Source organism: Rouxiella sp. S1S-2 (assembly GCF_009208105.1).
In the GTDB taxonomy this organism is placed as follows: Bacteria; Pseudomonadota; Gammaproteobacteria; order Enterobacterales; family Enterobacteriaceae; genus Rouxiella.
The window spans coordinates 1440588-1498258 of sequence record NZ_WFKL01000001.1 but is presented as its reverse complement, the minus strand read 5'-3'; the positions used below and the strand labels follow the sequence as shown (position 1 = coordinate 1498258).

The following is a 57671-nucleotide window of genomic DNA, read 5'->3' as shown; positions in this document are numbered from 1 at the left end:
ATAATAAATAGGTTTTTTTAATTTTAAGAATGATATTTATTTTAGCCGTGCTATTTATGCAGCAGGTGCACTGATCGTCACAAAACTCCCGTATAACTTCTTTCTTGCCTGCTGGCAGCGACTCCGGTAAAGTCGCCCCCCTTCTTTGGCATGGGGAAACCGTGATGTTTATTGGATTTGACTACGGTACGGCGAATTGCTCCGTTGCCGTGATGCGTGACAACAACGCAGAACTTTTGGCACTTGAAAATGGGGACAGCTATTTACCCTCCATGCTGTGCGCCCCAACCCGTGAAGCCGTCAGTGAATGCTTGCATCGCCACTGGCAGGTGCCGACGGGCAGCGATGAAAACCAGCAACTTCTGCGCCGCAGCGTGAGTTTCAACCGCGAAGAAGATATTCAGGTTAATACTCAAAGCGTGCATTTTGGTCTGCAGGCGCTGGCAACCTATATGGAAGACCCGGAAGACGTTTACTTCGTTCGTTCACCGAAGTCGTTTCTGGGTGCCAACGGCCTGAAGCCACAGCAGATAGCCCTGTTTGAAGACCTGGTGTGCGCCATGATGTTTCACATCAAACGTCAGGCCGAATCAGTTTTACAGCAGACTATCGAGCAGACGGTAATTGGCCGTCCAATTAATTTCCAGGGCATGGGTGGCGAAGAGGCTAACCGCCAGGCGCAGGGTATTTTGGAACGCGCCGCAGCGCGTGCCGGATTCCGTGATATCGCCTTCCAGTTTGAGCCGGTTGCCGCCGGGCTGGACTTTGAGGCCACGTTGACTGAAGACAAAACCGTGCTGGTCGTGGATATCGGCGGGGGAACCACCGACTGCTCAGTGCTGCTGATGGGGCCAAGCTGGCGCGATAAGGCCGAGCGTCAGCACAGCCTGCTAGGTCATAGCGGCTGCCGCGTTGGCGGTAACGACCTCGACATTATGACCGCGTTCAAGCAGTTAACGCCGCAATTTGGCATGGGCAGCGAAACACAGAAAGGCATCGCCATGCCTTCACTGCCTTACTGGAACGCCGTAGCAACCAACGACGTGCCCGCGCAGCTCGATTTCTACAGCGTGGCGAACGGCCGTTTACTGCGCGATATGATCCGCGATGCGGCTAATCCCGATCAGGTTAAACGCCTGTTGAAGGTGCACCAGCAGCGACTGAGCTATCGTCTGGTTCGCGCGGCCGAAGAGAGCAAAATTGCGCTGTCTGAGCGCCAAAGCGTGACCGCCGCGTTGGACTTCATCGAAGCCGGGCTGAGCGAAAATATCAGCCAGCAGCAGCTCAGCGAAGCGATTTCTCAGCCGCTGGAGCGCATTCAGGAACAGGTCAGCCTCGCGCTCGCCAGCAGCGAAATTAAGCCGGACGTGATTTATCTCACCGGGGGCAGTGCGCGCTCACCTCTGTTGCGCACGGCGCTGCAGGCCCAGCTGCCGGGTATACCGCTGGTGGGCGGCAATGATTTTGGCTCGGTAACGGCAGGGCTAGCACGCTGGGCGCAGACGCTGTTTAGATAATACCGTAGCGATAAACGCTGATGAACAGGTGATAACAGTTCTGCATTATCACCTTGATAACCCCCCAAATAAAAAAGCGCCTGACTCACGTCGGCGCTTTTTTATTTCTACGACTTACGAATGTAATTCTAGAATCAATTCAAAGTATTATTCCCAGGCACTGGCCTGATCAAGTGCCTCGATATCCTGCTTGTCGAGCTTCAGTTTAGTGGCCAGTGCCAGGTCATCAAGCTGCTTGATCGAGGTGGCACTGACGATAGGTGCCGTGATGCTTGGACGAGCAATCAGCCAGGCAAGCGAAACCTGCGTTGGAGACGCACGATGTTTCTCGGCAACGTTATCCAGCGCCTGAATGATTTTATGCCCGCGATCGTTTAAATACTTATCAACCACGCCGGCGCCGCGCTTACTCTTGCTGGCATCCTCTTTGCTGCGATATTTACCCGACAGGAATCCGCTGGCCAGTGAATAGTAGTTGATCACCCCGACACCGTGTTCAGTCACAACCTTTTCCAATCCTGACTCATAGTCTTTGCGGTCGTAAAGATTGTATTCCGGCTGCAGGGTTTCATAGCGCGCCAGGCCCTGCTCTTTAGACACTTTTAGCGCTTCGGCAAAACGGGTAGCGGAGTAGTTAGAGCCGCCGATAGCACGGACCTTACCCTCTTTGATAAGTGCGTCAAAGGTGGCGAGCGTGTCGGACAGCGGCGTATCTTCGTCGTCTTTATGTGCTTGATAAAGGTCGATATAGTCGGTTTGCAGGCGCTTTAGCGAATCTTCTACCGACCGCCTGATATAGCTCGGTGACAGGCCTTTCTCACCCTCGCCCATCTCCATACCGACCTTGGTAGCCAGAATGATTTTGTCACGTTTACCGCTGGTTTTAAGCCAGTTGCCGATAATGGTTTCCGACTCTCCGCCCTTGTTGCCTTCAGCCCAGCGTGAATAAACGTCGGCAGTGTCGATGAAGTTAAGCTGGTGCTCCACTAGCGCATCAAGAATGCTGAAAGAGGTAGACTGGTCGATTGTCCAGCCAAATACGTTCCCACCAAAGGTCAGCAATGGAACCTTGATACCGGAACGACCCAATTCTCTTTTACTCATCATGCTCTCCTTTACCCGATGACTCATTATGAATGAAGAATTTAATTAGTCTGCGAATCACAGCATTAACCTTAGCACCTCGGCGCTGATAATACCCAGTGATGATCGCTGCAATTAATTGTCACGCAATGAAAGGGACTCCTTAATTCCTCCATTTTTCAGCCTGAAGACTTCGTTAAACTGGATATCGATGCAAATCTGATTTCTGCTCGCACACATAAAAACGAAAACAATCAGCCTGTTGTCATATCGACCGCCAAGGATGGCCTTTAAGCTCCTCCGTCGGCCGTGTTGGTTTAATCTGCCACATCTCGCCGGCGGCCAGCCAATGCTTTTATCTTCTGTATATTTCCACTGGTGTTAGGCCGGTGAATGAAGGCAAAATCAACGCGGTGAGCAAAAAATTTATCAGGCACTATTTATTAGGCATTACGAATCGATGACCGAGTCTACAGGTACTACCCTACCTATTTCTGTGCGCTGGCAGCTATGGATTGTCGCCTTCGGCTTCTTTATGCAGTCACTGGATACCACCATCGTCAACACTGCCCTGCCTTCGATGGCCGCCAGCCTTGGCGAGAATCCCCTGCACATGCAAAGTGTGGTCGTTGCCTACGTGCTTACCGTTGCGGTGATGCTGCCCGCCAGCGGCTGGTTGGCCGATAAAGTCGGCGTTAAGTGGGTCTTTTTCTCGGCTATCGTGCTGTTCACCCTCGGTTCTCTTTTTTGCGCCCAGTCCACCACGCTGCAACAGTTGGTAATGTCGCGGGTGCTGCAGGGCATCGGTGGCGCCATGATGGTGCCGGTTGGGCGGTTAACGGTACTAAAAATCGTGCCGCGCAGCGAATACATGGCGGCGATGACCTTCGTGACGCTGCCCGGCCAGATTGGCCCTCTCATGGGCCCGGCGCTGGGGGGTTTTCTGGTGCAGTACGCCAGCTGGCATTGGATTTTTTTGATTAATTTGCCGGTCGGGCTTGCCGGTGCTATCGCCACCGTGATGCTGATGCCCAACTATAAAATGCAGACCCGCCGTTTTGATGTCAGCGGCTTTATTATGCTGGCGGTGTGCATGGCGACCTTGACGTTGGCACTTGAGGGCAACCGAGGGCTTGGCCTTTCGGCGTGGATGCTGACGGCGCTGGTGGTAACAGGCGTAGCGGCACTCGGCGGTTATTGGCTTCACGCGCGCGGCAACCTTTCGGCGCTGTTTTCGCTGCGCCTGTTTCATACCAAAACTTTTTCTATCGGGCTGACCGGCAGTTTTCTCGGCCGTATTGGCAGCGGCATGTTGCCGTTTATGACGCCGGTATTTTTACAGCTGGGCATGGGTTTCACGCCGTTCCACGCCGGTTTGATGATGATTCCTATGGTGCTGGGCAGCATGGGAATGAAGCGCATCGTCGTGCGGCTTGTCAACAAACTCGGCTACCGCAAAGCGTTGGTCAGCGCCACGCTGCTGCTCTCGGTTATCACACTGTGCATGCCGCTGGTGGCGATTTACGGCGCGTTTTGGATGATTCCCGTGGTGCTGTTCTTCCAGGGGATGGTTAATTCGCTTCGCTTCTCGTCAATGAATACCTTAACGCTTAAAGACCTGCCGCCTCGTCTGGCCAGCAGTGGCAACAGCTTGCTGTCAATGATTATGCAGCTTTCAATGAGTCTGGGGGTCAGTGTTGCCGGTATTCTGATAGGCCTGTTTGCCCACCAACAGATTGATCCCGGCAGCGTCACCATGCACAGCGCCTTTATTTACTGCTATATGTGCATGACGTTGATCATTGCCCTTCCCGCCTGGATATTCATGCGCGTACCGGATGAATCCCAAACCAATGCCCTGTTAGACCGCCGTCGTAATGCGGCGGCCTCTGCTGACCCTGCGAGCAAATCATGAAACCAGGTATCACCGCCAAGCTGTTTCTGGCCATATTTTTGACCTGCAGTCTGGTGATGGTCACCATGAACTGGGGCGTTCGTATGAGCTTCGAGCGCGGATTTATCGACTATATCCGCCACGGCAATGAGCAACGGGTCGAGATGATTGCCGACTATCTCCAGCAGCAGTATGAGCAGCACGGCAACTGGGATTTCGTTAGAAATAATGATAGAGCTATCTACCAGATGATGCGCACCTTCGACCAAAACGATGAAAACAGTCAGGTCATGCCCCCCCTCGGCTGGCGTACCAAATTCTGGATACTCGATAACTGCAACCACCGAATTGCCGGCTCCGAGTCAGAGATCCCCTACGACCTGGTGGGTTCCGGACGCATAATGTTGGTTAAAGGGGTGTTTATCGGCACCGTTGTTTCCACGCCCGCCGAACGGCTGACGCGCAATGCCGATATTAACTTCGATCAGCAACAGCGCCGCACCAGCTGGATAATTATGGGCTTCACCACGCTTTTGGCGGCAGCGGTAACCTGGCTGCTGTCGCGCGGCATGCTGGCGCCGGTGAAACGGCTGGTCAGAGCCACGCATCAGTTGGCCGCGGGTGATTTCAGCAGTCGTGTTGAGGTCGGCACGCAGGACGAACTCGGTAAACTGGCGCAAGACTTTAACCAGTTGGCGATCACGCTCGAGAAAAATGAACAAATGCGGCGGGCCTTTATGGCCGATATTTCCCACGAGCTGAGAACGCCGCTTGCGGTGCTGCGCGGCGAGCTTGAGGCGATTCAGGACGGTGTAAGAAAAATGTCGCTGGAGTCACTGTTTTCGCTGCAGTCAGAAGTCTCGATGCTCACCAAGCTGGTTGACGACCTTTACCAGCTGTCGCTGTCTGACGCCGGTGCGCTGGCCTACCGTAAAGAAGAAACTGACGCGGTGCACCTGATTCAGCTGGCAGAAGCCAGTTTCCGCGACCGTTTTAACGCCAAGGGCCTGACGCTGCAAAGTCAGCTTCCCGACAGTGCGCCGATATTTGGCGATCCGCATCGGCTATCACAGCTGTTTAATAATCTCCTGGAAAATAGCCTGCGCTATACTGATTCAGGGGGCGAACTGGAGATTATTGCTACCCGCCGCGACAAGTTCCTGCAGATCTATTTTCAGGATTCCGCGCCGGGGCTTAATGAACAACAGCTGCAGCGTATTTTCGAACGCTTTTACCGTACAGAAGGTTCACGCAATCGCGCCAGCGGCGGCTCCGGTTTAGGACTCGCCATCTGTCAAAATATCGTTGACGCGCACGGTGGCAAGATAAGTGCCGAACATTCGCCAAACGGCGGCGTCAGAATGAGCCTGCTGCTTCCGCTTTCAATTCCTATCGGACAAAGAATTTAATGAACGAATTCGTTAACGCTGAAAACCAGCCGCTCAAGATTCTGATCGTTGAAGATGAACCCAAGCTAGGACAGCTGCTGGTCGATTACCTGCAGGCAGCGGGATACGCCACGCAATGGCTGACCAACGGCAACGACGTGGTGCCTTTGGTGCAGTCTAATCCGCCCACCATGATCCTGCTGGACCTGATGCTGCCCGGCAGCAGCGGCCTGAGTATTTGTCGTGATATTCGCCAGTTTTCAGATATTCCGATCATGATGGTGACCGCTAAAACGGAAGAAATTGATCGACTATTGGGTCTGGAAATCGGTGCAGATGACTACATCTGCAAACCCTACAGTCCGCGCGAAGTGGTGGCGCGAGTGAAAACTATTTTACGCCGCTGCTACCGCCCAACCGAGCCGCTGGCCGACGGCGTGGGCCTGCACATTGATGAAGGCTGCTTCCAGGCTCATTATCAGGGCGTAGAGCTTGACCTGACTCCTGCCGAGTTTCGTCTGCTTAAAACGCTGTCGATAAAACCGGGCTACGTTTTTACCCGTGAGGCGCTGCTCAATAACCTCTACGATGATTATCGCGTAGTGACCGACAGAACCATCGACAGCCACATTAAAAACCTGCGCCGCAAGCTTGAATCGATTGACGGCGACAAAGCCTTTATTCGCGCGGTATATGGCGTAGGCTATCGCTGGGAAGCCGATCCTTGTCGACTGACATAAGTCTGTTGCCTGGGTCACAAATTCGCCTGAAAGTCGCCAGTAACGAAGTTTTACTCGGGTTGAAAATCCATCATTAGCTACACTTACAGATGGATTATTCACCTACTGGAGATACCTTTATGGCGACAGGTCATTATGATCTTAAAAAAGCGAAGAACGGACAGTTTCACTTTAACCTGAAGGCCGGTAACGGAGAGATTATTCTCAGCAGCGAAATGTATGCCAGCAAGGCATCCGCTGAGAACGGGATCACTTCGGTACAGATTAATGCCACCGATGAAGGACAGTATGAGCTTAAGCCTTCCAAAGACGGCCAGCACTATTTTGTGTTGAAGGCTAAAAATCATCAGGTCATCGGCGTCAGCGAAATGTATACGGCAACCAGTGCGGCCCAAAAGGGCATGCAGTCGGTAGTCAAAAATGGTCCAAGCACGGACGTTCGCGACTTGACTCACTGATGTGAAATGACACGTTAAACGACGACGCTGTTCGCCAAGAGCAGCGTCCTTATAACTCAATTACCCCTAAAATTGATCTGGCTCAAACCTACTGCGAATACCCGCCACTGCCCGCTTCTTTTCACTTTTTTCATCGATACAATTGCGGCCTTCTGCCGCTGCCTAAAACGTCGCGGTCCTCTTTTCATAAATTCTCATCGATGAAAAATACGCAGACAAGAATGGCTATGTTCACTCCAGAATTACTTTCTCCGGCTGGCACGCTGAAAAACATGCGCTACGCCTTTGCCTATGGCGCCGACGCGGTGTATGCCGGTCAGCCCCGCTATAGCCTGCGCGTGCGTAACAACGAGTTTAACCACCAAAATCTGGCGCTGGGCATAAACGAAGCGCACTCACTGGGTAAAAAGTTTTACGTGGTGGTCAATATTGCCCCACACAACGCCAAGCTGAAAACCTTTCTGCGCGACCTGCAACCAGTGATCGAAATGGGGCCAGACGCCCTGATCATGTCCGATCCCGGCCTGATCATGATGGTGCGCGACGCCTTTCCCGATATGGATATCCACCTCTCGGTACAGGCTAACGCCGTCAACTGGGCCACGGTGAAATTTTGGCAGCAGATGGGCCTGAGCCGAGTTATTCTCTCGCGCGAACTGTCGTTGGAAGAGATAGCCGAAATACGTCAACAGGTTCCCGAGATGGAGCTTGAGGTGTTCGTACACGGCGCACTGTGCATGGCTTATTCCGGTCGCTGCCTGCTTTCGGGTTACATCAATAAACGCGACCCAAATCAGGGAACCTGCACCAACGCCTGCCGCTGGGAATATAAAGTACAGGAAGGTAAAGAGGACGCGTTAGGCAATATCGTTCATCAGCATGACCCCATCGCAGTGAAGCAGGTCGAAACCGACGCGCCAACCCTGGGTCTCGGTCAACCCACGGACCGGGTGTTTATGCTGGAAGAAGCCCTGCGCCCCGGTGAATATATGAGTGCTTTCGAAGACGAGCACGGCACCTACATTATGAATTCCAAAGACCTGCGCGCCATCGAGCACGTCTCAAGCCTCACAACAATGGGCGTGCATTCGCTGAAAATCGAGGGGCGCACCAAGTCGTTTTATTACTGCGCCCGTACTGCGCAGGTTTACCGACGCGCCATCGACGACGCGGTAGCCGGAAAGCCCTTCGACCCCAGTCTGCTTACGACTCTGGAAGGGTTGGCCCATCGCGGCTATACCGAAGGTTTTTTACGCCGCCACGTGCATCAGGCACAGCAAAACTATGACTACGGTTTTTCCGTGAGCGACCGCCAGCAGTTTGCTGGCGAATTTACCGGCGTACGCGGCAGCGGAAAAAACAGCGGCTGGGCAGAGGTGGATGTCAAAAATCGCTTCTCGGTCGGTGACAGCATAGAAATCATGACGCCTGAGGGTAATGTGTCGTTTTTCATCGAGCAGATGCAAAATAAAAAAGGCGAACCGATTGATGTTGCGCCAGGAAACGGTCATTTCGTTTATTTACCGATCCCTCAAGAGATACCGTTAGCGTTCGCTATTTTATTAAGAAACCTTATAAATAGTAATACGCGTAATGCAGAGTCGTAATTAAAGCAATAAATAGGGTCGAAATAGCCTTTTTATTTCGACTTTATTCTCAAAAAGTAGAATCCGATCACATCTCGGCCTGACTCTTTTGGTTATTATATTTTCCGCAGCAAGACCCCGAATGAAAAAGAACCGCATAAACTCAAAGTCACCACCTCTTCGCCGGTCCAAACACCCTTGGGCTGGCATTATTTTATTAAAAATATTTAATTTTATTTATCATCAAAAACCCGACTTCTATTAATAAAGTAAATATAGAAAATATTTAAAACTTTATAATACCTTCGCCTATTTTTTCCTTATTAAAACTCTGATTAATCTATTCATACAGATTTCCCTGAAAATTCCGATGGCTATTGGCCCCTCAAATCATCTACTTTATAATCATTGGATCGGTAAGCATGGAGGGTGCATGACTAAAAAAACACAAGCACTGCTGATTTTAAATGGAAAAGGCGCGGGCAACGAAGCACTGCGCGAAGCCGTTTATAACCTTCGCTCAGAAGGCATAGAACTTGCGGTGCGCGTGACGTGGGAACACGGTGATGCCGCACGCTACGTGGCTGAAGCCACCGAACTTGGCGTAGAAACGGTGATTGCCGGTGGCGGTGACGGCACTATTAATGAAGTCGCGACGGCGTTAATTGCTCATCCGCAGTCATCTCGCCCGGCGTTGGGAATTATTCCTCTTGGCACCGCCAATGACTTTGCCACCAGCTGTGGCATTCCGCTGGAAATGGATCAAGCGTTAACCCTCGCCGTACACGGGCGAGCCACTGATATTGACCTCGCGAGCGTCAACCACGAGCGCTATTTCATTAACATGGCCACCGGCGGATTTGGCACGCGCATTACCACCGAAACTCCCGAGAGACTCAAATCGGCGCTCGGCGGTGTTTCGTACTTCATTCACGGCCTGCTGAGAATGGACACCCTCAAAGCTGACCGCTGTGAAATTACCGGCCCTGACTTTAAATGGGAAGGCGATGCGTTGATTATAGGCATTGGTAATGGCCGTCAGGCCGGTGGCGGACAGGAAATTTGCCCTGAGGCGTTGATAAACGATGGCCTGCTCCAGCTGCGTCTGCTGACCGCCGAAGAGCTTTTGCCTTCATTTTTGCGCAGCCTGCTCAACGGCGAAGAGAATAAAAATATCGTTTCTACCTCCCTGCCTTGGCTGGAGATCAACGCTCCGCACGATATGACTTTCAACCTTGACGGTGAACCGCTGACCGGCAAGCATTTCCGCATCGATATCTTACCCAATGCGCTGCAGTGCCGACTGCCGCCACACTGTGCACTGCTGGGCTAACGCCCAGCAGTTTTCACTCATTTATCCCCTCTGCCCTCTCGTCTTCTCCACACCGAATAACAACTGCGCAACAAACTGTGATCTCAACCAGCAAAAATTGATCTGCATACTTGTATGGTAGTTAGGTAAGGGCGTATTTTTTAACCAATGCACCTTACTCTCTTCCTGCAAAAGGTCTTGCCCGATGAAAATAGTCAAAGCTGAAGTTTTTGTTACCTGTCCGGGTCGCAACTTCGTCACCTTAAAAATCACCACCGATAGCGGCCTGACCGGCCTGGGTGATGCCACCCTGAACGGTCGCGAACTGCCGGTCGCGTCTTACTTGAAAGATCACGTTTGCCCGCAGCTCATTGGCCGCGACGCCCATCAGATTGAAGATATTTGGCAATTTTTCTATAAAGGCGCCTATTGGCGTCGCGGTCCGGTGACGATGTCGGCAATTTCAGCGGTGGACGTTGCCCTGTGGGACATTAAAGCTAAAGCTGCCAACATGCCTCTTTATCAACTACTTGGCGGCGCTTCCCGCACCGGTGTGATGGTCTATTGCCACACAACCGGTCAGTCAATTGATGAAGTCCTGGACGACTACGCACGTCATAAAGAAGAAGGCTTCAAGGCGATTCGTGTGCAGTGCGGCGTGCCCGGCATGAAAACCGGCTACGGCGTCACCAAAGGTAAAGGGCTGGCCTATGAACCGGCAACCAAAGGCAACTGGCCGGAAGAACAGCTGTGGTCAACGGAAAAATACCTCGATTTCACGCCAAAGCTGTTTGAGGCAGTGCGCGACAGATTTGGCTTCGATGAGCACCTGTTACACGACATGCACCACCGCCTGACGCCTATTGAGGCGGCTCGCTTCGGTAAAAGCGTTGAGCAATATCGTCTGTTCTGGATGGAAGACCCGACGCCTGCCGAAAATCAGGAATGCTTCCGCCTGATCCGCCAGCACACCGTCACGCCGATTGCGGTCGGTGAAGTGTTTAACAGTATTTGGGACTGTAAGCAGCTGATTGAAGAGCAGTTGATTGACTACATTCGTACCACCATCACCCATGCCGGTGGCGTGACCGGTATGCGCCGCATTGCCGACTTTGCCTCGCTTTATCAGGTACGCACCGGTTCACATGGCCCTTCTGACCTGTCGCCTATCTGCATGGCGGCGGCGCTGCACTTCGACCTGTGGGTACCCAACTTCGGCGTGCAGGAGTACATGGGCTATTCCGAACAAATGCTGGAAGTGTTCCCGCACAGCTGGACCTTCGATAACGGCTACATGCATCCGGGTGAAAAACCGGGGATTGGTATCGAGTTTGATGAAAAGCTGGCGGCCAAATATCCCTACGACCCTGCTTATCTGCCGGTCGCCCGTCTTGAAGACGGCACGCTGTGGAGCTGGTAAACAATGCGCCGCTTATTGAGAGAAATGCTATGAAAAGTATCGTTATTCAGCAGCCAGGGAAACTGGTTATCGAAACACGCCCGCTGCTGCAACCGGCGCCTGGCGAGGTTCGCATCAAGGTAAGCTACGCCGGTATTTGCGGCTCGGATGTGCACATTTATCACGGACACAATCCGTTTGCCAAATACCCACGGGTGATTGGACACGAGTTTTTTGGCCATATTGATAGCATTGGCGAAGGCGTTGACCCCGCACGCATCGGTGAGCGAGTGGTGATTGACCCCGTGGTCAGCTGTGGCCATTGCTACCCGTGCTCAGTGGGTCGCCCCAACGTCTGCAGTGAGCTGCAGGTGATAGGCGTGCACCGCGACGGCGGGTTCAGCGATTACGCCGTGGCTCCGGCACAAAACGCTTATCAAGTTCCGGACTCAATTCCAGATCAGCTCGCCAGCATGGTCGAACCCTTTACCATTGCGGCCAATATTACCGCCTTTCTGAAGCCGACCCCAACGGACACCGCCCTTATCTTCGGCGCGGGGCCGATGGGCCTGACGGTGATTCAGGTTCTAAAAGGCGTCTATGGGGTTCAAAAGGTCATTGTTGCCGACAGAATTGAAGAACGTCTGCAAATGGCGTGTGAAAATGGCGCAGACTGGGCCATTAATAATCAGCATCAGTCGGTAGCAGAACAGTTAGCGGCTGAAAATATTCGCCCGACGCTGGTTATCGACGCAGCCTGTCATCCCTCCATCTTGCAGGAGGCGATTAACGTCGCTTCTCCGGCAGCGCGGGTAGGCATGATGGGATTCTCAGGTGAAGCCTGCAGCATTACGCAGCAAAGCATCACCAGCAAAGAGATCTCGCTGTTTTCTTCACGACTCAACAGCCATCGTTTTCCGCAGGTTATTGAATGGATGTCAGAGGGAAAAATTAATCCTGAGAAATTGGTGACCCACTGCATGCTGGGTGAAGACGTTGAGGCTGCCATGACCTTATTTGAAAAAGACCAGCGCGCCTGCTGTAAAGTTCTTCTCAAATTCTAAAATTTATTTTGGCAGGTCATCATTCATTGACCTGCCGCCAGGGTTATTATTTAAAACAAGATTTATATAGCTATTTACATTTATTAGAAAAGTTTTTATCCGATAGAACCGTTTTTATCTGAAAGAAAATGATTGAACGCATCACTATTAAAACAACACCAAGTGGAGCTGAAAATGTTTAAGAACCTACGCTGGACCATTGTACTCCTGCTGTGTCTGGTCTACATGATAAATTACCTCGATCGCGTTGCGCTTTCGATTACTGTACCGATGATAGAAAAAGAGCTGACGATCAATCCTGAACAATTCGGGATGATATTTGGCAGTTTCTTCTTCGGCTACGCAATATTCAACTTTATTGGTGGACTGGCGGTTGATAAATTCGGTCCAACCCTGGTATTGGGTTTAGCCGTGGCGCTGTGGTCAATCTTCTGCGGCATGACCGCCATTGCGACCGGTTTTTACTCCATGCTTATCCTGCGTGTGCTGTTCGGCATGGCTGAGGGTCCTATCTGTGCCTCAGCCAATAAAATGATTAACGGCTGGTTCCCTAAGAAACAGGCGGCTACGGCAATGGGGCTACTCAGTGCAGGCTCGCCGCTCGGTGGTGCCGTGGCTGGGCCTATTGTCGGCTACCTGGCTATCTCCTTTGGCTGGCGTCCGGCGTTTATGATAATCGCCTCGATTGGCATCGTTTGGATGGTAGTGTGGTTCTTTACCGCCTCTGACAACCCGGAAAAAAGCAAACGCGTTAGCGAACGCGAGCGCCAGCTGGTTAGCCAGTTAAAGTCCGAAAAAATTAATGACGAAGAGGATCTAACGCAGTCGGCACATACGCTGGGCTACTACCTGCGTCAGCCGATTATCCTGGTTACCGCCTTCGCCTTCTTCTGCTACAACTATATTTTATTCTTCTTCCTAAGCTGGTTCCCGGCCTATTTGGTTCAGGCTCACGGATTAAATATTAAAGAGATGAGCCTGACCACTGTTATTCCATGGATTGTTGGCTTCTTCGGCTTGGCACTAGGCGGCATTATTTCGGATAAAATATTTAATATTACCGGCCGTTTATTGCTGTCGCGAAAAATTGTTTTGGTGGTCAGCCTTATGGCGGCGGCGATTTGTGTGGCCTTAGCAGGCGTGGTAACAAGCGTTGTGCCAGCCGTAATACTTATGTCTATATCTATCTTCTTCCTTTACACCACCGGCGCAATTTATTGGGCCATTATTCAGGACGTGGTGCATAAATCGAAGGTCGGCAGCGCCAGCGGATTCATTCACCTCATCGGCAGCATATCCGGCATTATTGGCCCGGTGGTTACCGGATTTATCGTGCAAAACACCGGCCATTTCGACAGCGCCTTTATTCTGGCGGGCGGCGTTGCAGCACTCGGTGCCATTCTGGTGTTCTTTGTTATCAAACCCCCTAAACATCAGCCTGCTGCACGAATTTCACACTCTTAAGTGCTACCCCCGACGCGTTCCGTCGGGGGTTTACACCACCACAGTTACACCTGGAGCACCCTACAATGACACAGGTTTCAACCTCGTCTCACGCCGCCATGACCCAAGAAGAACGCGCAGTATTAAAACGCGTCGCTGGGGCCTCGGCAATCGGTACTGCCGCCGAATATTACGACTTTTTTGCCTACGGAACGGCGGCAGTGCTGTTCTTCGGCCAACTCTTTTTCCCCAGCGCCGATCCTCTGGTTAGCACGCTGGCGGCCTTTGCCACTTATGCTGTCGGCTTTCTGGCTCGCCCACTCGGCGGTATTGTCTTTGGGCATATCGGCGATAAGGTTGGGCGCAAAAAAGCGCTGGTGATGACTATCTTGATTGTTGGATTAGGCACCTTTTGCATCGGTCTGCTGCCCACCTACGAGAAAATAGGTTACTGGGCACCGGTGCTGCTGATTTTTATTCGCGTACTGCAGGGCTTCGGCGTAGGCGGTGAGCAGGCTGGCGCCGTGTTAATGACCGCCGAATATTCGCGCCCGGAGCGACGCGGCTTTTTTGCCAGTTGGGTACAAATTGGCGCACCTCTGGGATTTTTATTGCCCTCCGCGCTGTTTGCGGTGCTGAATGCACAACTCAGCGCCGAACAGATGCTGGCGTGGGGATGGCGCATTCCGTTTTTGCTCAGCCTGCTGTTGGTCATTGTCGGCCTGTTTATTCGCTTGAGAATCGATGAATCACCGGTTTTTGCCGAGATCCGTAAAACCAAAGCGGTGGAATCCCAGCCCGTGCTCGAGGTTATTCGCCGTTATCCGGGCATTATCGTCAAAGGCGTGTGTGCCAAACTGATTGAGGCCTGCGCCTTCGCCATGTTTACGGTGATCGTGCTGGCGTTCGGCAAGGCGAATCATCTCAGCGCCAGTATTCTGCTCGACACGATGATAGTGGCGGTCATTCTCGAGATTTTTTCTATTCCTCTGATGGGTAAACTCTCGGACAAGGTCGGGCGAAAACCGGTTTACATGGCAGGCGCGCTGCTGTTGGTGGTGGGAATCATTCCGTTCTTCCTGGTCCTTAAACAGGATACATTCTGGATGACGCAAATCGCCATGATCCTGGCCCTCACCTTCGGCCACAGCATGTGTTATGCCCCACAGGCGTCGTATTTCCCCGAGCTGTTTCCAACGCGCATTCGCTGCAGTGGAATAGCGCTTATCTGGCAAATCGGTTCGCTGATTGGCAGTGGCGTGCTGGGATTAGTGGCGGTTAAAATTCTTCAGGTCAGCGGCGGGGATTATCACGGACTGGCTATCTATATGATGGTTCTCGGTATTATTTCAATGCTCGGGCTGATGATGATGCCCGAGACTGCGCCTGAAGTCCGGGGCAGCGAATACCACAGTTGGGGAGAGAAACGCTGAATTCGCCCGGGCCAGACACTGGCCCGGTCAACCCCTTTTGCACTCCTCCCACATTATCCATGTCAAAACCTCTTGGAAAGTCATGCTATTATGGCGTTATCTCATTCTCACACTATAGCCTTCGCCATGTCAGAATCTTATGAGTTGAACGGTAACGTGCCGGTAAACCAGCAAATTTATCGCACGCTGCGTCAGGATATTGTGGCCTGCATTATCCCGCCCGGCGCCTTTCTTTCCGAAAAAGAGATTTCGGCGCGTTTTAACGTCTCCCGTCAGCCGGTCCGCGAAGCCTTTATTAAACTGGCCGAGGCCGGTCTGGTTCAGGTTCTGCCCCAGCGCGGCACGTTTGTGATGAAGATCTCTGCCAAGCGCGTCGCCGACGGCCGCTTTATCCGCGAAGCACTTGAAACGGCGGTTATTCGCCGCGCTGCCGCCGTGGTGACCGATAACGACCTCGCGCTGCTGGCACACAATCTTCAGCGGCAGGAGCTGGCGGCCAAAAGTCATCAGGCGCAGGAGTTTCTTCAGCTTGACGATGAGTTCCATCGGCTGATCGCACAAATTATTGACTGCCGTCTGGCGTGGGAAACCATCGAAAATATTAAAGCGACGATGGACCGCGTACGGTTTTTTTCGCTCAGCAAGGTGTCACCTCCCGAGAATCTGATTGCCCAGCACTATAATATTTTTGCCGCCCTGAAAGAGCGCAACCCCGATGCCGCCGAACAGGCTCTGCGTGCCCATCTGCAAGAGATGATCTTCTCGATTACCCCGATTGCCGAGCAGAACAGTGAATGGTTTGAGGCCGAATAACTCAAACGATCAAGAGAGAGATTGAGATCCAGTCCACGGTTCAAGCAGCTCATCGATAATATGTATAACAACTTGGAGTAAGCTATAAACCATTACTCTTTGGCAGGATACGTGCGATGTCGGTTATTGATGCTGTAGTTGTGGCTGCTGTAGACACCCCGCTGCAAAAACTCTATTACGCTGCAGACAATACGCTGCCTCTGTCCCAGCTTGATGAAGAGAAAATTTGCCAGATAGCCCGCGATCTCGACAGCGTCAGCAGTGAGAAAGAGCACTACGTTACCGGTTGGATGGGGCTTAATTCTGTCGTGCTGGTGCGTAGCTATCAAAACAAACGCGGCAGTGCCGACGGACTGGTTATGTCCCGCGGTAATCACTATCGCCTCAGCATACAGTCGGTGGTGTTTCGCATTCCTAAACCTCTGCTATGGGTCACCTTCCGCCGCCGCCCGAGGACGATGAAAATCATTACTTACAACCGCCTCGACACTCCGCAAAACGGCCTGCAGCAGTTTCAAAATATACTTGAACCTGAGCTTAAAGAACGACTTGAGGCAGACTGGCGTGACCTTAATGACTATCTCGGCATGGCCTGCTGGCAGCGGGAAAATGACAATCCACTGTGGCAAGGATTACAAAGAGATATTTCAGCCGACCGGCTGTTGACGCTGTGTAAGAACTCCGTTTTTAGCAGCCGAAAAATGCAAAAAGAGGGAGAGTTCGCGGGACTGTGGCAGAAGGATATTTTTATCGCCCACCGCAGCGACGGCGCAGCAGTTATTATGCTGTCGTGGAAAGACCCGCAAACCGGCGACGTTGCCAGTTATCTGTTTGAGATATTAGCCAAAAATACCGGCCCGACTCGACTGCGTTTGTCGCTCAGGCCGCGCAAACAGGAAAAGTTTTATCCGTTAAATCCCTTCGACGCCCAGCATTTGTTCGATGCCGGGCAACTGTTTGACCGCGCAGAAAACTTGTTAGAAAGCAGTGCGGATAATCCTCACCACCAGCGGTGAAAATGATGTACCGGGCCAATGCCTTCACCCACTTCCAGGGAGTCGGCTTGCTGAAGCGCCTTTTGCAAATAGTCTTTGGCAGCGGCAACGGTTTCGGGCCAGTTGGCTTTTCTTGGCCGAATCGCCGCCAACGCCGCACTGAGGGTACAGCCAGTTCCGTGCGTATGCCGAGTGGCGATGCGCGGGGCAGTAAAGCGCTCGCGATAGTAAGCGGTCATTAACCAGTCCGGACTCTCGCTGTCGCTCAAGTGCCCCCCCTTCATTAGTACCGCCTCACAGCCCAGCGCCAACAGCGCTTCCCCCTGACGACACATCTCACGTTCGTCGGTGGCAACTGCGCAGCCCAGCAGCGCCGCCGCCTCCGGCAAGTTAGGGGTAATCAGTGAGACCTGCGGTAGCAGACTGCGGCGCAGCGCCTCCACCGCGTCCGGCATCAGCAGAGGATCGCCGCTTTTCGCCAGCATCACTGTGTCCAGCACCACATAGGCTGGGGCTTTTTCCAGCCTGCGGTAATAGCGTAAACGCTCGGCCACTGCTTCCACCACTTGGGTGTTTGCCAACATGCCTATTTTGGCACTGTCGATGCGCACGTCAGAAAGCACTGAATCGAGCTGTGCGCCGACAAAATCAGGATCAATATTGTAGACCGACTGCACGCCGCGCGTATTCTGCGCCACCAATGCGGTGATAACGCTGGTGCCATATGCCTCAAGCGCTGAAAAAGTTTTCAAATCTGCCTGAATACCTGCCCCACCGCTGGGGTCAGTGCCAGCAATGGTTAACGCGTTAATTCGCTTTACCACTGCGCACCTCCGTTAAGTTTTTCAGCATCCAACAGGTAGAGATGGTCGATAAACGCAGGGGTAAAAGTGCCCGGCCCCTTGGCCTCACGGCTGGCTAATTCACCGGCGCAGGACATCACCCGGCACGCCGCCGCGACGTTCGATAACCTGTCTCCAGGCAAAGAAACGAAGGCAGCAACCACCGCTGAGAGCGCACAGCCGGTTCCCACTACGCGGGTCATGAGTACATTTCCGCCAGGGATTGCCCACTCTTTTTCACCGTCGCTGACGTAGTCGATTTCACCGGTGACAGCGACCACCGCGCCGGTTTGACGCGCCAAGGCTCGGGCAGCGGGCAGCGCGGCAAGTGACGTGTCGGCGCTGTCAACGCCGCGACCCGACGCAGCCAAACCGCTAAGTGCCATGATTTCAGAGGCGTTTCCGCGAATGGCGGCGGGCGTAAACCTGATTATTTCCTGACAAAAACCTGAGCGCCAACTGATTGCGCCTACCGCTACCGGGTCAAGCACCCAGGGTTTCTGCGCTTTATTGGCTGCGTGAATAGCAGCAAGCATTGATTCGGCGCGAGACTCAGTAAGTGTGCCAACGTTAACCAGTAACGCACTGGCAATAGTGCTGAACTCGGCGGCTTCACGCGGGTCAATCACCATGGCAGGTGAAGCACCCAGCGCCAGTAAAACGTTGGCTGTGATCGACTGAACCACGTCATTGGTCATGCAGTGAACCAGCGGTGAGGTTTGACGAAGCTGTTGCAAGGCATCCGCAGCCGTCAGGCCGGGAAAAACGGAAGGTCGAGTGGTCATAAAGCTCCCAACCGGCGATCAAGAAGGGGTACCGGTTGAGATACCACGACTTCCCTACGCTGGCATTATCCAGATCAGGTTTTACGGGTATTTCTCAGCCAGCCCTCTATGAGGAACGGCACCCCGAGTCATAACTCTTAAGCCTCGTAGCATACGGGATGTACTTGCCCCACTACAAGTCAGTCATTGAAGATGATTTATTTAAAAATGCTACCAGTCAGAATAATTACCGATTTGTGGAGAATAGTAGTGAACACCTAACGATCCAGCTTTTAGCTGCTCGCTGACCACTCTTGGACGTGCGGCGTCTGGGTCAGCACTAGCATTAACCGGGCGCTTGTAAGGCGAGTTTTGTAATAAACTAGGCCATACCGTTTCTGTACGATTTACAGAATTAATCATATCGCGAAAAACCTGTTGGCAAAATTCTTGCTTTGGGGGTTCATAACGCTCTCGATGAATTAATCTACCATTATATCTAATGCGTGCATTATCATCATCACAGACATTCATCATTCCCCCAGTATAGGGTCTCCAGATCCCTATTGATTCACACAAAGCCGCTCGGACCGCTAACCCTCCTTGGTTATTCTCAGCATTCACTATCAAATTTTCACTTTCCACCCGACGACGATTAAGCAACGGATTTCCAGAATTGAAACTTGATTTGAGTTCATTAATCACGTTTTTATAGGGGTCGGGCTTGTGAGGACTTAAATTACTTTTTATTTTAGCCGAAGAGGAAAAAACTCCACGGATAGAGGACCATATTGATGTGGTTGTGTTTTTTATTGCATTGATAATATTACCGTATGCTTTTAACAGTGAAACTCCATCGCTCACCGGTGTCAGAATCATGACAATTACCTCCGTTGTTGTTTAACATATTCATTATTTCCGCGCTTATTAATGAGCATCACTTACCCTACCTTTTCTTATGCCGCTCCTAACCCTATTAACATATCACGACTTGCATACGTCGTTCCGTGGATTACACGGCATTATTGACGTTAAATATTAAAAAAGCATTTAAAACTTAAGTAATATAATTAATTAAAAAACATTAAAGTTTATGTTTTTTCATTTTGTCAAAGAGAGTGCTTTTGGCAATATTCAATTTTTTAGCAGTTTGGGTCAAATTTCCGTTTGAATGCTTCATTTCAGAGACGATCAACCCGCGCTCATACTCCTCAACCCTCTGTTGCAATGATAAATTCTTATTATCATTCCCCCCCTTCATCGACTCACCAATCCCCAATACAAAACGTTCTGCCTCATTGCGTAATTCACGCACATTTCCGAGCCAAGGTAGGGTCATCAACTGATGGAGCTTGAGATCTTTAATTTCAGGCAGCGGCCTTTTTAAATCTTCAGCGGCCTTGTTGACGAATACGGCAAATAACAGAGGAATATCTTCTATCCGCTCCCTAAGCGGTGGTACGTTGATATTGATGACGTTAAGGCGATAATTAAGATCTCCGCGAAACTTACCCTGCTCGGCCAAGAGAAAAAGATCTTCTTTAGATGACGAAATGACTCTAACATTGAGAGAGATTTGTTCATTTGAACCCAATCGCTCGATCTTTTTCTCTTGTAAAAAACGAAGCAATTTAATTTGTGAAAACAATGGCATACTTTCAATTTTATCAAAGAACAAGGTCCCGTTGTGTGCAAACTCCAACTTACCAATTCTTTGCGTTGTCGCGCCGGGAAAAGCCCCTATTTCATGACCAAAAATTTCGCTATCAAATAAAGATTCGGGCAATGCTGCACAATTTATTGCTACGAAGGGGCCTTTGCGTCCGCTGTGCTCATGAATGCACTGGGCAAGGAGTTGTTTACCTGTTCCTGTTTCACCGCAGATTGTGACATTTGCAGGCGTGCCCGCTATAAATTTTATTTGCTCTTTTATCTCCAAAGTCGAGATGGAATTACCTATTATTTTATTATCAAGCGAATTAGCATCGACCAACTTTCGCCTTAATTCATAGACCTCTTGAATTAGCCGACGTTTATCAAGTGCTCGTCTGACGGTATTAATAATTTGCTGAGCGGAAAACGGTTTCTGTATAAAGTCATAGGCACCGCTTTGTATCGCCTTGACGGCAGTTTCTATATCGCCGTGGCCAGTAATAATGATCACAGGTAAATCCGGATAAGCAATATTAATCTGCCTCTGAAATTCAGTACCACTCACGCCAGGAAGGCGCATATCCGTGACAACTATGCCGTGATGCTCGAAATCTTTTAAATGTTTTTGTGCTTCTTCTACAGAATTAACACCTAAGGTATTAATTTTCTCTAACTTCAACGTTTGCAGTACCGCCAACTGCAAGTCTGCATCGTCTTCTATCAGTAAAACATCAATATTATTCATATTCTTGACTCAATTAATCTACGGTATGCAGAGGTAGGGTAATAGTGAAACAGGTGCCTTTTTCTAATTGCTCCACGCTTAACTTCCCATTGAATGAGTTAATGATATCAGCGGATATGGCCAGCCCCAGCCCTAAGCCACTGCTCTTTTTAGTGGTAAAAAAAGGCTCGAAAATATTACCTATGATGGCATGAGGAATTCCCGGACCGTTATCTTCAATCTTTATAACGGCATGACTCCGTTCGTCATACCAATGCGCGTGAATAAAACACTCACCGTCTGTGCCTTCCATTGCATCAAGACTATTGTTGATAATATTGACTAAAACTTGCTCAAGGCGAATATTATTGCATAAACACCTGACTTCACTCTCTGGAGGGACACGTACAAAGCTTATTTTACCCAGTTTGAAGCGGTGCGCCAACAACACCATTGCGTTGTCAAGGCTGGCGGAAATAGAGACTGGGCTCGTTGAGTCATCGCTATTACGCGAAAATGATCTCAACTGATTGCTCAATCTTCCAATAAACTGTACCAGCTTAATCACTCTGTTGAGGTTACTCTTCACTTCATCGATCTGCCCAAGTTCAAGAAAGCGCACTGAGTTTTCGGAAAGAACACTGAGGGCAGAGAGTGGCTGATTAATCTCGTGAGCAAGGCCGGCCGAGAGCTGACCAATCACCGCTAGCTTTTCACTGCGAATGAGTTCGTTTTGCATACTTCGCAGTTTTCGCTCTGAATGAATACGCTCTTTTACCTGCTGAGCAAGGCTTTCATTTTTAATTTCCAACTCATGACTTCTTTCTTTGACCAGCCTGTCCAGGTTGATATTGGCATCCTCAAGCATTTTCTGGCGCTCAAGTTTGAGACGGGTTATTTGCTGTTTTTGCCTGAAGATTAAAATAGCAATGAAGACCAGTGTGGTGATAAAGAAACCAAACGCTGCATACAAAGAGGCATTGAAAAGCAATGAGTTAATCGGTGATAGCTGTGCCAGTGTTAAATTTAACGGCGGGAGATAAGAGTCAACCTGGATATAATGCTTGCCCTGGTATAAGACATCATAAATTTGATCGCTCACTTTTCTTTTTACTATTACGTCTGCCGGAAGAATATTCTTATTATTATACCGATGCGTTTTTAGTAACTCCTCCTGCTGTGTGCCATTAAGGCTTATCAATGAATGATAGAGCAGCCCTGAATCTTTAGAATTCACAATAACCTTGTTGTCGTCATACAGGAACACTTTATCACCGTAGCCAGAGTGCGGCGTTAATAGCGTATCAACGTCAATTTTCACCGCCACCACACCCTGTTTCTTACCCTTTGCGTATATACCGTGAGCCTGATAGTAACCCGGTATAGAGTCTGTGGTCCCGACACCATAAAAATGCTCGGTATCGCCTTCTTTCACATTTTGGAAATAGGGCCTAAATTGAACATTATGGCCCACTAATGTATGGGGGGACGGAGCGTCGCTTGAGGAGACAATCATGCCATCTGAATCGACAATAAAAATATCCAAAGCCCCCACGCGATGCCTGATACTTACAAGCTGTGCATGAACCTTTTCTTTTAAGGCATCTGAATGTTCGTCTATTAAGAACTGCTTTATATTATCATCTAATGACAATGCAAAGGGGATAAACTCGTAACGGTTGATGTTAAGCGTTAATTCATTGCCGGCCTGAGTAAGAGAGGTTTTAATAATTGACGTTTGCGCTTCAAGTTTGCATCTGGCGATGTAATAACTTAAAAAAATGATGATTATCAACATCAAAAAATAGAGAACAAAAAATAACTTCATATTGCGCCGAGAGCGGGTTGAAGACTCTACTTTAGCTTCCATTTTCATCTATTCTCACTGTTCACAGAATCAGTCCTTCTTGATATTAAGAATAAAACACCAAGATAGGCTTCAACTTCGCGAATTATCTAAACAACGATAATCACTTTCATACCGGCATAATATGTTTTTATGACTCTTATTCATAGCCAGATGATACCGCGTTAACCGATAATTTCGTATGCTATTGCAACAATGGCTAAACGCAGTGCAAGAAAGCTTGAGTGATGAGACTGACTGCCCTCACACGATAAATGTCATCGTTTGAGACAAGAAAATCATTGCCATTCCGGATTTCCGGAAAAAACGCCACGATTCCGTGCGGATATCCGGACATTTTATTTGCGATAAAAAAATAAATCCGACTGTTGACGTTTTTTTTGGATAAAAATGACGTTTTTCTCGTCACTGTCACCACAAACAAAAATCATTCTATAAATCAGGGCATTGCGCGTAATCACTGTTTTATTTAATTAATGACCATCAAATAAAAACTTTTTATCCACATGATTTGTAATGAATTCTATTTTAGCCTCTATTAACAAAATCATTATTACAAACAATGAAATATTTCACTGAGTTACATTTTAAATTTTTATTTACACTCGTTACAACTGTTAAATTTTTTTCCAAATTAAACTTTAAATGTTGAATGATTGTTGATTTCATCCAAATTATTAGAAAAACAGGGTTAAAAACTAGACTTAATATTTCACCGGAGCAACAAAGAATGAGTAATGAAATTATTCGTGATGACTCCCCTGCAGAATATAACCTATCCCGAAGGAAAGTTCTGCTCGGTGGCGTTGTACTAATTGGAAGTAGTTATCTAGGACCTACGCTACCCGCTTGGGCTGATAGTCTACAAAATGCCTCTTACACCAACCAGTTTATGCAACTATCAACTCTCTTGGTTAATCATAAACTTGATAAAAATGTGGGTTTACGACTGGCTGCGGCAATGCAGACGAGTAAAAGGCTTACCCCCCAGCAAGTGACTGATCTTCTGGGCATTGCCAGCGCTAAAAATGCCAAAATTGTTGAAGACTTCTTTCCAGACATCCCGGATGGCCCTCTAAAAGTCGCGGCGCTGGAGATTATTTCGGCCTGGTATAAGGGCGTGCTGGTTGATGCCCCGGATGCGGAAGTGTTCACCTATGAACTCGCCTTGATGTATCAACCGACTATTGATGTCATGACTATTCCAAGCTATGCGATCTCAGGCCCTAACGGCTGGACATCTCATGCGCCCCCGCTTGCAGATATGCCTGAATTTTAAGGCATAAAAGGTTATTTCCCCACAATAACCATTAACGCATTACTTCACTGATAATTAAATACTCGCGTTTATTCACATACTGCGCGGGAATCACATTTAAGCTGGATTAACATAATGAATGCAGATGTAATTGTAATCGGCACGGGTGTTGTCGGTTGTCTGATAGCGGAAGAACTGTTAGATGCCGGTCATTCGGTACTGATGCTCGAGGCAGGACCGCGCGTAGAACGCTGGCAAATTGTCGAGAATTATCGAAATCTTCCTCCCACTTCCCGCCTGCACTTTAACGCGCCGTATCCTCCTAAACCGTGGGCGCCCCATTTGATGTCCGCGACCCCAGAACAGGCCGCCGAATATCTTCAGCTGGAAGGACCCAATGCGCGTGCCTATCAACAAGGTTATGTCCGTTATGCCGGCGGGGCGACCTGGCATTGGGCCGGTATTTGCTGGCGTCTGACACCCGATGACATGAAGTTAAAATCGCTCTATAACGTAGGCCGTGACTGGGCTTTTGATTACGCGACGTTAGAGCCTTATTACGTGAAAGCGGAATATGCTTTAGGCGTGTGTGGCCCTTCAGAACCCGAGCTGCAATGGCCACCGATTCGTTCAAAACCTTATCCAATGGGCCGTCTGCCTTTTGGTCCGGGCGAACAGCGATTTACCGACGCTGCTGCAACCGTGGGACTCGTTAACCTCCCGTCAGCACAGGCGCGTAACAGTGGTGTTGCCTACGGAGACCGACCGGCATGTTGCGGCAATAATAACTGCATTCCCGTTTGTCCAATCGGTGCAAAATACGATGCGGCGACCTCTTTGACTCGAATTGAGTCTAAAGGCGGCAGAATTTTGCCCAATGCCGTGGCTTATAAAATAGAAACTGGCGAAAAAAACAAAATTCAGGCTGTTCACTATTATGACAGTGAGAAGAATACCCATCGCGTCACCGGTTCCATTTATGTTGTTGCCTGTAATGGCATTGAAACACCTAAACTTTTACTGATGTCTACCGATACGCGCAACCCTAACGGCGTTGCCAACAGCTCTGACCAGGTCGGACGCAATATGATGGATCAGCCCAAATTAGTGGTTGAACTTGAATTGGCTGAACCGGCGTGGACCGGTGTGGGTCCCGTTCAGGGCAGCAGCATTATGGAAACTTCTCAGGGTGATTTCCGTTCAGAACACTGCGGCGCATTGTTCCGTTTCAATAACATGGCCCGAAGCCGTATTGGTGCCACGGCGGCCCTTGCCCAAGGTTTAGTGGGTAAAGCGTTAGATAAAGAAATTCGTCGCCAGGCTGCCTGCACGGCTGAAATAGCCATCGAGCATGAGTTAATGCCTGCGGCGCACAATAGGCTGACGCTATCGAGTAAAAAAGATTGGTTAGGTTTGCCGAAACCTAATATTTATTATGATGTCGGCGACTATGTCCGCAAAGGGTCCCAAGTATTTTCCATTCCGACGGCCAAACGCCTTGCTGGCGCATTAGGCGCAACTAAGGTTGATATATCGACACAATATACCAACAGTGACCACATCATGGGTGGCTGTATTATGGGTAATGACCCGGCGAATTCTGTCGTCGATATAGACTGTCGTGCGCACGACCACGAAAATCTTTTCCTTCCAGGAGGCGCAGCGATGACCACCGGCGGGTGTGGTAACAGCACATTGACGATGGCGGCGCTGGCACTAAAAGCCTCTGATGCTATTCACCTGCAGCTGGGGAAAGCCTAATGGTCAAATATGCCTATAATTTAGCGTTCACATTTTCATTATTGGTGAGTTCGTTATCTGCCATAAATGCCAACGCGGCTGACAGTGATACCTCTCGTGCCATCGAACAAGGGAAGTATCTAGCCATCGCTTCGGACTGTGCGGCATGCCATACCAATAAAGACGGAAAAGATTTTGCAGGCGGCCTGAAGATTATTTCTCCAGTCGGCACAATCATTGCCAGTAATATTACGCCGTCCACGCAGGCGGGTATAGGAAGCTATACTGAGCAGCAATTTGCTGATGCAGTGCGTAAAGGTATACGAAAAGACGGTGCTAATTTATATCCGGCAATGCCCTATACCGCCTATTCGGTTATGACCGACGGTGATATTCACAACTTGTATGAATATTTCATGCACGGTGTTGAGCCGGTCAATACCCCTGCGCCTGAAACCGCGTTGCCTTTCCCGATGAGTATCAGAACCATGATGATGGGCTGGAATTTGTTATTCCTCAATGACAAGCCTATCGCTTCGGACAATACGCAAAGCGCAGCGTGGAATCGCGGAAAATACCTCGTGATGGGTGCTGCACACTGCGGTACTTGCCATACGCCGCGCGGTCCATTGATGGAAGAAGAGAACAGTAAGTTCTTGAGTGGCGGCCAGGTGGGGGCATGGTATGCACCCAATATTACCTCCGACAAGGAGTCAGGGATTGGCAGTTGGAGCAAAGAGCAACTGGTCCAGTACCTTCGTACCGGAAACCTGCCTAATAAAGCACAGGCGGCGGGAAGCATGGGTGAAGCCGTAGAGCACAGTTTCCAATATCTTAGCGATGAAGATCTTAATGCGGTCGCGACGTATATAAAAACCGTGAAACCTATCAGTACAGAAGAGAATAAAGGTTCCCGCTTTAATCAGGGAGCACCCGGTACATCTTTAGATGATTTACGCGGTAAATCTTCGCAAGCTATCAAAGATGCCAACCTTGAAGGGCTGAGCTTATTTCAAGGCAACTGTGCATCGTGCCATGAACCTTTGGGTGAAGGGAGCAAAGACCAGTATTATCCAAGCTTATTCCATAATTCAGTAACAGGTTCATCGAACAGTAATAACGTAATAGCGACGATACTGAACGGTGTTAACAGGACAACCAAAGAGGGGCAAGTCTTCATGCCAGGCTTTGGTCATCATCCTAATGACATAAATAACCTTTCAGACCAGCAAATCGCGACACTGTCTAATTATGTCATAGCGACCTATGGGAAATCGGACAAAAAAGTTACCGCCCAAGATGTGGCGACCGTTCGTCAGGGAGGCCCCGCGTCTTATTTGGTCCTGGTTGCACGTATAGGGATTATCGTAGGCGCTGCGGTTGTGGTGATATTGGCCCTTTGGCTGTATGTTCGCCGAGCCAGAAAAACCAAGAACAACATAAAGTAGTTGAATGACGCTGAGGCCCTCTTTAACGAGGGCCTTTTTGAACACAGGTTAAAGTGTACTTTTTCTCCGCTGTGGCCACGTATTCGCGACATCAATACCCGAAGGTTTCTGAAATATTCCCAGATTGAAATAGCCTGCCGTCGCGTACATAAACTCGAATATTTCAGACTGCGTCTCTTCATACGCGGCCCAGAATACGTTTGAGGTAAAACAGTATATTTCGATTGGCAACCCTTCGGCCGTGGGGCTTAACTGGCGCACAATGACATACATATCATTACGGATGTCATCGCGCTGCTTGAGATAATTCATGACATAGCCGCGGAAAAGTCCCAGATTGGTAATGCCGTGATGGATCAGCTGTTGGTCAGAACGCTCGCTTAAACGCTGCTCGAGATACGCCTCAGTATTATCGATTTTTCCGGGCACGGCGGCCTTAAGTCCATCCAGCAGTTCGGTAGAAGCAAAAGAGATACTGGACTGATCGATGAAAAAGCTTCGCTTAATGCGGCGACCGCCGGATTCAAACATCGGCTGCCAGTTGGTGTAAGGTTCGGTAATAAAATTCTTGGTCGGTACCTGTGAAAGCGTGTTGTCCCAGTTTCGAACGGTAATGGTATGCAGGGCAATATCGGTCACTTCACCGCTTATCCCGCAAACCGGCATTTCTATCCAGTCACCAAGCTGAATAACGTGCGAAGACGAGACCTGAATATTGGCGACCAGTGAAATCAGCGTGTGTTGAAATACCAGCATCAGCACGGCAGCAACGGCTCCCAGGCTGGATATAATAATCACCGGCGATTTATTGGAAAGCGTCGCAATCACCAGGATCGTGGCGATAGAAGACACCACGATTTTACCAATCTGCACATAGCCTTTAATCGAACCGGATTTCGAGCCGTGGCGTTTGGTGTAAGCGCTAATAGTCGTGTCGAGCAGTTCATTGATAAGCATCGTAATATTGACGATAAACAACACGCCACATAGCGTGCGAATGGCCTCGATCAGCGCATCGGGTAAGCCATTAATCAACTGCGACATGAAATAAACCGTGACCACCGGGACCACGTTGGCGAGCCGGCGGGTGATTCGCATGTCTTTATCTTGGTGGTCGCTATTTTTATTAGTGTGAAGAATAAAGCGCCGAACAACGCCCAGCAGAAAGAATCGGCAGATGACCGACGAGATAAACCCGGCCACCAGCATGAGCAGAATTGCCAGTAGGGAGAAGGTAATCTGGTTCGAATAAACCCAGTTCCAAACGTTAATAACATCCTGCATTCTAAGATCCTGATATTTTTCCGTGATGCAGACGATCATGAAGGATTATGGCAAATTTTCTGCACTAAAAATGGGATCGGGACTTTCGCATGACTCAGCTTTATTAATATGTCGGGATTCCCCTGAAAATCAGGTTCAACCAATAGACTTGATGAATATAAAAATTGGCTCTGCCTACAGCATGAAAAATCGATGTCCGCGGTCGTAAGTGTGTCGATAATATTTCAGCATTAACGCTTTTTAACCGACGATAATGAATTATCAATGAGCATAATCTCACACCATTTAACTAAACGACCGTTTATAAATCATCACTTAATTAATAATTATCAATAAAATCAAAACAATAAGTTCGTCCAATTTCCTTTCATTTTTATTCACCTCTTCATGCTGTCGGTTTTAACGGTAAAAACAAGTTGATACAAATTTTTTCATTTAAAGAATTTTGTTACTTTTTTGTCTCGAGTGCCGTCTTCCACGCCAATAATGATAGTGATACTAATAATGATTATCGTTTGATGAATCATTTAATGATGTGGAGCCGTCGCAGTGTTAGCAACATTTGTTATCGCCTTGCGGGAAGGACTTGAAGCCGCACTTATTGTCAGCATTATTGCGGCATTTTTACGCAAAAATGGCAAAAGCCTGTCGGCTATGTGGGTAGGCGTCTTTCTGGCGGTAGTGCTCTCAATCATTGTTGGCGTGGCCCTTGAAATGACCGAGCGCGCCCTGCCGCAGGCCAGTCAGGAGTCAATGGAGGCGGTGATTGGCTTGGTAGCCGTTTTTTTTGTTACCGGCATGGTGATGTGGATGAATACCCACGCCAAAGACATCAAAAAAGAACTTGAAACCGGCGCGGCCCAGGCAATAAGTCAGTCGAGCGCCTTTGCATTGGCCAGCATGGCCTTTCTTGCAGTGCTCAAAGAGGGTTTCGAAACCAGCGTGTTTTTACTGGCAACTTTCTCCGTGGCTCAATCAGCCGTTTGGGCGGCGGTCGGCGCGGTAGTTGGACTGCTGATGGCGGTGATTATCGGCTGGGGATTTTACGTTGGCGGCATCCGCATTAATCTCGCACGCTTCTTCCGCTACACCGGCATGTTCCTGATCCTGGTTGCCGCAGGCCTCATTATCTCCTCCCTGCGCAGCGCCCATGAGGCGGGCTGGCTCAATATAGGTCAAGACCGCGTCGCCAATCTTATGTGGCTAGTGCCTCCAGGCACGGTGCAGTCTGCATTGATTTCCGGCGTGCTTGGCGTTCCCACCGACCCGCGTCAAATCGAAATGGCGGGCTGGCTACTGTATATTATTCTTGTCGCCGTGCTTATTTACTGGCCTGCCAGACTGCGTCCCTCTCCTAAAGTCGCTGCTCGCGCGTTATTCACCTCTGCCGCTATCTTGGCGCTGGCTGCCGTTGCACTGTTCTCATTTTATCCGCAGGCGCAGCTGAACATTCCTGAATTCGCCCCGCTTGTTGGCAATGCTGAGCAGCCCGTCATTGGCCGTGCCAGCCTGCTCAGCGGCGATAACACAGTGCCCGAACTGCGGGTTGAATTTTCCGCTGGAAAATCACTGAAAATCGCCTTGCATAATAGCGATAGCCACGGCAACCCCGAGCAGGGAATTCGCGTGCAGCATTGGATGGCGCATTTTAACACTGTGCCAGAGGGCGCTTCACCGGTTCTCACGCTGGACCAAGTGATGGCGCTCAATGGAAATCGCATTCCTATCGGGTTAAGTCCGAGCCAGCATCCCGGGCCTTATGAGGCTAAATGGTCGATAAACTGCTCGGTGTCCACCACCGCCGCTCAGGGCACCCTGCTCTCTTCAACCGCTCAGGCCGAGACTTTCGTCACCCTCACCGGCAGTGGCCTGCAGTCGCCGCGCACCATTAGCGTGCGCAGCAGTGCGCCAGACGCGTTGTGTCACTGGCAGGTGGCAGACGCTTATCAAAACAATGCGTTGAGCCAGCTAAAAGCCCAGCAGCAATCGTTTGAAACCTATCGTTTTTGGGCGCATCACTTGCCCGTCTTTTTGGCGCTGTTAGCCATTATTTTACTGTTCGTAGCAAAGCAAAAAATAACCCGGCAAAAAAGCATGTCGCATAAATCCTATTCACCAACAACTCTGCAAGATAATAAATAAGGGACAGCACAATGTTTAAAAAGACATTTAAGAGAAAAGAAGCGTTGACGACAGCCGGATGCCTGACCGCACTGCTGATGTTCTCTGTGGATGCTTATTCTCAAGACGCCGCGCAAGCACCGGTCAAAAACGGCGTGTCGCAGGTTAACGTCACCATGACCAGTGCCGACGGTGGCACCTGTATTCTCGATCACAACACCGCCAAGGCAGGTCCTATCACCTTCAACGTGGTGAATAAAACGGCCACTTCGCTGACCGAGCTGGAACTGCTGAGCGACAACCGTATTCTGGGCGAAAAAGAGAACCTGGCACCGGGTCTGCCTGCCGCTAAATTTACCCTGACGCTGGACGGCGGCACCTATCAGCTGTATTGCCCGGGTGCCAAACAGGAGTTGATCACCTTCACCGTAACCGGTAAAAGCGCCGCACAGCCTACCGGCAGCACCGCAACCGTATTGACCGATGGCGCAAAAGGTTATGCAACCTACGTGAATGGCGTGGTTGATGCCATGGTGGTCGCCGTTAACCGCCTGAATACCGACATTGAGGCAGGTAACCTGGAAAAGGCCAAGGCTGATTATTCTAAAGCCCGTCCTTTCTATGAGCGCATTGAATCCGACGTGAACGGCTTTGTGCTACCGGGCTTCAAGGCTACCGATAATGCGGGCAACCTCGACTATCTGATCGACATGCGTGCCTCTAACCTTGACCCTAAAGTGGGCTGGCACGGCTTCCACGCCATCGAGCGTGACCTGTACGGCAACGGCAAAATAACCCCAGACACTAAGAAACTTTCAGCTGAACTGCAGCAGAACGTCAAACAGCTCGACACGCTGGTTAAAGGCCTAACCTACAAGCCGGTAGACCTGGCAAACGGCGCGGCAGATCTGCTTGAAGAAGTGCAGAGCACCAAAATCAGCGGTGAAGAAGAAGCCTTCAGCCATATCGACCTGGTCGATTTCGCCGGCAACATTGAGGGCGCAGAGCAGTCGTTCGCTTATCTGAAACCGGGCCTTGAGAAAATCGATCCCGATTTGACCCAGCGCGTATCCGCCCAGTTTGCCGCAGTACATACCCTGCTTGATACCTATCGCGACCCGAAAGTTGCCGGTGGTTTCAAATACTACACCGCAGACATTAAAGCGGCCGAGGGTGCAAAACTGAGCCGTACCGTTCAGGCACTTCAGGAACCGCTGTCTAAAATCGCTGAAAAAGTGGCCACCAGCGGAGGCGCATGATTAATGAGCAGTAAACAAAATCCGGCCAGGGAGGCCGGAAATTTTTCTCGTCGTCATTTATTGAAGGGAGCGATGGCCAGTGCGCTGGCCATTCCTATGGTCGGCAGCGCACACCCTAAAGCCGTGGCGCAAACTGATCCGGAAGATAATGTTGATTTATCAAAGGAGCATGCTTTTTATGGCGAGGCTGGACAGGTGGGGATCGATACGCCTCCACAGCGCTATATCATGTACATGACTTTTGATATGACCTCGACTAATCCGCGTGATTTACAGGTTTTATTGGCCCGCTGGTCCTCGGCCATTGCCCAGCTTATGAAGGGCGAAACCATTGGGCAGGTTGAACCAACGCGCGACAGCGGCGTAGGTATGGACACCGGCGAAGCGCTCGACCTCGGTCCGGCCTCGCTGACGGTGACCGTTGGCTTGGGCCCTCGCATCTTCGGCGATGCCTTTGGGCTTGCTCAGCACAAACCTGCCCTGATGCGCGAACTGGTTCAGTTACCCAGCGACAACATGAAGCCCGAGCTAAGCGGCGGCGACCTCTCACTGCAGGCCTGTGCCGATGACCCGCAGGTGGCCTACCATGCGATACGCAATCTGGCACGCATTGCCAAAGAGACGGGCGCAGCGGCAACTCGCTGGTCAGTATTAGGGTTTGGGCGCGCCTCGGCCGGAAAAGGTCAATCAACGCCACGCAACCTGTTTGGCTTTAAAGACGGCACGCGCAATCTCACCGAAAAGAGTGATTTTGACCAGTTTGTTTGGATCAACGACGGCGGTCCAGCCTGGCAGCAGCAGGGCAGCTATCAGGTGGTGCGCAAGATTGAAATGCGCATTGAAAACTGGGACACCGACAGGGTCAGCGACCAAAATAATGTTATCGGCCGCCATAAAGTCTCGGGTTGCCCGCTCAGTGGGAAACAGGAGTTCGACACGCCCGACTTTACTAAAAAGGATGAGAGCGGAAATCTGGTTATCCCGCCAACGTCGCACATCAGCCTGGTGGCGCATGAGAATAATGCGGGCATCAAGCTGCTGCGTCGTTCGTATAACTATACTGACGGCCTCAACAATTTGGGCATGATGAACGCCGGCTTGCTGTTTATCAGCTATCAGAAAGATCCGGCGCAGTTTGAGATTCTGCAAACTAAACTGGGCGCTTCGGATGCCATGAATGAATACATCTCGCATATTGGATCAGGCATCTTCTTCGTGCCGCCTGCGCCAAAAGAGGGGTCTTACCTCGGCGCCGAAATGTTTGAGAGTTAACTAAATCCCCTGTTTGTTCGCCGCATGGGCTACGCTAAGAGACGATGCTTGACGATATATCACACAAAAAGTCACAGCCAAGCCCGTCTCTTACATCGCAACTGCCGCTAATAAAAACAATTCAGGAGTCTGTTAATGAAAACCGTCGGATTTGCCGCTTACGACCCGAAAAAGCCGCTTGCACCCTATGAGTTTGAACGCCGTGCGCTGCGCCCCAACGATGTCGCCATGGAGATTTTGTACTGTGGCGTGTGCCATTCTGATTTACATACCGCGCGAAATGACTGGGGATGGAGCTATTATCCGATTGTTCCCGGCCACGAAATCGTCGGTCGCGTGACTGCCGTAGGTCCGCAGGTTAACCGCTATAAAGTGGGCGACCACGTGGCAGTAGGCTGTCTGGTCGACAGCTGTCAGGCGTGCGACCAGTGTCAAAAAGGTGAAGAGCAGCTGTGTCGTGAAGGCATGACTGGCACCTACGGCGGCCACGACCGCATCACTAAAGAGCCGAATCAGGGGGGATATTCCAAACATTTAGTTGTGCGTGAAGAGTTCTGTTTAAGCATGCCTGCCGGGCTTGACCTTTCCAAGGCCGCACCGCTGCTTTGTGCAGGCATCACCACCTGGTCACCGCTGAAAACCTGGAATGTCGGCGCAGGCAGCCGCGTTGGCGTAATTGGCCTCGGCGGTTTGGGGCATATGGCGGTTAAACTGGCCATCGGCCTCGGTGCAGACGTCACCGTAGTGAGTCGCAGCGCCGCCAAAGAAGCCGATGCGTTGGCGCTGGGTGCGAGCAGACTGCTGGTTAGCGCCGATGAAGAGGCTATGGTGCAGGCCGCCAATCACTTTGATTTAATCATTGATACGGTACCGGTAAAACACGACATCACGCCTTATCTGGCGCTGCTGGACGTAGATGCCACGCTGGTTCTGGTCGGTCAGGTTGGGCCAATGAACGAGTTCAATACCGTTCCTATGCTGATGGGACGCCGCCGTGTTGCCGGTTCACCGATTGGCGGGATTAAAGAAACGCAGGAAATGCTGGATTTCTGCGCTGAGAAAAATATCCTTCCCGACTGTGAAATGATCCGCATGGACGAAATCAACGAAGCCTTCGAACGCATGGAAAATGCCGACGTGCGCTATCGCTTTGTTATCGATATGGCAACGCTGCCCGCCGGTGCAACGGCATAATCGCAAAACGTCGCGCTCAGTGTTGACTAAAATGGCCAGCCATTGCCTGGCCATTTTTTATGCTTTCACATCACCTGCCGTTACTTGGCAAAATTCGCCTGAATGCGCTGCTGCAAATAGTCCTCGGCACTGATCGCCGGATACTTGGCCTGCGGCCCGAGAATTTCAACGTCTTTGTTGGCCTGACAGAAGAAAGCCAGACTGTAGCGTTCGCCCTGATATTCACCCGGCAGAGGATTTCTGACTCGGTGGAAATTCGACGGCAGCTGGTCGTCACTCCAGCGCATCAGCATGTCACCAATGTTACAGGTAATCACCTCTTCACGCGGTTCGATGCTGGTCCACTGCTGACTTTCGCGGTCTTTACCCGGACAAACTTGCAACCCGCCCTGACCGGGACGTTGGAACAACAGCGTCAGGCAGTCAAAATCAGTATGCGCACCGGCGCGCCACATCCCCTGCTGCGACTGTTCGGTGGCGTAGTAATGCAGCATGCGCAGCGTACTTTGGTAGGTTTTCTGATCAGGATTATGCGCGTGTTCAAAAAATTGCTCGGGGAAGCCGAGTTTGAGTGCAAAGCACGACAGCAGCTTCATCCCCAACTCCCAGCACTGAGACTCAAAGCCCAACATGGTATTTTTAAACGCCGGTAGCTCTCGATCGCTCGGCCACAGCGCATCCATTAGTGGGCGCGTTATTTGATAAGACTCTTTTTGGTCGGGTGTTTTGGTCGACGGGCGAACCTGTGATTTATTTTCCCAACCGGCGTTGCGCGCCAGCGGATACTGCGCCTTGACCTCATTGGGTAACGAGAAAAAATCGGCGGTCATGCTGAAGGCCTGACGGATGTCGCCCAGCGCTATACCGTGGTTGCTCACCTGGAAGAAGCCGATTTCAACCGCCGCCTGCCAAAGTTCGTCGGCTATCTCGCTTTTGCGGATCTCAAAATCCGAGAGGTCAATACAGCGAACTTCACGGGCAAACGTCTCTTCACCCATTGCGCCCATTTGTGCTTCTTTTTCCAGCTCTTGCAGTGCATAGCCTTGAGTTTGAATAGACTGTGTCATTTTTATTTTCCTTCTTAATCAATAGGGTTAACGCGCTGCGCGTTGGTGTAGGGTACGAACCGCTGACATCGCCTGATGGCGCATCTCTTCCAGGTCGAGACCCGGCACGACGTCGTTTTCAACAATCACGCGACCGTTAATCATCAAAGCTTTGAGCGAAGCACGACCGCCGCAGGCTACCGGACCGATGGCCATATCATGCAGGCCGAAGTAGCGCGGGTCGTCCAGCCGATAAACGGCGATATCCGCCAGCATGCCCACCTGCAATGACCCGCTTTGTTGCAGGCCGAGGATCTGCGCACCGCCCGCGCTGCCCCAGCGCACCACATCTTCAATGGACGCGGCATCACCGCCGCCTTCAAAGGTGCCGCCGTCGTAGCGCGGCTGCGCCTGCATGCCTTTTCTGGCACGCTGCAACAGCCAGGCGGCATGCGCCTCACTCTGCATGTCGGCCGCCTCGTTAGACGCCGCACCGTCAACGCCCAAAGAAACCGGCACGCCGGCTTTTTCCAATGCCAACAGGTCGGCGATACCGCTGCCCAAACGCCCGTTACTCTGCGGACAGTGGGCAATACCGGTGCGGGTTTGCCCCAGCATAGCTATTTCCTGCGGCAACAGTTTCACCAGGTGCGCAAACCACACGTCATCGCCCAGCCAATCGTGTTCGGCGCAAAACTCGACCGGCGTCATGCCAAATTTGTCCCGCGCTGCATCAAGATAATCCACCGTTTCTGAGAGGTGACTGTGCAGGCGAATACCCAACTGGCGAGCCAGTTTAGCCATTTCACGCAGTTGCGATCCCGGCGCCGAATGCAGCAGCGTAGTCGGAGCCATCACGATGCGACGCAGCGACGCCGGACGCGGGTCGTGATAGCGTGCGACCAAACGCTCAATGTCCGCCATGTAGTGCTCGACGTTTTCCGGTCGCAGCGCCTGCGGTAAATCGCGCTCAATCGCCCGTCCCTGCGTGGCCCCTCCCCGGCACAACACGATGCGCATACCTAACGCTTCACCCTCGCTAAACACAATCTCTGAGGGATCAAACGGCATATCCGGCCAGTAGAGATAGTTATGATCGGCAACGGTGGCACAGCCCGAACGCAGCAGCTCAATCAGGCCAATGCGCACCGCCAGACGAAATGTTGGTTCATCGAAGGTGGCGCGAAAACGATAAGGCGTAGCGCTTAACCACTCGGTCAGGCTTTTGTTCAGCCCCTGCGGCTCACCTTTAAGCAAAGACTGAAACAGGTGATGGTGCGTATTGACCCACGCCGGATACACCACGCAGTCTCGGGCGTCAATCAGCCTCTCTTCCGGCAGTGCCGTCAGAGACCCGATGGCCTCAATTACGCCGTCGCGCACGCGAATATCTGGCCCAGTGTGGCGGGCAGCATCACCCGGCAGGCCGGTCAGAATGGCGTGCGCATTTTTAATCAGCAATGAATGAGATGACATTACAACGCTCCTCAGGGTTTGACGTCCATATGCTCGACAAACTGCGTGGTGTAGGCCTGTTTCCAGTCAGTGTCCGCATTGAGCAATTTGGCATTGACCATAAAATCTCGGGTCTTCTGCCAGCGAGCCTGCGTCATGGTGCCCCAGCCCTGCGTCGCGGCGTCACCGCCGTCAATCAGGTGATGCTGTTTGATTTGCAACACCGCCCAGTCCAACAGGTCGTCGGTCATTTTCGGGTTGTCTTTTTTGATTAACGCGTTGCCCGGTGCAGGGTTTTGCAGATAACTGACCCAGCCTTCCATTGAGGCGCGCACAAACTTGGCCATGGCGTCTTTACGGCTGTCGATCAGATCCGGACGGGTAATCAAAATACCGCCATAAGGGGGGTATCCGTGCTCGGAGAAGAGGAAGAAATTAGATTTCACCCCGGCTTTTTTCGCCTGAAATACTTCAGAGCTGACGTAGGCCTGCTGCGCAACATTGTCATCGGCAACAAAGGGTTGAATATTGAAGGTGTAAGGCCGAGCCTGAGAATCGCTGAGATGATAGCGCTCTTTCAACCATGGCCACCAGGTTGACTGGCCCGAGCTGGACACCAGAATGGTTTTACCCTTTAAGCCGTCAAGCGAGGTGACCGAAGCGTGGGTGAGTAAACCCTGCGGGTCGAACTGAAACGGAGCAGCGATCGCTTTAGCCTGAAAACCGCGCTGCACGGCATCGAGCAGTTGGAGATCATAGCCAATAATCACGTCGGCGCGCTTTGACAGCAGCAACTGCATGCCATTGATCTGCGGCCCACCGGACTGAATCGTGACATCCAACCCGTAACGTTTATAAATACCGGTCGCCAGCGCCTGATAATAACCGCCCTGCTCGGCCTGGGCATACCACGAGGTCAGCAGAACAAGCTTCTCGTCAGCGTGGGCCGTCAGCGAAAAAGTCCCCAGTATCAGCGTGCTCAGCACGCAGCAAGACAGGGGAATGCGAGATGTTAACTTCATTGCTCCTCTCCTAATCATCGCCGGGAGGAGGACAAGCAAAAAGCCGCTCAGCCTCCGTCTCCGGCTCAAAATGAACCGCGAAATGGTTGCTGAGCAATGTCCCGCGCACTTTTCTGCACTGACCGCTTCTACTCACTTGTAGCTATACAAAAACGATGCCAACTCTACCCGTGCCCAATCCATGCGCTTTGTGGGTGTTTTAAGCTCATTCTACTCTGCAACCTTTGATTCAAAGCAGAGCAGCGAGCACTACGTTGGTGCAAATTACGGCGTTTCGTTGCCTGGGTTTTGAATCTGGCTAAATAACAGTTCGAGCTGTTTAAGCATCATCGACGCCGCCAGGGAGAGTTGGCGCGACGGCGCAACGCACAGCGACAGGGTAAAGGTTTTTAGCTGCGGATCGGTGAGCGGAATAAACAGCAGCTGGTCATCAAGCACCTCATCCATAATGTCGAGCCAGCATAAAATACCGATACCTATTTTCTCTTTAATCAGTGAACGGATCATATGAATATTGTTGGAAACCGCGACCTCATTAATCATGCCACCGTTAATGTTGATCAGCGCCTCAACCGGCTCGGAAAGCATTAGCGGCGCAGACGGAATGATAAAGGGATATTCCATACATTGATTGAATCGAATACTGCGCTTCTCGCTCAGCGGATGCCCTTTCGGTACCACAATACCCAGATTAATTTCGGCAAAGGCCTGCACCTGCAGCTCGCGGGAACTCTGGGGATTGAGCATGATCCCAAAGTCGGCGTCACCCGACATCAGCGCCTGCTGAATATCAATGTTGTTCATGGTGGTCAGCGTGAATGAGATGTTGGGATAGTCGAGGTGCACCTTCTTAAGCATCGCCGAAAAGAAGTGCCGATTTATGGCATCAATCGTTGCAATGCGGACATGCCCGCGCCTCAGGCCGCGCAGGTCATCAAGCTGTTCACAAACGCGATTAAAATCCTTTTTCCAATTATTAGCGGCGTGCAGCAACAGCTCACCCGCCGCCGTCAACCGCAGCCCGGTGGGGTGTCTTTCAAATAGCGGCATCGCCAGCTCTTTTTCAACCCGCAGTATCTGTCGATCAATAGACGATGCCGCCACGTGCAGCGTTTCGGACGCCTTGCGAAACGATCCCTGACGGGCAACTTCGGTGAAGTACAGCAGAAATCGGGAGAATGCGAACATAGTCGAGGTGCTCTCTTTTATGCAACGGGATGTGCGAATCAAAGCGCTGGACGCAACGCTTTTATAACAATAACGTAGCTTTCATTGCAACGGGAACAATCGTTTCATCGCTTAAAAAGCAGCCTCCTCACTCCATTAGCCCCTCCCGCAGTGGGTTGTGTGGTTAAGAGGTTAAAACGCCCGTTTTAACACTTTTCCTTTTTATATTTTTTAAATAAGACAAATACGGTAAACCAGAATGAAAGACGCCGAGTTAATTCCTGTCACTATAAAGACTGTCACGAGAAACGGTTTAGGGAATATTTCATTGCAGCTTATCGCGCAGCAAGGGCACCTATTACCGACTTACTCACCCGGCGCACACATTGACGTTTTCATTCCTGATATTGGTCCTCGTCAATATTCTCTCTGCACCGAAATCGACACCGTTGAATATTATGAAATTTGCGTCAAGCTGTCGGAAATATCCTCTGGGGGGTCGCATTTCATTCATCACCACCTCAAGGCGGGCGATAGCCTGAATATTTCTGCACCGCGCAATCATTTTCATCTGCCTGCGGCAACGCGCTATCTGCTGTTTGCGGGGGGAATTGGTATTACCCCGCTGCTGGCGATGGCCGAGCAAATCGCAACTCAAGATATTGATTTTGAACTGCATTACTATGTCTCTAATGGACAGGGGACGGCCTTTATGAACCGCCTGAGTGCGCCGATATTGGCGAAACACGTTTTTCTCCATTACAGCGACGCAAACGATTCCCTGCGCCAAAAAACGCCCGATTGTCTACTCAAGGCTAACCCAGAGACCAGAGTTATCGCCTGTGGGCCAGAGGGATTTATTGAACGCCTGCAGGACCTGCTGCACAAGCATCAATGGCAGGCGGCGCAATTATCTTTTGAACGCTTTAGCCCTGCGCCCGTAAATAACCTTGTCGATGAGAAAGCGTTTTATATTCAGTTAAATTCGACCGGCCAGCGTTATTTAGTCAGCCCTAATCAAACGATTGCCGAAGTATTACTGAGTGCCAAGGTCGATATTATGCTGTCGTGCGAACAGGGTATTTGTGGTTCCTGTATTACTGACGTTATAGACGGTATTCCGGACCACCGCGACTGCGTACTAAGCCAAGAAGAAAAAGAGGAGAACACGCAAATTACGCTGTGCTGTTCGCGTTCTAAAAGTCCTGTTCTGGTCCTCGACCTGTAATGTCAACGCGGAGCATTAAGATGACCTCTCTTAACACTGCAACAGCGCTTAACGGCATTGCCAACCTGCGCCTTCCGGCGTGGCTGCTGCCTCCGAGCTGGCCGCAACAGTCAGGCGAACCGGCAACGGCGGACTTGCGCTTTGAAGACGGCAAAATTTCGTCGCTGACCCCGAGTCATCCCCCGCAGCTTGACCTATGGGACGCTCAAGGCGCATTGGCACTGCCGGGAATGATTGAGCCGCATGCACACCTCGATAAAACCTTCACCATTGGCCGCAGTCGTCCTTCAAAACCGGGTCTGCTGGCCGCCATTGAAACAATGCATCAGGACCGCCAACACTGGACCGCCGAAGACCTCCAGCAGCGCGGCAAACGAGGCCTGGCATGGGCGGCTGCCCACGGTGTAACGCATTTGCGCACGCACATTGACTGGTTTACTGCAACGCCGCCGGTGGCCTGGCATGAAATGGCCAATGTTGAAGAGCACGGCGTTACCCTTGAGCGGGTCGCGTTGGTACCGCTGGGCTTTTTTGCCAATGCCACTGCGGCAGACGACATTGCCCGTGCCGTGGCGCAAAGCGGTGAACACTGTCTGCTGGGCGGCTTTATTCACTCGTCCAACTGGGACCCGGCGGCGATGAAGAATCTGATGCACAGTGCATCCGCCTGGCAATTAAATCTGGACCTGCACATTGACGAAGAGTTGACCGCCACCGCCCACGGACTGACCTGGCTGGCGCACTATTTGTCAGAAAACCCCTTTAGCGGCCACATTTGCTGCAGCCACGGCTGCGCGCTGGCCTCGGGCAGCGAACGGCAGGCGCAGGAAGTGTTGGCTATGCTGACAGCGCAGCGCGTGACGCTGATTGCGTTGCCGATGACTAACCTGCTGCTGCAGGACGCGGTGGTGGGCCGCACGCCGCGCCAGCGCGGAATAACCCTGCTTAAAGAAGCGCAGGTTGCAGGTATTCCGACGCTGCTGGGCTGCGATAACGTGCAGGATGCATTTTGTCCGGCAGGCAGCTATGACCCGCTGGATACACTGAGCTGCGCCCTGTTCTCTCTGCAACTCGACACCCTTTTTGACCAACAGTCGCGGCTTATCTGTGACTCGGCGGCGCTCACCGGCAATGCGCACACGCAACCCCCGCTGGCGGAGGGCAGCGCCGCCACGCTGGTCGTATTCCCCGGTAGCAACATCGCGACCTGGCCGTTAAACAGCGCGGCCCGCCTGGTTATCCACCACGGCAGGCTGACCCATCAACGCACGTGGAATCAGGAGTTATCTCATGAGTCTTGAAGCCGGCGCGGGCAAACCGCTCGCCAAATATGCCGCCTGGCGTCGCGCAGGCGATTTTATCTTTCTCTCCGGCATTATTCCGGTCAACCCACAGAGCGCGACTATCGTACGCGGTTTTCAGGATATTCCGGCCCAAGCGCGCCTGCTGCTGGGTGAAACCGGTGAGTTCTCAACCGATGCCAAACAAGGCCCAATTCTTGCACAAAGCTGGTATGTGCTTGAAAGCATCCGCCACACCATTGAAGAGGCCGGTGGCCAAATGAGCGATGTCATCAAGCTGGTGCAGTATTTTCGCAATCTCGACCACTTCCCGTACTACAGCCGGGTGAGAAAAATGTTCTATCCCGGGCAACCGCCGGTTTCTACCGTGGTGCAGGTCAGTGAAATGCTGCCCAGCGCCGAGGTATTGATAGAAGTTGAGGCCACGGCCTGGTTACCCCCATCCCGCTTAACCCAATAACGTCTGACGACGAGGCACAGTATGATTAACGGCTATATTCCCGCAGCACGTTTTCTCCCTTTCCTGAGCTGGACGGCGATCGCTGCCCTGCCTGACAAAGCCAATACCGTTATTGTGCTGCCGACCGGCGCCATTGAGCAGCACGGCCCACACCTGCCTTGTTCGGTCGATAGCGTGATCTCCTCTGGCGTGGCCGGTCATGCGCTGGCGCGGCTGCCACAGGATATTCCAGCCTATGCTATCCCGCCCATTACCTATGGCAAGTCGGACGAACATCTCAACTTTCCCGGCACGCTGACCTTGACCGGCGACACGCTGCTGCAAACTGTGCTCGAAATTGCCGAATCGCTGTATCGCGCTGGATTCCGTAAGTTATTGATGATTAACGGCCACGGTGGACAGCCACAGGTTTTGCAGATGGCATCGCGTGAAATGCGTCTGCGCCACGGCGACATGATAATGATCCCCCACGACGTGTTCCGCGTGCCTAACGTTGAAAACCAGTTCCTGAGTGCGTTAGAGCAAAAAATGGCGATGCACGCCGGCCACAGTGAAACCGCGGTGATGATGGCGCTGGCCCCGGAATGTGTCCACATGGAGCACGCGGTGGCCAATTATCCGCCTGAGTTCCCGTGTCCGACGCTTTCAAGCGGCCGCCCTGCTGCTGCCTGGGCCTCTTACGATTTTGGCCCCAGCGGCGTAATTGGCGATCCGACCGAGGCCACCGTTGAACAGGGCCACGCGATCCTCGACTCGCTGGCAGACAGCTGGGCACAGGCAATCGTTGAAATTCACCGCATGCAATGGAAAGTACGCAGCGAGCCAACCTGGGGAAAACACCACTGGAACGGCTTCGTGCAAACCACTTTTACTCCCCCTTCGTCTTCTTTTGTCTCTGAATAAAGGAACTGCCGCGATGATAAAACTGCCTACCCCGACTCACACTCTGCTTGCGCTGCTGCTGGCCGGGATTTCTACCACCAGCATGGCCGAAGAGAAATTTACCTTTTTGACTAACTGGTACGCGCAGGCCGAGCACGGCGGTTTTTATGACGCCGAGGCCAAGGGTTTGTATAAAAATGCCGGCCTCGACGTCAGCATCAAAATGGGTGGCCCGCAGGTTAACGTCATGCAGCTGATGGCCGCAGGTCAGGCCGACTGTACGCTTGGCGACAACGGTCAGGCGCTCGAAACCTGGCAGGCCGGTGTGCATGCGGTGACAGTTGCGACAGTGTTTCAGCATTCACCTACGGTATTTATCAGCCACGACAAGGTTGAAAATGCGCAGGGATTGAAGGACAAAACCTTCCTGCTCGCCACTGAGGCCTACACCTCTTTCTGGCCGTGGGCCAAGAGCGAACTGGGTCTAGCTAGCGCAAAAATTCGCCCCTATACCTTTAGCGTTCAGCCTTTCCTGGCAGACAATAATCTGGTGCAGCAGGGCTATGTCACCTCCGAGCCTTTCTCGGTCGAAAAAGGCGGCAAACCTTTCTACGTTTATATGCTCAGCGACTGGGGCTACCCGCCTTATGGCAACTCAATTATCTGCATGGCCGATACCGTTAAGAAACGCCCTGCCGCGGTGGCTGCCTTTGTGAAAGCCTCGATGCAGGGCTGGAAGGAGTATCTTCAGGATCCAACGGCGGGCAACGCGTTGATTCACAAAGATAATCCACGCATGGGTGCAGACCAGATTGCTTTCGGCATCGCGCAGATGAAGAAATATCAGTTAGTTACCGGCGGCGATGCACAGACCGGCGGCATTGGCATTATCACTGAACCCCGTCTGAAAAAGACCTGGGACATGCTGGTAAAAAACAAGCTGATCGATGCCGATAAAGTGCCGTTTGAGCAGACGTATACTCTCGACATGATCAAAGATGCGAAGGTTATGCCATGAATTCCGCACCGAAACTGACCATTATGAGCGACGTGCGCACCGCAAGCGCCCCTTCAACGCCAGCCATCGAGGTGCTGTCGGCGGAGAAAATATACAGCAACGGCACACGCGCGCTGTTGCCGGTTAATCTCACCATTAATCAGGGCGAATTCGTGACCCTGCTCGGCCCGTCCGGCTGCGGTAAAAGTACGCTGCTCAAGATGGTGGCCGGACTTATCGAGCCAAGCGACGGCAAACTGGTGCTGTGGCGCAAAGACAGTCGCGAAAAAGGCCAGGTGCCGCTCTCTTTCGTGTTTCAGGAAGCGACGCTCATGCCGTGGAGCAACGTGCAAAATAACGTGCGTCTTCCGCTGGATCTTGCTGGCGTACCGCGCGCCGAAGCCAACACTCGCGTCAGTGAAGCGCTGGAGCTGGTCGGTTTGGGCAAGTTTGCTAAAGTGCTGCCGCGCGAGCTTTCGGGCGGCATGCAGATGCGCGTATCCATTGCTCGCGGACTGGTGACACGCCCCAAACTGTTGCTTATGGACGAACCTTTTGGCGCACTCGACGAGATAACCCGTAACAAGCTCGACAGTGACCTGCTGCGACTGTGGCGCGAGCAAGGGTTAACGGTGGTGTTCGTGACTCACTCGATTCACGAAGCCGTATTTCTTTCTCAGCGGGTTGTCATGATGGCAGCGCGGCCGGGGCGCGTAGTGGAGGATATCGCCATTACTGAGCCTTTCCCACGCAGCGAAGATTTCCGCGTCAGTCCCGCTTTTTCACGCTATGCGAAGCAGTTGCAGGACAGCCTGCTGCAAGCCAGCCAATCAGGTATGGAGTAAACGTATGCCCACTCAAAAATCCTCCCCGTGGATGAATAATCCCACGTTTCGAAAAATTCTTTATCCCGCACTGGTGGCAGTGGTGGTGATTTTGCTATGGCAGGGCTGGGTCAGCTATTTCAAAATCCCCCAGTTTCTCGTGCCTTCACCGGGGGTGATGCTGCAAAGCCTGTGGACCAATCTGGGTTCGCTGATGATGTCGCTGCTGTTTACGCTAAAAATCACCCTGATTTCATTTTTACTGTCGATCGTAATCGGCGCGGCGGTGGCCTTTGTGCTGGTGCAGAACCGCTTTGTGGAAACGGCGCTGTTTCCTTACATCGTTTTTCTGCAGGTCACGCCCATCGTTGCCATCGCACCGCTGATTATTATTTGGGTTAAAGACACCACGCTCTCTTTGGTGGTCTGCTCGACCCTGATGGCGGTGTTCCCGATTATTTCCAACACCACTCAGGGGTTGCGCAGCGTTTCGCCCGGTCTGCTGAGCTATTTCCAGCTGAGCAACGCCAGCCGCCTGCAGATCCTTTTTCGTCTGCGCATTCCTTCTGCTCTGCCCTACTTTTTTGGCGCGCTGCGTATCTCCAGCGGACTGTCGCTAATTGGTGCGGTGGTGGCCGAGTTTGTGGCGGGAACCGGCGGAAATAATACCGGCCTGGCCTACCAGATACTGCAGGCAGGATATCAGCTCGACATTCCGCTGATGTTCGCCGCTCTGCTGTTAATTTCACTGACCGGTATTGCGCTATTTGGGGTGATGTCGTGGATTTCCCGCCGTGTCCTGAGTGCCTGGCATGAAAGCGAAGTCGTGCAGTCTCATTAAAATCATTCATTATTTACGGGCAGAAAGAATATGGACAGTGAACAACGTAAGAGCGCGCTGGCCCTGATACAGCAGGCGCTTCCCGACCTCGAGTGGACCCTGCAGGCGCCAAAGGTGAAACGCCTTTCGCGCGATTTTCACTGGTTCAGCCCGGTGCTGAAACAACAGTTGGAAAATAAACAGGCCGATGCGGTGGTCAAACCGCGCAGTGAAGAAGAGCTGCGCCTGTTGGTTCAGGCCTGCGTGAGGCATCAGTTACCGCTGATTTTGCGCGGCGGCGCGACCGGTAATTATGGTCAACTGGTCCCGCTGCAGGGCGGTATTTTGGTCGACATGACTGGGTTTAACCAAGTTTGCGCGCTGGGTGATGGCGTGGTGCGTGCGCAAGCGGGAATTCGCCTGGCAGACATTGAAACCGTCACCCGCCCCGCAGGCTGGGAGCTTCGCTGCATGCCGTCAACTTATCGGCTGGCCAGTCTGGGGGGCCTTTACGGCGGTGGATTTGGCGGCATCGGCTCCATCAACTATGGTCCACTGGGTGCGCCGGGCAACGTGCTCAGCGTGAAAGTGATGACCATGGAGGCCGAGCCGCGCATTCTTGACGTTCCCGCTCCACAGGCGCTGCTGCTGCATCATGCTTACGGCAGCAACGGAATCGTGCTCGAGGTTGAATTGGCGCTGGCGCCTGCGCATCGCTGGATTGAACGTCTGGACGTATTCGACGACTTTACCGACGCACTGGATTACGCCAACGCCTTTGCCCGCTCTCCTGGGCTGGTAAAACGGCAGCTGGCGCTGTTTGCCGCACCGATACCAAGCTACTTTAGTCATTTAAACGGACACTATCAGGCCACTCAGCACGCAGTGATCAGCGTCATTGCGCAGGAAAGTGAAGGCCTGTGCACTAACCTACTGACGAAACACCGTGGGCAAAGTGCCGTGCGCCAAACGGCTGATGAAGCCCGTGACGCTAACGCTTCCTTGATGGAGTATTGCTGGAACCACACGACGCTGCACGCGCTCAAAATTGACCCGACGCTCACCTATCTGCAAACGGCGTTTAATTATAATAACTATCGTCAACAGATTATCGATATGGCAGCGTTATTTGGCGACGAGGTTGTTTCACATATAGAATTCCTGCGCGACAATGACGGAAATATAACCGCCAGTGGTTTGCAGTTAATTCGTTATTCGACTGAAGAACGATTAAATGAAATAATGCAGATATTTCGTAATAATGACGTCAAAATAAATAACCCACACGTTTATCAAATTGAAGACGGTAAACAGGGTGAAATTAAATCCGATGTCGTCTCTGTTAAAAAGTGTTTAGATCCTAATGGATTACTTAACCCTGGTAAGCTCAGAGGCTGGGAAGTACGCGACACATTAACGTTAGATAATGATCCACTGTTATTAGCTGACCAATAAAAACAATAATTAACCCCCTGCCATCAATAGGCAGGGGGACTTCCGCTTGCGTATTACTTTATAAAAAGCTATTGACCGTTTTTGCGGTCGAAGAAACTTATTATATTTCTGACAGGAGGGTATTAATGAAAATAAATAAATTTAATTTCACGCTTAAATTGGGCGCTGTTATTGTCTCTCAGGCTCTCTTTATGGGGCATGCGCTGGCAGCCACACCGATTGCCTCAAGCTGTGACGCTGGCGTCGCTGATTCATTGACAGAAATGTTCACCTGCGGCTCGGTGCACGGTAGCCTGCGAACCCTGTACTATTCAACTAAAAATGCCTATTTCGTGCCCGGGTATTCTCAAGACACCATCAGCTACGGCGGCAGTGTTAAATATACCACCGCAGAATATTATGGCCTAAGCCTCGGCGTGAGCGGTATCTTCCAGCGCGGCATTGCGCACAATGATGACCACTTGATCACGGAGCTTGGCCCAAACGAAACCGGCGTGGGCGAAGCCTACCTGAGCTGGCACTATCAGGACTTTCGCATTACTGCCGGTGACCAGCGCATTAATATTCCGTTCATCGGCGACTACGACTGGCGTATCACGCCTATTCTCTTCCGTGGCATTGACGCCAATTACGGCGACAGCGATAACTTCCTGCACGCGACAAAAATCACCCGCTACAAGCCGTGGGGCGACGACCAGTTCCTTGACACCACGGCCTACACCGACGCCGAAGGCACCACTAACGGCATGTGGGGCATCGGCGGCGGGCGTGCCATCAAGCTGGATAATAAAAAGCTTAACGGCCAGCTGTGGTATGAGGATTACAACAACTACACCAAAATGGTCTATGCCGACAGCTTCCTGTCGTGGTCAGACACGCCTTACCAGCCTAAAATCGGCATTCAGTTTATCCGCGGCCTGAGTGAAGGCAAGGCACTGGCGGGACAGGTCGACAGCACCAGCTATGGCGCACAGTTTGTCATGAACCTGACACCGTCACTGATATGGTCACTGAACTACGACCACATCGCCGCCAGTGAAAACGCCTACGGCAACGGTGCATTAGTCGCTCCCTACGCGCACAACACCTCGTCGGGCACCTACTTCGCCCAGCCGTTCTTCACCAGCACCCAGGACCTGGGCAGCGGCAATGCTTACTCAACCGACCTGAACTGGACCGTCAACGAAAATATCTCGTTGGGCAGTCGTTACTCGTTTATGGATTTAACGCCGAACTCGGGCGCCTCCAGCAGCAATCAGTCTGAATATCTGGTGTATGGCACCTACAGTTTCGACGGCGTGCTCAAAGGCCTTAGCCTGACGGACTTCGCGGGTGTTCAAACGACCTCAACCTCGAATAAAAACTTCTGGCAGAACCGCCTCGCATTGGAATATGATTTTTAAATAGAAAGTTTCCCGGGGGTGCACTCCCCGGGACAATTAATATTTAACAGGAGTTTCTATTGTCTATCAGGATCCGCCCTTATCAAGAAGCCGATCGCCCTTTTTTACGCACCCTTTATCTGGCCGCGCGCAAGGCGACTTTCACCTGGCTGGATCAGAGCGAATGGGCGCTCGAGGATTTTGATCGCTCAGTGATCGGCGAGAAAGTGATTGTGGCCGAGCGCGAGGGGAAAATTGTCGGCTTTGCCTCGATTCTACTGCACGATAATTTTCTGCATAATCTGTTTATTGACCCCGAGGCTCAGGGCCAAGGCGTGGGTAACCACCTTATCGGCATCGTCGAACAAAACTTCACACGCACCGGTTCGCTTAAGTGTCTGGTTAAAAACCAGAAGGCAGTGTCTTTCTACCTCAAGCGCGGCTGGGAAACCATTTCTACCGGCGACAGTTCGACCGGTGAATATTATCTATTCCATTTTCGCCTTAAGCGATAAACCCATTTAAACCGCGTTTTATCGATCCAGGTCAATTAACTTGCCCCACCTGTATTCACAATCCCTGCTATACCTTATTAGTTACATTCCGTTACCAATAGGATAAAAATGAAAATGTCTAATAAGGTGATCCTGGCTTCGCTGCTCAGCGGAGTACTAGCCTTGAGCGGCTGCGCCTCTCAAGTTACGCAACCTGAAAAATACTCAGGTTTTCTGGGCAACTACTCCAAATTAAAACCAACCAAAACCCCTTCTGGCAAAACGGTGATGCGCTGGATTGATCCTTCATTCGATAAAACAAAATACACCTCACTTTACTACCAGCCGCTAACTTACTATCCAACGCCTAAACCTACCGGCCAAATCAGCCAGGCCACGCTGAACGGCGTGCTGGATTACGCCAACACCCGAATTAAGTCGGCGATGGGCACAAGACTGCCGCTGACCCAAACACCGGTAGCGGGAACGCTCATCTTTAAAGGGGCTATCACCGGCGTTAGCACCTCGACCGAAGGGCTACAGTTCTATGAAGTTATCCCGGTTGCACTGGTCATAGCTGGCACACAAACAGCTACCGGCCATCGAACCAAAAATACCGAACTGTTTTTTGAAGGCGAGCTGATCGACGCCGCAACCGGAAAAACCGTCGTTGAAGTGGTGCGCATGGGGGAAGGAAAATCGGTGCCTAACTCTTCTCAGCAGGTCACGGTTAACGATCTGAAGAGTGTCATCGATAATCTGGCGGTCGATATCACCCAGTTTAATGGTGCGTCGAAGTCATAGTTTTGGGGTGACATTCGCCCCACAGAATAATTCTTTCAAGAGCAGCAGTTTCACGGCGTTGCATCACCCGCGCCGTGAAACCCTTATGGTCAGGACTAGAAAATCGGATCAAGCCCCTTATCCCGATAGGCGCTGGCGGCTTCTCGCGTCTGCAAATGCTTGAGAAATTCTTTCGCAAGCTGCGGATTTTTTGCCTCTTTAAACGCCGCCGCCGAGAAGGAAGTCACTTTCTGCACGTCTTCTGGCAGCGTGCCAATCACTTCAATCCCCGGCACCACCAGCAGTTCGCTCACCTGCTGCAAGGCCAGACTCGCGTCTCCCGAGATAAGCTTTTCAGCCGAAAAACCTTCGAGGATAGTGCTAGCTTTTCGATTAATTTCATCGGCAATGCCCAGTTTTTCAATCAAGGTTTTAAAATAAATCCCGCTGGCACCGCCGAGTGAATAAGCCACGGAACGCGCCTCTTGCAGCGTATTAACCAACGCCTCGGTAGTTGAGATATCAGGATGCGGCTCACCGCTTTTTACCGCCAAGCCAATGCGTGATTCGACCAGCTCAACGCGGGTGCTGGCATCAATAATCCCCGCTTCAATCAGTTCATCCATCGCCGCCACGGTAACAATCACCACGTCGCCGCGCTGACCGGCGCGCAGACTGTCGATAATAATGCTGGTCGCACTCCATTTAACCTCAATGCCTTGACCCTGCTGTTCCCAGCTTGGCAAAATTTGTGCATCAAAAGGCGAGCGCACGACGAACGTACAGACAAGCTGTAATGAAGATGAATGACTCATTAATGGTTATCTCATGATTATCAGTAACGTCGACGCATCCCTTAGACACAAGTCTTAAGCCGTTGGGTGAATGCGGTCCTTCAGATTATGTTTAAGAACATTATCATTCAGCCTCACATTGGTCATTATAAAAGCGGTTAAAGCAGCACGAGGTTCAGCACAATCAAAAACTTCATGGGTCTTTCCGAGCTGCCTGGCTGATTCTGCGGATCAATATGAACACTCTAGGAGTCACCGCCAGCGAAATATTGGTATATGGGTCAATATTTTACATGCTCGAATTGGCTCGTCTATGCTAAGGGCTGAAAGTCTTGGGCGACAATAAACCAGTGCATAACCGCGATGAGGATTGCGGGGCCGCTGCAAGTATTTATGAAGAGATTCACCCGACGGCGTGTCGCGCGTTACCCGAGTCAAATAATGGGGAAAAAAGATGTTCAGGAAGAGCCTAGAGTCGAGTATATGCGCTTTTTTATTGATCGGCTGCACGGGCAGAGGCTTTCAACCGCCTCCGGGCGACTACACCAAATGGTACAAGGAAGGCGTATCCCAGGACGGAATCGATAATGCGATGCGTGCGTGCGGGTATACCAATCTCGATGGCGCGGGGGACGCGTCGCCAATCGGTGTAAGATTAACGCGTTTCTATTGCATGAAAGACGCAGGCTTCAAGCGCAAAGACAAGCTGGACATGTGCAAGAACGGTCGCGTCAGCGAGAATGCTGAGTGTAACGGGCGCCGTTAATACATAAGTAAAGCCCCCTGCAAATGCAGAGGGCTCAAGGGTTTAGCTATCGACCTAAATCGTTAACAAGTGGCTGTAAACTATTCCCATTCAATCGTCGCCGGTGGTTTACCGGAGATGTCATAAACCACGCGGGAAATGCCGTCGACTTCGTTGATAATGCGGTTGGAGCAGCGGCCGAGGAAATCGTATGGCAGGTGCGCCCAATGCGCGGTCATAAAGTCGATGGTTTCTACTGCACGCAGTGAAACAACCCAATCGTATTTACGGCCATCACCCATGACGCCCACGGAGCGAACCGGCAGGAACACAGTAAACGCCTGGCTGACTTTATGGTACAGGTCGGCTTTATGCAGCTCTTCAATGAAGATAGCATCGGCGCGACGCAGCAGGTCACAGTACTCTTTCTTCACTTCGCCCAGCACACGAACGCCCAAACCTGGACCTGGGAACGGGTGACGATAAAGCATGTCGTAAGGCAGGCCGAGTTCCAGACCGATTTTACGCACTTCGTCTTTGAACAGCTCTTTCAGCGGCTCAACCAGACCCAGTTTCATCTCTTTCGGCAGGCCACCCACGTTGTGGTGAGACTTGATAACGTGTGCTTTGCCGGTTGCAGAGGCGGCGGACTCGATAACGTCAGGATAGATCGTGCCCTGCGCCAGCCATTTAACCGCGTCCTGCTTGCAGGCTTCTTCATCGAAGACTTCGACAAACACGCGACCAATGATTTTACGCTTGGCTTCTGGGTCGTTTTCACCGGCCAGAGCCGACAGGAAACGATCTTCGGCGGCAACGTGAACGATATTCAGACCGAAACGGTCGCCGAACATCTCCAGCACCTGATCCGCTTCGTTCAAACGCAGCAGGCCGTTATCCACGAACACGCAAGTTAGACGATCGCCAATGGCGCGGTGCAGCAGCATTGCCGTTACTGAGGAGTCAACGCCGCCGGACAGGCCGAGGATCACGTGATCATTACCGATCTGCACTTTCAGGCGCTCGATGGCGTCTTCAATGATTTTTGCTGGCGTCCACAGTGCTTCACACTCACAGATATCCATGATGAAGCGTTCAAGAATGCGCAGGCCCTGGCGGGTGTGCGTCACTTCCGGGTGGAACTGTACGCCGTAGAAGCGTTTTTCTTCGTTGGCCATAATGGCAAACGGGCAGCTGTCGGTGCTGGCTACGGTTACAAAGTCGGAAGGAATTGCGGTGACTTTATCGCCATGGCTCATCCACACGTCAAGCAGCGGTTTATTGTTGGCGCTCAGTGCGTCTTCAATGCCGCGAACCAGGGCGCTGTTGGTCTGCACTTCAACCTGTGCATAGCCAAACTCTCGCTCGGTTGAGCCTTCAACGTGGCCACCTAACTGCATTGCCATGGTCTGCATGCCGTAGCACACGCCCAGAACAGGGACACCGGCTTCGAACACATAATCCGGTGCGCGCGGGCTGTCATGTTCGGTAGTGCTTTCCGGGCCGCCAGACAGGATGATGCCGTTGGGATTGAATTCACGGATTTGGGCTTCGGTCACATCCCAGGCCCAGAGTTCGCAATACACACCGAGTTCACGAACGCGGCGCGCAACCAGTTGGGTGTACTGGGAGCCGAAATCAAGGATAAGAATGCGATGCTTATGAATATTTTCACTCATGCGGGTGATTTTCCAGAGCGGTTAAAGTTTTAAAGAAAGTAACTAAGAAACTGATCAACCCGGCCTAAACCGGGTTTAACACAGACTCAATCAACTCGATCAAGGGGCCAGCGAGCTAAGGCAATGCTGCCCCGATAACCAAATTAAGAGCCCATGCGGTAGTTTGGTGACTCTTTGGTAATCGTTACGTCGTGTACGTGACTTTCCTGAATACCGGCACCGCTGATGCGAACAAACTCAGCCTTGGTGCGAAGGTCGAGGATAGTAGCACAGCCGGTCAGACCCATACAGGAGCGCAGGCCACCCATTTGCTGATGCACTATCTCTTTCAGGCGGCCTTTGTAGGCAACGCGACCTTCAATACCTTCCGGTACCAATTTGTCAGCGGCGTTATCGCTTTGGAAGTAACGGTCAGAAGAGCCTTTAGACATCGCGCCCAGAGAGCCCATACCGCGGTATGATTTGAACGAACGGCCTTGATACAGCTCGATTTCACCCGGAGATTCTTCAGTACCTGCCAGCATACCGCCAACCATCACGCAGCTTGCGCCCGCAGCGATAGCTTTAGCGATGTCGCCGGAGAAGCGAATACCGCCGTCAGCGATGACCGGAATACCGGTGCCTTCCAGCGCTTCAACCGCGTCAGAAACCGCCGTGATTTGTGGAACACCTACGCCGGTCACCATACGAGTAGTACAGATTGAGCCTGGGCCGATACCGACTTTAACCGCGCTAACACCAGCATTTGCCAGCGCCAGTGCGCCTTCGCCGGTGGCAACGTTGCCGCCGATGATTTGCAGGTCAGGATATTTTGCACGGGTTGCGCGAATGCGTCCGAGAACGCCTTCAGAGTGGCCGTGTGAGGAGTCAATCAGCAGCACGTCAACGCCTGCAGCAACCAGTGCGTCGATACGCTCTTCGTTGCCTGCACCTGCGCCAACCGCAGCGCCTACGCGCAGGCTGCCGTTTTCGTCTTTACAGGCGTTAGGTTTACGTTCTGCTTTCTGGAAGTCTTTAACGGTTATCATGCCGAGCAGATGGAATTGGCTGTCAACAACCAGCGCCTTCTCTACGCGTTTTTCATGCATTTTCTGCAGAACAACTTCACGCGCTTCACCTTCTTTGACAGTAACCAGACGCTCTTTCGGGGTCATTACTGCCGTTACCGGCTGCTCCAGGTCTGTCACAAAGCGCACGTCACGACCGGTAATAATACCGACCAGTTCGTTGCCTTCGGTCACAACAGGATAACCAGCAAAGCCGTTGATTGCGGTGAGTTCTTTAACCTGACGCAGCGTGGTTGCCGGCGTTACGGTTTTAGGATCGGCTACGACGCCGCTTTCATGCTTCTTGACGCGGCGAACTTCTTCAGCCTGGCGCTCAATGGACATGTTTTTGTGGATGAAACCCATGCCGCCTTCCTGAGCCAGGGCAATAGCCAGGTTCGCTTCGGTAACGGTATCCATTGCTGCGGAGAGCATAGGAATGTTCAGACGGATTTTAGCGGTCAGCTGAGTGCTGAGATCGGCAGTGTTGGGCAAAACTGTGGAGTGAGCTGGAATGAGGAGAACGTCGTCAAACGTGAGTGCTTCTTTCTTTAAACGTAACATAGGCAATATCTCACCAAGGTGGATGCGGAAAAGATAAAATATTGCAGCGAGAGTATACAGGCAGTTAACCGTTTGCTCTAGTACTATTTCACATTTTTTATAAAAAACTCTTGAATACTTCGTTTGGGCCTGTAGTATCGATTGATTAAGTCTCTGTTTTCGAATTTGATCTGGGTCACATGCCGCTACCTTCCTCGCCACCCATTTTTACCGTAAGCCGCCTCAATCAGACGGTTCGCGAGATGCTGGAAAACGAAATGGGCCAGGTTTGGCTCTCTGGCGAGATTTCAAACTTCTCTCAACCCTCCTCCGGTCACTGGTATTTCACGCTAAAAGATGCGCGCGCGCAGGTTAAATGCGCGATGTTTCGCAACAGCAATCGGCGCACTACCTTTAAACCGCAAAACGGTCAGCAGGTATTGGTTCGCGCCTCGATTACGCTCTACGAACCGCGCGGTGATTTTCAGCTGATTGCCGAAAGCATGCAGCCCGCCGGTGACGGCCTATTGCAGCAGCAGTTTGAACAACTTAAACAAATGCTCTCGCTTGAGGGGCTGTTCGACGCTGAACATAAGCAACCGCTTCCCTCTCCGGCCAAGTGTGTCGGGGTGATCACCTCGGCCAGCGGAGCTGCGCTGCACGATATTCTTCAGGTGCTAAAACGTCGTGACCCCTCTCTGCCGGTGGTGATTTACCCCACCTCCGTTCAGGGTGTTGATGCGCCGTTGCAAATCGTTAAAGCTATCACGCTCGCTAACCAGCGCAATGAGTGCGACGTGCTGATTGTTGGCCGCGGCGGGGGTTCACTAGAAGATTTATGGAGTTTTAACGACGAACGCGTTGCGCGAGCTATTTATAACAGCCGACTGCCGATTGTTAGCGCCGTGGGTCACGAAACCGACGTGACTATTGCCGATTTTGTTGCCGACCTGCGTGCCCCAACGCCTTCTGCCGCCGCTGAACTCATCAGTCGTAACCAGCTTGAACTGCTGCGACAAATTCAGTCACAGCAACAGCGCTTGGAAATGGCGATGGATTATTACCTGGCGCAAATGACCCAGCGCTTTACGCGACTGAATCATCGGCTTCAGCAGCAGCACCCTCACCTGCGTTTGTCCCGTCAGCAAACCGCGCTGTTTAAACTGCGCAGCCGCATGGACGAGGCGATGCAAAATCATCTACGCCGCCTGCTGCGCCGAGCACAAAGCCTCCAGCAGCGTCTGAATCAGCATCAACCACAGCGACGCATTCATCAGCTGCAACAGCGAGTGCAGAAACTGCAGTATCGCCTGCAGCAGTCGATGTTGGCCCAGCTTGGCGAACATCGGCAGCGCTTTGGCACCGCGTTGACGCAGCTTGAGGCCGTCAGTCCGCTGGCAACGCTGGCGCGCGGCTACAGCGTGACGACCACGCCACAGGGCGACTTGCTGAAAAAAACCACTCAAACCGCGCCGGGTGATGTCTTAAAAACGCGTTTGGCCGATGGCTGGATCGAGAGCGAAGTCAAAGCGTTGCACGTTGAAGAAAATTCCGTCGAAAAAAAACCACGCAGGCGTGTGGTTAAGTCTACATCAACCGAATAAGCCCCGTGGCGAAGCAATATCGCCACGGGCATTACCTCCCTTTCGTTACCACAGCAAATAGCTCGACGTTTTAACGCCTTCTATCCACACTTCGCGCGTTTCTGCGGCGGGTAAAACAACATTTAAGCCACGCCAGGCAGGACGATATTCGCCGCGTCGGGTAAAACGAAACGTGATGCGATCGGCGGTATATTCAATGTCCCAAGACAGCCACAGCGCCATCCCCTGCTGCCAGCCATAACTCTCTCCGTCGTCCTCAAACAGACTGCCGCAGAATTTGCCTTCACCTGGCACGGGAAACAGTTGTAGGTTGCGCTGGGTGTCAAGTTCAACGTCACAGTGTGCGAGCCTTGACGAACACGGCAGCGCGCTTCCTGCACGCACCAGCAGCGGTAATCGCTCAAGTGGCGCATCCAGCGTGATACATTGCCCACCGGCAAACCATTCACCGCTGTAGAAATCTACCCACCCGCTGACATTGTCAGGCAAATAAACGTCACGCAGGCATTGGCCCTGCTCAACCACGCTGGCCACCAGCAGATCGCGGCCAATCATAAAATCGTCGTTTTCCAGAAAAGTGTTCGCATCGTGCTCATTATCAAGAAACGTCGGGCGCAGCATTGGCTCGTCGTCGGCGTGCGCCTGCCATAGCAGAGTGTAAAAATAGGGCAGTAAACGATAGCGCAGCTCAATGGCCGAACGCACCGCCGCCGTGGCTGCGGGATACATCCACGGCTCATTCACCGTATGGTCGTCATTCCACGAGTGAATGGTAAAACGCGGGTGCATTACGCCGTTTTGCACCCAGCGCACAAACAGTTCAGCATCCGGTTTCTGGCCGGCAAATCCGCCGACATCGTGACCCACGTTGTAAAGCCCTGACAGGCTCATGCCAAGCCCCATACGGGTGTTGTAGCGTAAAGTTTGCCAGTCGGTGCGGTTGTCGCCACTCCAGGTCTGCACATAACGCTGCATGCCCGCACAGCCGGATCGCGAAATGAGGTAAGGCCGTTTGTGAGGGGCAAAGCGCTGTTGTGCCTCAAAAGAGGCGCGCATCATCAGCAACGGCATTACCGGCCGGATGTGCTTGATGGCTATCGTTTTTCCGAAGCCAAAGCAGCGCGCATCGCCGTCCCAGACCTCAAATTCATTGTTATCGTTCCAGGTCGAATCGATGCCCTTTTCAAGCAGTTGTCGGGTCACCTGTAACTGCCACCACTGCACGGTGGCCGGATTGGTGAAGTCCAGATGCGAGCCTTCGTCGTCCCAAAAGCTGGAGCGTTCAGGCTGTTCAATTTCCGAATCCAGCACAAAAAGTTTCTGTTCCGCTATCTGCGCATACAGCGGATGATCCTGCAACAAGCAGGGTTTGATATTGGCCGCCAGTTTGATT

The 57671-nt window shown here is 51.7% G+C and carries 48 protein-coding genes and 1 riboswitch (1 of these 49 only partly in view); of the genes, 33 read left to right on the top strand and 15 right to left on the bottom strand.

From position 1 onward, the window contains the following. Positions 1–164: 164 nt before the first annotated feature. On the top strand, positions 165–1517 hold the full coding sequence (yegD, locus tag GA565_RS06890) for a molecular chaperone (RefSeq protein WP_152197872.1): 1353 nt from the start codon (positions 165–167) through the stop codon (positions 1515–1517). Positions 1518–1664: 147 nt separating this feature from the next. On the opposite strand, the gene GA565_RS06885 is transcribed toward yegD, so the two are convergent. Next, positions 1665–2621, bottom strand: a complete 957-nt coding sequence (locus tag GA565_RS06885) for an aldo/keto reductase (RefSeq protein WP_152201344.1) — start codon at positions 2619–2621, stop codon at positions 1665–1667. Between the two features lie 439 nt (positions 2622–3060). On the opposite strand from GA565_RS06885, the gene mdtD reads away from it, so the two are divergent. From mdtD to GA565_RS06825, 12 genes are all read left to right on the top strand, one after another. Continuing rightward, positions 3061–4515: a multidrug transporter subunit MdtD gene (mdtD, locus tag GA565_RS06880; protein WP_152197871.1), complete on the top strand. Its 1455-nt coding sequence runs from the start codon at positions 3061–3063 to the stop codon at positions 4513–4515. After that, the gene (gene baeS / locus GA565_RS06875; RefSeq protein WP_152197870.1) at positions 4512–5903 is read left to right on the top strand and encodes a two-component system sensor histidine kinase BaeS; all 1392 of its coding nucleotides are present in this window, start codon (positions 4512–4514) and stop codon (positions 5901–5903) included. Before mdtD ends, baeS begins: the two co-directional genes overlap by 4 nt. Next, the gene (baeR, locus tag GA565_RS06870) at positions 5903–6622 is read left to right on the top strand and encodes a two-component system response regulator BaeR (RefSeq protein ID WP_152197869.1); all 720 of its coding nucleotides are present in this window, start codon (positions 5903–5905) and stop codon (positions 6620–6622) included. The genes baeS and baeR overlap by 1 nt, the downstream gene beginning before the upstream one ends. Positions 6623–6741: 119 nt before the next feature. Next, positions 6742–7080, top strand: a complete 339-nt coding sequence (locus tag GA565_RS06865) for a YegP family protein (protein ID WP_055781726.1) — start codon at positions 6742–6744, stop codon at positions 7078–7080. A gap of 227 nt (positions 7081–7307) precedes the next feature. Next, positions 7308–8687: a tRNA 5-hydroxyuridine modification protein YegQ gene (gene yegQ / locus GA565_RS06860; protein ID WP_152197868.1), complete on the top strand. Its 1380-nt coding sequence runs from the start codon at positions 7308–7310 to the stop codon at positions 8685–8687. Between the two features lie 412 nt (positions 8688–9099). Then, the gene (gene yegS / locus GA565_RS06855; protein ID WP_152197867.1) at positions 9100–9999 is read left to right on the top strand and encodes a lipid kinase YegS; all 900 of its coding nucleotides are present in this window, start codon (positions 9100–9102) and stop codon (positions 9997–9999) included. A 184-nt stretch (positions 10000–10183) separates the two neighbouring features. Next, complete coding sequence (gene manD / locus GA565_RS06850) at positions 10184–11398, top strand: D-mannonate dehydratase ManD (RefSeq protein WP_152197866.1); 1215 nt, start codon at positions 10184–10186, stop codon at positions 11396–11398. Between the two features lie 29 nt (positions 11399–11427). Beyond that, complete coding sequence (locus tag GA565_RS06845) at positions 11428–12441, top strand: Zn-dependent oxidoreductase (protein WP_152197865.1); 1014 nt, start codon at positions 11428–11430, stop codon at positions 12439–12441. A gap of 174 nt (positions 12442–12615) precedes the next feature. Continuing rightward, the gene (locus GA565_RS06840) at positions 12616–13905 is read left to right on the top strand and encodes an MFS transporter (RefSeq protein ID WP_152197864.1); all 1290 of its coding nucleotides are present in this window, start codon (positions 12616–12618) and stop codon (positions 13903–13905) included. Between the two features lie 65 nt (positions 13906–13970). Continuing rightward, entirely contained in the window at positions 13971–15317 is a 1347-nt protein-coding gene (locus GA565_RS06835) for an MFS transporter (protein ID WP_152197863.1), read from the top strand. A gap of 126 nt (positions 15318–15443) precedes the next feature. Continuing rightward, entirely contained in the window at positions 15444–16130 is a 687-nt protein-coding gene (locus GA565_RS06830; RefSeq protein WP_152197862.1) for a GntR family transcriptional regulator, read from the top strand. A gap of 116 nt (positions 16131–16246) precedes the next feature. Then, positions 16247–17146, top strand: a complete 900-nt coding sequence (locus tag GA565_RS06825) for a hypothetical protein (protein WP_152197861.1) — start codon at positions 16247–16249, stop codon at positions 17144–17146. On the opposite strand, the gene thiD is transcribed toward GA565_RS06825, so the two are convergent. From thiD to GA565_RS06800, 5 genes are all read right to left on the bottom strand, one after another. After that, complete coding sequence (gene thiD / locus GA565_RS06820; RefSeq protein WP_055781696.1) at positions 17131–17949, bottom strand: bifunctional hydroxymethylpyrimidine kinase/phosphomethylpyrimidine kinase; 819 nt, start codon at positions 17947–17949, stop codon at positions 17131–17133. The two genes, GA565_RS06825 and thiD, sit on opposite strands and share 16 nt — an antisense overlap. Then, positions 17943–18752 (bottom strand): hydroxyethylthiazole kinase, encoded by an 810-nt coding sequence (thiM, locus tag GA565_RS06815; protein ID WP_152197860.1) that lies wholly within the window; start codon positions 18750–18752, stop codon positions 17943–17945. Before thiM ends, thiD begins: the two co-directional genes overlap by 7 nt. Before the next feature lie 34 nt (positions 18753–18786). Beyond that, positions 18787–18888: riboswitch (TPP riboswitch) on the bottom strand. 74 nt (positions 18889–18962) lie between these two features. Then, the gene (locus GA565_RS06810; protein WP_152197859.1) at positions 18963–19610 is read right to left on the bottom strand and encodes a hypothetical protein; all 648 of its coding nucleotides are present in this window, start codon (positions 19608–19610) and stop codon (positions 18963–18965) included. Positions 19611–19815: 205 nt separating this feature from the next. Continuing rightward, positions 19816–21129: a sigma-54 dependent transcriptional regulator gene (locus tag GA565_RS06805; protein WP_152197858.1), complete on the bottom strand. Its 1314-nt coding sequence runs from the start codon at positions 21127–21129 to the stop codon at positions 19816–19818. Positions 21130–21142: 13 nt separating this feature from the next. Beyond that, positions 21143–22984 (bottom strand): ATP-binding protein, encoded by a 1842-nt coding sequence (locus GA565_RS06800; protein WP_152197857.1) that lies wholly within the window; start codon positions 22982–22984, stop codon positions 21143–21145. Between the two features lie 721 nt (positions 22985–23705). Between GA565_RS06800 and GA565_RS06795 the strand changes: the two genes are divergently transcribed. The 3 genes from GA565_RS06795 to GA565_RS06785 all read left to right on the top strand — a co-directional run bounded on the left by GA565_RS06795 (position 23706) and on the right by GA565_RS06785 (position 27421). Continuing rightward, complete coding sequence (locus GA565_RS06795; RefSeq protein WP_152197856.1) at positions 23706–24254, top strand: sugar dehydrogenase complex small subunit; 549 nt, start codon at positions 23706–23708, stop codon at positions 24252–24254. A 114-nt stretch (positions 24255–24368) separates the two neighbouring features. After that, positions 24369–25994 (top strand): GMC family oxidoreductase, encoded by a 1626-nt coding sequence (locus GA565_RS06790; protein WP_152197855.1) that lies wholly within the window; start codon positions 24369–24371, stop codon positions 25992–25994. Next, on the top strand, positions 25994–27421 hold the full coding sequence (locus GA565_RS06785) for a cytochrome c (protein WP_152197854.1): 1428 nt from the start codon (positions 25994–25996) through the stop codon (positions 27419–27421). Before GA565_RS06790 ends, GA565_RS06785 begins: the two co-directional genes overlap by 1 nt. Before the next feature lie 48 nt (positions 27422–27469). On the opposite strand, the gene GA565_RS06780 is transcribed toward GA565_RS06785, so the two are convergent. Continuing rightward, positions 27470–28705, bottom strand: a complete 1236-nt coding sequence (locus tag GA565_RS06780) for a mechanosensitive ion channel family protein (protein ID WP_152197853.1) — start codon at positions 28703–28705, stop codon at positions 27470–27472. A 549-nt stretch (positions 28706–29254) separates the two neighbouring features. On the opposite strand from GA565_RS06780, the gene efeU reads away from it, so the two are divergent. The 4 genes from efeU to GA565_RS06760 all read left to right on the top strand — a co-directional run bounded on the left by efeU (position 29255) and on the right by GA565_RS06760 (position 34551). Beyond that, positions 29255–30847, top strand: a complete 1593-nt coding sequence (gene efeU, locus GA565_RS06775; RefSeq protein ID WP_152197852.1) for an iron uptake transporter permease EfeU — start codon at positions 29255–29257, stop codon at positions 30845–30847. An 11-nt stretch (positions 30848–30858) separates the two neighbouring features. After that, positions 30859–32085 carry an iron uptake system protein EfeO gene (efeO, locus tag GA565_RS06770; protein WP_152197851.1) on the top strand — a complete coding sequence of 409 codons (1227 nt, stop codon included), beginning with the start codon at positions 30859–30861 and terminating at the stop codon, positions 32083–32085. A 3-nt stretch (positions 32086–32088) separates the two neighbouring features. Further along, positions 32089–33357, top strand: coding sequence for a Dyp-type peroxidase (locus tag GA565_RS06765; RefSeq protein ID WP_152197850.1), 1269 nt, complete (start codon positions 32089–32091; stop codon positions 33355–33357). Positions 33358–33492: 135 nt separating this feature from the next. Then, positions 33493–34551 (top strand): NAD(P)-dependent alcohol dehydrogenase, encoded by a 1059-nt coding sequence (locus GA565_RS06760; protein ID WP_152197849.1) that lies wholly within the window; start codon positions 33493–33495, stop codon positions 34549–34551. Positions 34552–34631: 80 nt separating this feature from the next. Here the strand turns inward: GA565_RS06760 and GA565_RS06755 are convergent, their stop codons facing one another. The 4 genes from GA565_RS06755 to GA565_RS06740 all read right to left on the bottom strand — a co-directional run bounded on the left by GA565_RS06755 (position 34632) and on the right by GA565_RS06740 (position 39262). Continuing rightward, positions 34632–35618 (bottom strand): isopenicillin N synthase family oxygenase, encoded by a 987-nt coding sequence (locus tag GA565_RS06755; protein WP_152197848.1) that lies wholly within the window; start codon positions 35616–35618, stop codon positions 34632–34634. A 27-nt stretch (positions 35619–35645) separates the two neighbouring features. Beyond that, positions 35646–37073, bottom strand: coding sequence for an amidohydrolase family protein (locus GA565_RS06750; protein WP_152197847.1), 1428 nt, complete (start codon positions 37071–37073; stop codon positions 35646–35648). Positions 37074–37084: 11 nt separating this feature from the next. Beyond that, entirely contained in the window at positions 37085–38074 is a 990-nt protein-coding gene (locus GA565_RS06745) for an ABC transporter substrate-binding protein (RefSeq protein ID WP_055781640.1), read from the bottom strand. A 264-nt stretch (positions 38075–38338) separates the two neighbouring features. Next, positions 38339–39262, bottom strand: coding sequence for a LysR family transcriptional regulator (locus GA565_RS06740; RefSeq protein ID WP_152197846.1), 924 nt, complete (start codon positions 39260–39262; stop codon positions 38339–38341). 238 nt (positions 39263–39500) lie between these two features. Between GA565_RS06740 and GA565_RS06735 the strand changes: the two genes are divergently transcribed. The 11 genes from GA565_RS06735 to GA565_RS06685 all read left to right on the top strand — a co-directional run bounded on the left by GA565_RS06735 (position 39501) and on the right by GA565_RS06685 (position 49888). Further along, entirely contained in the window at positions 39501–40469 is a 969-nt protein-coding gene (locus GA565_RS06735) for a PDR/VanB family oxidoreductase (protein WP_152197845.1), read from the top strand. 20 nt (positions 40470–40489) lie between these two features. Then, a complete protein-coding gene (locus tag GA565_RS06730; protein ID WP_152197844.1) occupies positions 40490–41770 on the top strand; it encodes an amidohydrolase family protein in 1281 nt (426 codons plus the stop codon). Continuing rightward, positions 41760–42230 carry a RidA family protein gene (locus GA565_RS06725; RefSeq protein ID WP_152197843.1) on the top strand — a complete coding sequence of 157 codons (471 nt, stop codon included), beginning with the start codon at positions 41760–41762 and terminating at the stop codon, positions 42228–42230. The genes GA565_RS06730 and GA565_RS06725 overlap by 11 nt, the downstream gene beginning before the upstream one ends. Positions 42231–42251: 21 nt before the next feature. Continuing rightward, positions 42252–43133, top strand: coding sequence for a creatininase family protein (locus GA565_RS06720; RefSeq protein WP_152197842.1), 882 nt, complete (start codon positions 42252–42254; stop codon positions 43131–43133). Between the two features lie 13 nt (positions 43134–43146). Beyond that, positions 43147–44130 (top strand): ABC transporter substrate-binding protein, encoded by a 984-nt coding sequence (locus GA565_RS06715; RefSeq protein ID WP_152197841.1) that lies wholly within the window; start codon positions 43147–43149, stop codon positions 44128–44130. Beyond that, positions 44127–44954, top strand: coding sequence for an ABC transporter ATP-binding protein (locus GA565_RS06710; protein ID WP_152197840.1), 828 nt, complete (start codon positions 44127–44129; stop codon positions 44952–44954). Before GA565_RS06715 ends, GA565_RS06710 begins: the two co-directional genes overlap by 4 nt. 4 nt (positions 44955–44958) lie before the next feature. Further along, a complete protein-coding gene (locus tag GA565_RS06705) occupies positions 44959–45774 on the top strand; it encodes an ABC transporter permease (RefSeq protein ID WP_152197839.1) in 816 nt (271 codons plus the stop codon). A 30-nt stretch (positions 45775–45804) separates the two neighbouring features. Continuing rightward, positions 45805–47208: an FAD-binding oxidoreductase gene (locus GA565_RS06700; protein WP_152197838.1), complete on the top strand. Its 1404-nt coding sequence runs from the start codon at positions 45805–45807 to the stop codon at positions 47206–47208. A gap of 125 nt (positions 47209–47333) precedes the next feature. Next, on the top strand, positions 47334–48611 hold the full coding sequence (locus GA565_RS06695) for a TonB-dependent receptor (protein WP_152197837.1): 1278 nt from the start codon (positions 47334–47336) through the stop codon (positions 48609–48611). A 59-nt stretch (positions 48612–48670) separates the two neighbouring features. Next, complete coding sequence (locus GA565_RS06690; protein WP_152197836.1) at positions 48671–49105, top strand: GNAT family N-acetyltransferase; 435 nt, start codon at positions 48671–48673, stop codon at positions 49103–49105. A 114-nt stretch (positions 49106–49219) separates the two neighbouring features. Further along, positions 49220–49888, top strand: a complete 669-nt coding sequence (locus tag GA565_RS06685) for a DUF3313 domain-containing protein (RefSeq protein WP_370518092.1) — start codon at positions 49220–49222, stop codon at positions 49886–49888. A 95-nt stretch (positions 49889–49983) separates the two neighbouring features. On the opposite strand, the gene GA565_RS06680 is transcribed toward GA565_RS06685, so the two are convergent. Continuing rightward, entirely contained in the window at positions 49984–50682 is a 699-nt protein-coding gene (locus GA565_RS06680) for a substrate-binding domain-containing protein (RefSeq protein WP_152197834.1), read from the bottom strand. A gap of 571 nt (positions 50683–51253) precedes the next feature. On the opposite strand from GA565_RS06680, the gene GA565_RS24745 reads away from it, so the two are divergent. Continuing rightward, on the top strand, positions 51254–51427 hold the full coding sequence (locus GA565_RS24745; RefSeq protein ID WP_226950920.1) for a hypothetical protein: 174 nt from the start codon (positions 51254–51256) through the stop codon (positions 51425–51427). 80 nt (positions 51428–51507) lie between these two features. Here the strand turns inward: GA565_RS24745 and guaA are convergent, their stop codons facing one another. Next, positions 51508–53085, bottom strand: a complete 1578-nt coding sequence (guaA, locus tag GA565_RS06670) for a glutamine-hydrolyzing GMP synthase (protein ID WP_152197832.1) — start codon at positions 53083–53085, stop codon at positions 51508–51510. Positions 53086–53228: 143 nt separating this feature from the next. Then, positions 53229–54695: an IMP dehydrogenase gene (gene guaB / locus GA565_RS06665; protein WP_055781534.1), complete on the bottom strand. Its 1467-nt coding sequence runs from the start codon at positions 54693–54695 to the stop codon at positions 53229–53231. A 179-nt stretch (positions 54696–54874) separates the two neighbouring features. Between guaB and xseA the strand changes: the two genes are divergently transcribed. After that, entirely contained in the window at positions 54875–56278 is a 1404-nt protein-coding gene (gene xseA, locus GA565_RS06660; RefSeq protein WP_152197831.1) for an exodeoxyribonuclease VII large subunit, read from the top strand. Between the two features lie 45 nt (positions 56279–56323). Here the strand turns inward: xseA and GA565_RS06655 are convergent, their stop codons facing one another. Further along, positions 56324–57671 carry the 3' portion of a TIM-barrel domain-containing protein gene (locus GA565_RS06655; protein WP_152197830.1) on the bottom strand. It continues 1019 nt past the right edge of the window, so 1348 of the gene's 2367 nt are visible here — the last part of the coding sequence; its start codon lies beyond the right edge, outside the window; the stop codon is at positions 56324–56326.

Bases quoted from the DNA above. Each gene is read 5' to 3' on its own strand.
- GA565_RS06790 (WP_152197855.1), top strand. From the start codon at position 24,369: ATGAATGCAGATGTAATTGTAATCGGCACGGGTGTTGTCGGTTGTCTG.
- GA565_RS06710 (WP_152197840.1), top strand. From the start codon at position 44,127: ATGAATTCCGCACCGAAACTGACCATTATGAGCGACGTGCGCACCGCA.
- yegS (WP_152197867.1), top strand. From the start codon at position 9,100: ATGACTAAAAAAACACAAGCACTGCTGATTTTAAATGGAAAAGGCGCG.
- GA565_RS06725 (WP_152197843.1), top strand. From the start codon at position 41,760: ATGAGTCTTGAAGCCGGCGCGGGCAAACCGCTCGCCAAATATGCCGCC.
- GA565_RS06885 (WP_152201344.1), bottom strand. From the start codon at position 2,621: ATGAGTAAAAGAGAATTGGGTCGTTCCGGTATCAAGGTTCCATTGCTG.
- GA565_RS06760 (WP_152197849.1), top strand. From the start codon at position 33,493: ATGAAAACCGTCGGATTTGCCGCTTACGACCCGAAAAAGCCGCTTGCA.
- guaB (WP_055781534.1), bottom strand. From the start codon at position 54,695: ATGTTACGTTTAAAGAAAGAAGCACTCACGTTTGACGACGTTCTCCTC.
- GA565_RS06835 (WP_152197863.1), top strand. From the start codon at position 13,971: ATGACACAGGTTTCAACCTCGTCTCACGCCGCCATGACCCAAGAAGAA.
- GA565_RS06730 (WP_152197844.1), top strand. From the start codon at position 40,490: ATGACCTCTCTTAACACTGCAACAGCGCTTAACGGCATTGCCAACCTG.
- xseA (WP_152197831.1), top strand. From the start codon at position 54,875: ATGCCGCTACCTTCCTCGCCACCCATTTTTACCGTAAGCCGCCTCAAT.
- GA565_RS06865 (WP_055781726.1), top strand. From the start codon at position 6,742: ATGGCGACAGGTCATTATGATCTTAAAAAAGCGAAGAACGGACAGTTT.
- GA565_RS06830 (WP_152197862.1), top strand. From the start codon at position 15,444: ATGTCAGAATCTTATGAGTTGAACGGTAACGTGCCGGTAAACCAGCAA.
- yegQ (WP_152197868.1), top strand. From the start codon at position 7,308: ATGTTCACTCCAGAATTACTTTCTCCGGCTGGCACGCTGAAAAACATG.
- GA565_RS06840 (WP_152197864.1), top strand. From the start codon at position 12,616: ATGTTTAAGAACCTACGCTGGACCATTGTACTCCTGCTGTGTCTGGTC.
- GA565_RS06755 (WP_152197848.1), bottom strand. From the start codon at position 35,618: ATGACACAGTCTATTCAAACTCAAGGCTATGCACTGCAAGAGCTGGAA.
- GA565_RS06695 (WP_152197837.1), top strand. From the start codon at position 47,334: ATGAAAATAAATAAATTTAATTTCACGCTTAAATTGGGCGCTGTTATT.
- GA565_RS06700 (WP_152197838.1), top strand. From the start codon at position 45,805: ATGGACAGTGAACAACGTAAGAGCGCGCTGGCCCTGATACAGCAGGCG.
- GA565_RS06720 (WP_152197842.1), top strand. From the start codon at position 42,252: ATGATTAACGGCTATATTCCCGCAGCACGTTTTCTCCCTTTCCTGAGC.
- baeS (WP_152197870.1), top strand. From the start codon at position 4,512: ATGAAACCAGGTATCACCGCCAAGCTGTTTCTGGCCATATTTTTGACC.
- GA565_RS06735 (WP_152197845.1), top strand. From the start codon at position 39,501: ATGAAAGACGCCGAGTTAATTCCTGTCACTATAAAGACTGTCACGAGA.
- thiM (WP_152197860.1), bottom strand. From the start codon at position 18,752: ATGACCACTCGACCTTCCGTTTTTCCCGGCCTGACGGCTGCGGATGCC.
- manD (WP_152197866.1), top strand. From the start codon at position 10,184: ATGAAAATAGTCAAAGCTGAAGTTTTTGTTACCTGTCCGGGTCGCAAC.
- GA565_RS06680 (WP_152197834.1), bottom strand. From the start codon at position 50,682: ATGAGTCATTCATCTTCATTACAGCTTGTCTGTACGTTCGTCGTGCGC.
- GA565_RS06795 (WP_152197856.1), top strand. From the start codon at position 23,706: ATGAGTAATGAAATTATTCGTGATGACTCCCCTGCAGAATATAACCTA.
- GA565_RS06745 (WP_055781640.1), bottom strand. From the start codon at position 38,074: ATGAAGTTAACATCTCGCATTCCCCTGTCTTGCTGCGTGCTGAGCACG.
- GA565_RS06805 (WP_152197858.1), bottom strand. From the start codon at position 21,129: ATGAATAATATTGATGTTTTACTGATAGAAGACGATGCAGACTTGCAG.
- GA565_RS06785 (WP_152197854.1), top strand. From the start codon at position 25,994: ATGGTCAAATATGCCTATAATTTAGCGTTCACATTTTCATTATTGGTG.
- GA565_RS06845 (WP_152197865.1), top strand. From the start codon at position 11,428: ATGAAAAGTATCGTTATTCAGCAGCCAGGGAAACTGGTTATCGAAACA.
- GA565_RS06765 (WP_152197850.1), top strand. From the start codon at position 32,089: ATGAGCAGTAAACAAAATCCGGCCAGGGAGGCCGGAAATTTTTCTCGT.
- mdtD (WP_152197871.1), top strand. From the start codon at position 3,061: ATGACCGAGTCTACAGGTACTACCCTACCTATTTCTGTGCGCTGGCAG.
- GA565_RS06705 (WP_152197839.1), top strand. From the start codon at position 44,959: ATGCCCACTCAAAAATCCTCCCCGTGGATGAATAATCCCACGTTTCGA.
- GA565_RS06740 (WP_152197846.1), bottom strand. From the start codon at position 39,262: ATGTTCGCATTCTCCCGATTTCTGCTGTACTTCACCGAAGTTGCCCGT.
- GA565_RS06780 (WP_152197853.1), bottom strand. From the start codon at position 28,705: ATGCAGGATGTTATTAACGTTTGGAACTGGGTTTATTCGAACCAGATT.
- GA565_RS06825 (WP_152197861.1), top strand. From the start codon at position 16,247: ATGTCGGTTATTGATGCTGTAGTTGTGGCTGCTGTAGACACCCCGCTG.
- GA565_RS06750 (WP_152197847.1), bottom strand. From the start codon at position 37,073: ATGTCATCTCATTCATTGCTGATTAAAAATGCGCACGCCATTCTGACC.
- GA565_RS06715 (WP_152197841.1), top strand. From the start codon at position 43,147: ATGATAAAACTGCCTACCCCGACTCACACTCTGCTTGCGCTGCTGCTG.
- guaA (WP_152197832.1), bottom strand. From the start codon at position 53,085: ATGAGTGAAAATATTCATAAGCATCGCATTCTTATCCTTGATTTCGGC.
- baeR (WP_152197869.1), top strand. From the start codon at position 5,903: ATGAACGAATTCGTTAACGCTGAAAACCAGCCGCTCAAGATTCTGATC.
- yegD (WP_152197872.1), top strand. From the start codon at position 165: ATGTTTATTGGATTTGACTACGGTACGGCGAATTGCTCCGTTGCCGTG.
- GA565_RS24745 (WP_226950920.1), top strand. From the start codon at position 51,254: ATGCGTGCGTGCGGGTATACCAATCTCGATGGCGCGGGGGACGCGTCG.
- GA565_RS06810 (WP_152197859.1), bottom strand. From the start codon at position 19,610: ATGATTCTGACACCGGTGAGCGATGGAGTTTCACTGTTAAAAGCATAC.
- GA565_RS06685 (WP_370518092.1), top strand. From the start codon at position 49,220: ATGTCTAATAAGGTGATCCTGGCTTCGCTGCTCAGCGGAGTACTAGCC.
- efeO (WP_152197851.1), top strand. From the start codon at position 30,859: ATGTTTAAAAAGACATTTAAGAGAAAAGAAGCGTTGACGACAGCCGGA.
- GA565_RS06800 (WP_152197857.1), bottom strand. From the start codon at position 22,984: ATGAAAATGGAAGCTAAAGTAGAGTCTTCAACCCGCTCTCGGCGCAAT.